This is a genomic window from Marinobacterium sp. BA1 (assembly GCF_041155135.1).
Classification (GTDB): domain Bacteria; phylum Pseudomonadota; class Gammaproteobacteria; order Pseudomonadales; family Balneatricaceae; genus Marinobacterium; species Marinobacterium iners.
In genome coordinates this window covers 3,896,978-3,954,648 of the sequence record NZ_BAAFHC010000001.1, presented here as the reverse complement: position 1 = coordinate 3,954,648, position 57,671 = coordinate 3,896,978, and the positions used below count along the sequence as shown (strand labels likewise).

The window sequence follows — 57,671 nt, the reverse complement described above, 5'->3', positions numbered from 1 at the left end:
GACAGCATTGAGTCCGGTTTCGTGAATCTGATTCACCAGTGCAGTCATGCGCCAGCGCCAGGGCCGCAATACAATGCCGAACAGCGTCTGCAATACCAGTCCGATAAAGCCGCTCAACTCCCAGAAATGACGGAACACGATCTCGCTTTGTTGGCCAAGATGCGCCAATGCGGCAATCAGCGGCGAAGGCTTGGGTGAAGGCTCTGCCGGTTCTCGCGACAACGCCTTTATCACCACCTGCAGCAACCCTTTGCGCTCGGGTTGCAGCGTCGGGCTCTGTTCGATCAGGGTGCGCAGTCGATCCGCACCGAACCAGTTCGCCAGCAGCGTTGCGCCAGCCGTATCCAGTGCCTGAATGTCCTCCAGCTGCAGCACACAATCCCCCTCGGGGGACGACTGCTGCGCAAGCATCTGCTTCAGATGCCGATAGTGAGACAGCGTCCAGCTGCCACCCAGACACACCCGCTGGCCGTGCCACTCAATCCACCCGGGGGCGGTATCGGTTGTCATCGCCGGTTTTTGCATCCCTTGCGCACCTGAATAGCCTGTTGAAAGGCTCATTTTCCTCCCCCTGCCCCTTTGCTGCAATAGCGAAGGCTCCGAGCCCTGTCACCCGGGAAAGCCGCACTGTATAATGGCGGGTTTCGACAGCGCCAACGAATCAGAGATACGGACCCCAATGGACAAGACCTACCAGCCCCACGATATTGAGAAATCCTGGTACCAGACCTGGGAAGAGAAGGGTTACTTCGCACCCTCCGGTGAAGGCGACGCCTACTGCATCATGATTCCGCCGCCCAACGTCACCGGCAGCCTGCACATGGGCCATGCCTTCCAGCACACCATCATGGACGCACTGACCCGCTACCGCCGCATGCAGGGCCGCAACACCCTGTGGCAGGTGGGTACCGACCACGCCGGCATCGCCACCCAGATGGTCGTTGAGCGCAAGCTGGCCGCCGAAGAAGAGTTGACCCGCCACGATCTGGGCCGTGACGCCTTTATCGAGAAGATCTGGGAATGGAAGGAAGAGTCCGGCGGTACCATCACCCGCCAGATGCGCCGTCTGGGCAACTCCGTTGACTGGCCCACCGAGCGCTTCACCATGGATTCCGGCTTCTACCGTGCAGTGCAGGAAGTGTTCATCCGCCTGTACGACGACAAGCTGATCTACCGCGGCAAGCGTCTGGTCAACTGGGACCCGAAACTGCACACCGCGATCTCCGATCTGGAAGTGGAGAACCGCGAGGTCAAGGGTAAGATGTGGTACCTGCGCTACCCGCTGGCCGATGGCGTGAAAACCGCGGCCGGTGAAGACCACATCGTGGTCGGTACCACCCGTCCGGAAACCCTGCTCGGCGACACCGGTGTGGCGGTGAACCCGGAAGACGAACGCTACCAGAGCCTGATCGGCAAGTTCGTTGAACTGCCGCTGGTCGGTCGCCGCATCCCCATCGTGACCGACGAACACGCCGATATGGAAAAGGGCACCGGCTGCGTGAAGATCACCCCGGCGCACGACTTCAACGATAACGAAGTCGGCAAGCGCTGCGGTCTGCCGATGATCAACGTGCTGACGCTGGATGGCCATATCCGCAAGGAAGCCCAGGTGTTCAACACCGACGGCAGCGACAACCGTGAACTCGATCCCAGCCTGCCACAGGCTTATCAGGGCCTGGAGCGTTTTGCCGCCCGTAAGCAGATCGTGGCTGATATGGAAGCCGCCGGCCTGCTGGTGAAGATCGAAGAAAACAACATGACCATCCCCTACGGCGACCGTGGCGGCGTGGTGATCGAGCCGATGCTCACCGACCAGTGGTTCTGCGATGCCAAGACTCTGGCCAAGCCGGCCATCGAGGCGGTCGAGAACGGCGACATCAAGTTTGTGCCCAAACAGTACGAAAACATGTACTTCGCCTGGATGCGTGATATTCAGGACTGGTGTATCTCGCGTCAGCTGTGGTGGGGCCACCGCATCCCGGCCTTCTACGACAACGAAGGCAACGTTTACGTCGCGGCCGACAAGGATGCTGCTCGCCAGAAGTACAACCTGGACCCGGAACTGGAACTGCGTCAGGACGACGACGTGCTCGACACTTGGTTCAGCTCCGCGCTCTGGACCTTCGGCACCCTGGGCTGGCCGGAAGACACCGAGCGTCTGAAAACCTTCCACCCGACCGATACCCTGGTCACCGGCTTCGACATCATCTTCTTCTGGGTGGCGCGCATGATCATGATGACCATGCACTTCATGAAGGACGAAGACGGCAAGCCGCAGGTACCGTTCAAGAACGTGTACGTCACCGGCCTGATCCGCGACGAGAACGGCGACAAGATGTCCAAGTCCAAGGGCAACGTGCTCGACCCGCTGGACATGATTGACGGCATCAGCCTGGAAGCGCTGCTGGAAAAACGCACTGGCAACATGATGCAGCCACAGCTGGCCGAGAAGATCGGCAAGCGCACCGAGAAGCAGTTCCCGGAAGGCATCGCCGCCCACGGTACCGACGCCCTGCGCTTCACCCTGACCGCGCTGGCCTCTACCGGCCGTGACATCAACTGGGACATGAAGCGCCTGGAAGGCTACCGCAACTTCTGCAACAAGATCTGGAACGCCGCTCGTTATGTCCTGACCAACACCGAAGGTCAGGACTGCGCCCAGGATAACACTGAAGTACTGCTGACCCTGGCTGACCGCTGGATCATCAGCAGTCTGCAGCGCACCGAGCAGACCGTGATCAAGCACTTGGACGAGTACCGCTTCGATCTGGCCGCCCAGACCCTGTACGACTTCATCTGGAACCAGTACTGCGACTGGTATCTGGAGCTGTCCAAACCGGTGCTTTGGGATGAGTCCGAAGGTGAAACCGACGAAGAGAAAGAGCGCCTCGCCGCCCTGCGTCGCGGTACCCGCGGCACACTGGTACGTGTGCTGGAAGCGATCCTGCGCCTGTCACACCCGCTGATGCCGTTCATCACTGAAGAGATCTGGCAACAGATCAAGGGGCTGGCCGGCAAGGAAGGCGACACCATCATGCTGCAGAGCTACCCGAAACCGGTGGCCGAGCTGATCGACGAAGCCGCCGAGGCCGACATCGAGTGGCTGAAAGAGGTGATCGTCAGCGTGCGCAATATCCGTGGCGAGATGAATATCGGCCCGGGCAAGGAGCTGGAGCTGCTACTGCACAACGGCAGCGATGAAGACTTCCGCCGCGTACAGGGAAACTACGTTGCCCTGACCAAGCTGGCCAAACTGAGCGAAATCAAGTGGCTGGAAGCAGACGATGAAGCCCCCATGTCCGTCACCAAGCTGGTCGGCAAAATGGAGCTGCTTGTACCGATGGCCGGCTTGATCGACAAGGAAGCCGAGCTGGGACGTCTGCAGAAGGAGCTGGATCGCCTGACCGGTGAGATCAAGCGTGTTGAAGGCAAGCTCTCCAACGAGAAGTTTGTCGCCAACGCTCCTGCTGACGTGGTTGCCAAGGAGAAACAGAAAATTGCCGACGCACAGGACGCGTTCGACAAACTCAAGCAACAGTACGCCAAGATCGAGGCGCTCTGAGCATCAGCGGGGCTGGAACATCACCGGCCCCGCTTAAATCTTTACAATCCTATCCGCTACTCAGTCTCGATTGCGGATCATATCGGCAATCGCAAACATCGGCTCTTTCAACATCTGTTTGAGCTCATCATCCGCGCCAATCTGCTCCAGTGCCTTGTCCATGCACAGCAGCCATTGGTCGCGCTCGTCTGTACCGATCGCATAGGGTTTGTGCGGACTGGTCATGCAGACCGAGCCGTATTTCTCGGCATAACGCTGCGGCCCACCCATCCAGCCGGTCAGATAGTCGGCGAGTCGCTCTTTCATCGGTGTCAGGTCCTTGCCATGCATGGCACGAATGCCGGCCACTTCAGGCGCGCTGTCCATATAGTCATAGAAAGCGTTCGTAAGCTGACGGATGCCCTCCTCTCCCAGTGCTTCAAATGGGGTGTTGTAACCACTCATGGGGTATTCCTCTGTTAGTATCCTTATGCTGAGCCAACATAAATCAGCCAGACTTCAGATAAAAGCCTGTAGGTGCACTTAATATCCATTTTTCAACACAAGGGGATATCACAAGCACATGGCAAGCCCTAACCGACGCCGATGGTTGATACTGGCACTGGCTATCACCCTGCTACTGCCTCCCGCGTGGCTCTGGCACAACCTGTTGAGTCCATGGGGGTACACGGCGCCAGCCGGTCTGCCGGCCATTGACCCTGACCGCCAGCACAGACTGTTTGTGTACGGCACACTGACTCATGGCTGGGTGCGCTGGCTGGTAACAGGGGAACAGATCGTATCGACACCCGCTCGCCTGCCCGGCTTTCGTCGAGAAGGGCTGGACCTGGTTACGGAGCCAACAGCCGTGACACAGGGCGAGCTACTGGAGGTGTCTCCGACCAGCCTGCGCCGGCTTGACCGATACGAGCGACTGGGAATTCGCTACGAGCGAGTCCGGCTGACACTGGAGGATGGGAAAGAGGCCTGGGTGTACACGCGCATTAAGCAACCACCAGCAGGGACAGAGCCCACCCTTACTCGATGATGACATCGTCCAGCGGACGGCGCGGCGAGGCAGGCAGACGGTCATCGGGGTACCCCAGTCGCAACAGAATCTGGGCATGCCCTTGTGCGCCAATATGCTGCTCCAGCTGAGGCCTTAACTGTGCGTGCTGTATCGGCTGATTCAGGTAGGAGGCTTGAACGCCCTGCTGTTGCGCGACCAGCAGCAGATGCTGCAGAGCCTGACCTGTTTGCAGCCAGTCACGGGGCGTATCGCCATCACTGCTCAGCAGCGCCAGTAACGGAGACTCCTCCGCCAGCAGCCGGTCCTGAGATGCCATGCTTTTACCCATGTCAAAGTGGCGCACAACACCCCGGACCAGTGGTGCCACCAGCCGAGGTACTGTCAATCCATCACCGGCTCGTCCCGGATGCATCCACCGCGCCAGCTCCTCACGCCAGGTCTCATCCTGCCACAGCAGGCTGTCGCCCTGTTTAACCAGCTCCACCACCTGCTGCCGCAGCTCCGGGTCCAGCAACAACTGCACATGGCCGTGTTCAGCACGGGCGGCTTCGCATAATGCGTTCTGCAACTCCGCCGACAAGGCTTCCGGCTTGAAGCGGTTTCGCCAGGTCCGGCGGTGAATCAGAGCATCTCCCAGACTCGCCAGCGTCGTTTCTTTTTCACCACGCCCAATATGCACCCGAGCCAGCAGATTCGGTGTTTCCGGTTTCGGCAATAGTGTCCAATCCAGCGACAGCCCGGCATCGGCAGCTGCCACACGCAGATTAAACAGCGCACAGCCACAGCTGATATGCAATTCACGATTGTCGGGATCATTCACCGGCAGCGCGCGTTGCCTGTCGGCCAACAGCTCGACCACCTGCTCCGTCTCATTCAAACGGAACAGCCAGGGCTGGGTGTTGTGGCTGGAAGGTGCCAGAACGGCCTGCTGCAGCAAAGCATGAAGAGAGGTGCGCTCGGAAGACTCGTCCATCAGTCTGGCTCCTTCAGAGTGGGTGTGGCACCAGAGTGTACGACAGCCACTTCAGGCCGTCAGCATGTGACCTGCAATTCCGAGGGCAAACCCCAGTACAGCCCCCATGGGAGGGCCCCAATGCCGCTCCAGTTTCACTTGGGGGGCAATGTCCTGAAATACCGAGTAGAGGATACCGCCGGCGGCGAACAGCATGATGGACGACACAACGGCTGGATAGTCTGCCAACCAGCTGTACCCCAGCCATGCTGCGGCTGGCCCCATCAGTGCCATCAGCGCAAAAATCAGAATGATGCGACGTGCCGAGTAGCCGGTGTGATGACGCAACTCGCGGAATGCGTTAAAGCCCTCGGGCAGATTCTGTAAGCCGATCAGCAGAGCCAGCAGCAGGCCGTTGCTGCCGCCAAGTGCAAAGGTTGCACCCAGCGCAATGGACTCCGGCACAAAATCGGCCAGCATCGCCACCAGCTGACTGGCCGAGGTCTTGAAATGGTTCAGCAGGACATCGATGCACAGAAAAATCATTCCACCCAGTACAAACCAGAACAGGGCAGCGGTTGTATCAAGGTGTTCAAGGCCGTCAGGAACCAGCACCAATGCCACCGCGGACAGCAGAGCACCGCCACCCAAGGCGATGACACTGTGACGAAACTCCTTTTCCAGCCAGTGCGGGCGTATCCGTTCGGCGCAGGCCAGCCATGCACCCAGCGGCATACTCAGTCCGGCCAATAGCGTTAACGTCAGTATGTGCAACAGCATGGTAACCCCCGAATAGCGAAGACCTCTAGGCTGCAATCGGTGCGAAAACACCCGATGTCAGCCGAGCCAGATCTTGCGGTGACAGCTCAATCTCAAGCCCACGCCGTCCGGCGCTGACGTGTATCGTATCCAAAGCAGCGGCACTGTCATCAATAAAGGTCTTGAGCCGCTTTTTCTGGCCCAGGGGGCTTACCCCACCCAGCACATACCCGGTTACACGCTCGACCTCGACAGGATCAGCCATCGCGGCCTTTTTGGCACCCGCCGCCTTGGCGATCTGTTTCAGATTGAGCTTGCCGACCACCGGAACGATGCCGACCGCCAGTGCCTTGCCATCGAGACTGACCACCAGCGTCTTGAATACCTGTGCGGGGTCCAGCCCCAGCTTTTCGGCCGCTTCAAGCCCATAGGATTCATTTGCAGGGTCATGGCTGTATTCATGAATACGGTGTGCAATACCCGCTTTGCGGGCCTGATCAACTGCGGGTGTCATCCTTTCGACTCCTACAGGTTACTGTGATTAACGCCCAAACAGCGAGGGGCGCTTGCCCGGTCGGTTGGGTGCGACCGGTTCCGGCTGAGCCTGTGGCATCTGCCGGGCCGCTTTTTTCCCCTGTGCACCTTTTTTGCCCGATGATGCTACGCGCGTCCGACCGGTCCGGTTGGCCTTTTTCTCGGCCAGTGCGCCACCTTCAATCAGCTTGCCGTTTTCCAGTACCGGAACAGGCTGCAGCTGCAGCGGCTTGCCGATCAGGGCTGATATATCCTTGAGAAAACGTCGTTCCTCCGGCGATACCAGTGACACGGCCCAGCCCTTCAAACCTGCCCGGCCGGTACGGCCGATGCGGTGTACATAGGCCTCAGGCTGATTCGGCAGATCGTAATTGACCACCTGCGGCAGCGCCTCGATATCCAGCCCTCGAGCGGCCACATCAGTGGCCACCAGCACTTTTACCTCACCAGCGGTAAACGTGGCCAGCGCGGCCATGCGCTCACGCTGGGTGCGATCACCGTGAATCGCAACCGCGCTGATGCCGTCCTCCAGCAGTTGTGCACAGAGCTGATCCGCACGCTTTTTGGTACGCGTAAACACCAGCGTCTGCTGCCAGTTGCCGCCACGAATCAGGAAGCTGAGTACATCCGCCTTATCGGCATTATCCACCGCGTAGGCACTCTGCTTGACCTGTTTGCTGGCCGAGTTGCGTACTGCAATCGCAATCCGTTTCGGGTTCTGCAGCAGTTTGTCGGCCAACACCTCCACAGAGTCATTGAGTGTGGCGGAAAACAGCAGTGTCTGCCGCTGCGCCGGCATATGGGTCAGCAACTCTCGGATCTCGCCAATGAAGCCCAAGTCCAGCATGCGGTCCGCTTCATCGAACACCAGCATTTCCAACTGTTCCAGCGACAGCTTTTTCTGCTTCAACATATCCAGCAGCCGCCCCGGCGTTGCCACCAGGATATCGGCTCCGCGTTTCATCTTGCGGATCTGGTTGTCGAAGCGCACACCGCCGAAGATGGAGATGACCCGCATCCCCAGCAGCTGGCCATATGCCAACGTATGCTCACCCACCTGCTGTGCCAACTCACGGGTTGGCGTCAGGATCAGCCCCCGAATCGGGTGGTAATCACCGCTTGCGGGGGTGCGGCTGAGGCGCTCGATCATCGGCAGCGCAAAGCCGGCGGTTTTGCCTGTACCGGTCTGCGCCTCGGCAATCAGGTCATGTCCCGCCAGCACCAGCGGAATCGCCTGTATCTGGATCGGTGTGGGCGCACGGTACTCCAGCGCGTCCAGTGTGGCGACCAGTTCAGGGCACAGGCCCAGTTCGGCAAAGGCGGACATGGTACTCTCTCCTGCTCACTGTTCCTGCGAGCGCAGGTAATCTTCATAACTGCCGTGGAAGTCATTGATGCCGGTGGGCGTCAGCTCAATGATACGGGTCGCCAGTGAGGAAACAAACTCACGGTCGTGACTGACGAAAATCAGTGTACCGGGATAGTTTTCCAGTGCCAGGTTCAACGCTTCAATCGACTCCATATCCAGGTGGTTGGTCGGTTCGTCCATCACCAGAATATTGGGGCGCTGCAGCATCAGCTTGCCGAAAATCATGCGGCCCTGCTCACCCCCGGAGATCACCTTGACTGACTTGTCGATCTCTTTCTGGGAGAACAGCAGTCGGCCCAGCGTACCGCGAATCACCTGCTCGTCATCACCTTCTTTACCGCAGTAGGCCATCCAGTCGTAGAGGCTTTTCGGTTCGGTGAATTCGTGTGCATGGTCCTGCGCGTAGTAACCGATGTTGCTGTTTTCAGACCACTTGACCTGACCGGCGCTGGGCTCCAGATCCCCCACCAGACACTTGAGCAGCGTCGTTTTACCGATGCCGTTGGGGCCGATGATGGCGATACGCTCAGCCACCGGCACGGTCAGATTCAGACCACTGAACAGCTCCTCATCAAATGACTTGGACAACCCCTCAACCTCAAGTGCGATACGGTGCAGTTTTTTGTCCTGTTCAAAGCGAATGAACGGGCTCTGGCGGCTGGACGGCTTGATATCCTCAAGCTGGATCTTGTCGATCTGTTTGGCGCGCGAAGTCGCCTGCTTGGATTTGGAGGCGTTGGCGGAGAAGCGACTCACAAACGCCTTCAGATCAGCAATCTGTGCCTTTTTCTTGGCATTATCCGCCTGCATGCGTTCGCGTGCCTGAGTCGACGCGGTCATGTACTCATCGTAGTTGCCGTGATACAGACGCACCTCGCCGTAGTCCACATCAGCCATATGGGTGCAGACACTGTTCAGGAAGTGACGGTCATGCGAGATGATAATCATGGTGCAGGTGCGCTGATTGAGCACACCTTCCAGCCAGCGGATGGTGTTGATGTCCAGGTTGTTGGTGGGCTCGTCCAGCAGCAGAATGTCCGGGTCCGAGAACAGCGCCTGCGCCAGCAGCACGCGCAGCTTCCAACCCGGCGCCACTTCGCTCATCGGGCCGAAGTGCTGCTCTACCGGAATACCCACGCCCAGCAACAGCTCACCGGCACGGGACTCGGCGGTATAGCCATCCAGCTCGGCAAACTCGCCTTCCAGCTCACCGGCACGAATACCATCCTCTTCGGTCATCTCCGACTTGGCGTAGATCGCATCACGTTCGGATTTGATCTTCCACAACTCTTCATGCCCCATGATCACGGTATCGACCACGCTGAACGCCTCATAGGCGAACTGATCCTGTCGCAGCTTGCCGATGCGCTCGTTCGGGTCTTTGGAGACGTTGCCGCTGGTGGGCTCCAGATCGCCCCCCAGAATTTTCATGAAGGTGGATTTGCCGCAGCCGTTGGCGCCGATCAGGCCGTAACGGTTGCCGTCACCGAATTTAACGGAAACATTTTCAAACAGTGGCTTGGCGCCAAACTGCATGGTGATATTCGCAGTGGTCAGCAATGGAATCTACTCGATTGATCTTGAATGGGTATGGCGGGCCGACCGTCGATACAGTCGGCAGGGGATACTACCAAAGAGGTGAATTATCGCATAAAAGCGCAGGCGAGTAGAGAGGGGAAGAAAGCTTACGATATTCGGTAAAAATGCAGCTCAACCGAATCGGGATTACGTACCCCTGTACCAATAAACAGACTTTCAGTAATCCATTTAAAACTCTCAGACTCAGTTTCAAATCTGGGTGTACAGCGGAAATAGATGAGATCAGGATCAACCGGCTCTCCTCGCATGAGTTTGCGAGTCATTTCAGGCTCAGCCACCCGGATAGCCCGGTTAACAACATAGATTCTGTCGCCACTTTCGGTTTCCAACACATATCGAGCATCAAGCTCGGCCATACGTGGACTGACAATAAGCTGATAATCCGCACCACCCGACAATACCTGCCCTCTCCAGCCATTACCGACGACTTCTCCCCCGGTAATTGGAATGACACGCCGCACGCCTGCCTGAGTCACTCCAACCTCCAAAGGATCGTCTACTGTTACTTTGAGGGATGCAAAATGTTCAAAGCTTGGAAGTATCATATTTTGAGTCTCTAGAAGAGCATTCAACACAACCTGTGTAATGGCTGTGTTGAATAAAAACAACGATTTACTTTTGTTCTTCGGCTACAATTGCGCGAAAGCGTTGCAACGCAGCTGCTGCATCCACCTTACGTTCAGTAACAGACTCCATCCACTTTTGATCAAGTCCACGGCTAAGCTTGTTCAGCTCCTGTGCCAGCGGGTCATTCTCACCTACCCTCACTATATTCACATTGTTTTTGGTGGCTTCAGCAATTCCATCTTCATCAGCGGCTCCCCAAGCGGCACCTGCCAGCCTGGACAGTTTTTCACCGGATACTTCCATGATTGCGTCTCTGTCTTCCGCGCTCAGTTGAGCAAAGACGTCCGGATTCATGAAAATGGTAAACGCCGTTGTATAAAGACCTTTGGGGAAAAGCGTAAGCTGCGAACTAACCTCATGAATTCTCAGAAATTTTTGATCTAATGGAGGTAAGAAAGTGCCATCCACTACCCCTTGCTGCATCATTTCATAGGATTTAGGGGCCGGCGCACTCACTGGCGAGACTTCCATACGTTCGGCAAGAGCATTGACAAGCCCACCGCCAACACGCATTTTTTTACTTTTGAGATCACTCATGGACGTCACAGGAAACCGCGTATGCAGTTGACCCGGTCCATGCACGAACATGCCAAGGACATGCAGCCCCTCATACTCATTAGCAGGCTCAAAATACTCCTCGTAAACACGCCACAGAGCAACAGAACCTGACTCAGCATCTGCAACCTCACCGGGAATCTCAGCGATGCCTGGCAGCATAAAACGTCCTGACAAATAGGCATTGACGCTAAAAGCGGCATCTACGACACCATCTTCCACAGCCGTAAACAAGGTTCTCGGGTGACCGTTATAGTCTTCAATAATTACGTTTACACGCCCTTCAGTGGCCTCTTCAACCCACTTGGCCCAGGTAGGCCAAACAGTCTCATTCTGAGGGTTGGTAGGTGGTAGCCATGTAGCAACGCGTAGCGTGGTTTCAGCGGCAAGTGCAGATACAGAGAAAAACACTCCCACTGTACCGTACAACAGGGTTCTGCCAAGGTGTTTCATTATTATTATCCTTTTTAAGGTGATGAATCATACGTTGGCATGCATGTGAGTACATGCCAGCTAACACCTCGATAATAATTTAGGCAGAAATAGTTTCAAATTTAAACAATAGATATTGTTATCAATTTTTTAGAAAGGAGGAGTGGGGTAGTGGTCAAGATCAGCTAACGATTGCAGCACACCGACCCCGTCGGTGAAATGCTATCAGCGAGGAAAGCGATCAAGCATGTCGAGTAATTGCTTTTTTTCACCTGACTCGAGGTATTGGCAAAGCTCATCTTCATGCGCACGTACTCGTTCAAGCAGTCCATTGAAGAAGGTGTTACCGTGTGGTGTCATATACAGGGCGTAGGAACGGCGGTCCTTTTTTGAAGGCCGACGCTCAATGAGTTCCATGGACTCAAGCCTATCTACTACCGCCACCATGGCGGAGCGATCGTTGCCCAGAGCCTTGGCTACCGCTGTTTGAGTCAACCCGGGGTTTTCCTTTACGACCACTAACACTCCGAACAGGCCTGGACTTATGCCAAGGTCGCTACAGGCTGCTGAAAAGCTGTCGAAGAACACCATCTGCGCCCTTCTCAACTTGTAACCCAACAAACAGTCCAAGACGCCAAAGTTGATCTGCTCGTTTTCTGCTGCACTCACCTTGTCATCAGTCATATCATCACGTCTCCATCAGCCCTTAACTGCTATCAAAAATCATATCGGTTACCGAAGAGCTGCAGTATACCAAACCGGATATCAACTGGTTATTGATACCCCGCACGAGGGAGTGCCTGAACCTGCCGTGGCATACACATGTTACTCGATCACCAAACCGATTAACCGAAGCTGGAGGTCGTCTTCACTCTGTGACGCAAAAAGGTCAGCATAACGCAGGGTAGCATTGGCATGCTCTCGCATGATCGCCTCTGCCCTGGCACCCTGTCCCCGATCGATCGCATCGAAGACAGCATGATGCTGCATATGAGCAAAACTGAAGCGTCTATATTCACCCTTGAGGTTATTACGATCGATAGCCAGTGAGCTGACCGAAGCGAACGGCAAATGCTCGTTGCGCTGAAGCGCCACCGTTATAGCTGGATTGTGGCTGGCATCAATAATGATGCGATGAAAACGGTGATTGAGGTCATGATAGAGCTCAAGATCTTCCTCCGTCACATAGCCCTTATCGAATAGCTCGTCACCCTGCACCAGACATTCAAGCAGGGCCTCGCGCTGCGCGAGGCTGAGCCCCCGCTCAGCGAGCAGACGTGCTGCCAGCCCTTCCAACACTCCTCGCACCTCTATCGCACCACTCACCTCGTCCGGCGACACTTTACGTACTCGATAGCCTCGTCGTTCCAGCTTGATCAGCAGACCTTCTTGTTCCAGTGCCCGGAAAGCGATGCGTACCGGAGTCCGCGATACCCCCAACCGCTCTGCGGTGGGAATCTCGGCAACTCGTTCTCCGGCCTTGAGCTCACCCGAAATGATCATTTGTCGCAATGAACTCAGAACTTTCTGTCCCGCTTTGCTCATCTTCGCCCTCACAACTGAAACGCCTCAATACTTAGGCTTAGTCTACCAAACTGGATCCAATTCAATTGCTAAATAAGGGAGGGAGCACGCAAACAGGAGGGCTTATAAAAGAACACAAAAAATAAAACTCATAATAATCAAATGGTTAAGAAAAAAATAAAATCAATTATAGTAATAATATATTAAAAATCCAATATTTATTAATAATACAAATGGATCCAATATTGATCTATAAGCCGGTGTTGGGGCAATATTTCCCACATATTGGATCCATAACTAAAACAATCCACGCCAGGAGCCCAACCATGTTCCCGAAAAACTGCTGGTATGTTGCCTGCACACCCGAAGAGTTTGCCGAAAACCCCCTGGGCCGCATGATCTGCGGCGAGCGCATGGCCTTTTATCGTGATGCCGAAGGCAAGGTTGCCGCCGTCGAAGACTACTGCCCTCACCGTGGCGCCCCCCTGTCTCTGGGTTATGTCGAGGATGGTCACTTGGTCTGCGGCTATCACGGCCTGAAAATGGGCCGCGACGGCAAGACCCGCTCCATGCCCAAACAGCGTGTCGGAGGCTTCCCCTGCGTAAAAAGCTATCCCGTTGAAGAGCGTTATGGCTTCATTTGGGTATGGCCCGGCGATCCAACCAAGGCGAACAGCGATGACATCCCGCATCTGGAATGGGCCGTCAGCGATGAATGGGCCTATGGCGGTGGCCTTTACCACATCAACTGTGACTACCGCCTGATGATAGACAATCTCATGGATCTGACCCATGAGACCTATGTGCATACTAGCAGCATCGGCCAGAAAGAGATCGACGAAGCGACAGTCAAGACCCGAGTTGTCGACGGCGAAGTACAGACCAGCCGTTTCATGGACAATGTCATCGCCCCACCTTTTTGGCAGGCCAACCTGCGCACCAAGGGCCTGCCGAACGATCAGCCGGTGGACCGCTGGCAGATCTGCCGCTTCAACCCGCCAAGCCACGTTATGATCGATGTTGGCGTTGCGCTTGCCGGCAATGGCGGTATTGACGCGCCCGAGGACAAACGAGCCAACAGCATCGTCGTTGACTTCATCACACCCGAGACCGAAACCAGCCACTGGTATTTCTGGGGCATGGCACGGAATTTCAAGCCCGAGGACGCTGCGCTGACCGATGCCATCCGTGAAGGCCAAGGTGCAATCTTTGCCGAAGACCTGGAAATGCTGGAGCGCCAGCAGCGAAATCTGATCGAGTTTCCTCACTACAAACTGTTGAAGCTTGATATCGATGCCGGTGGAGTTCAGGCACGGCGCATCATCGATCGAGTGTTGGCTGAAGAGCAGGAGGAGAACAGCAACCGCATTGCCAGTGTCAGCGCCTGATCAACAATAACAATGAAGCCAGGCTTTCGTCTCACCCAACAACACAGGAGAGCATGCCGTGATCGATGTGCAAATCCTAAGCAAAACCAATGAAACAGCCGACATCTGTCTGCTGGAACTGGGCCGCAGTGACAAGCGTCCGCTGCCGGCCTTCAGTGCAGGGGCCCATATTGATCTGCATCTGCCTGGCGGTTTGGTACGCCAGTACTCCCTGTGCAACCATCCGGGAGAAAGCGACCGCTATGAGATAGCCGTGCTGCGTGACCCCGAATCCAGGGGCGGATCCATTGCCGTTCACAACCAGCTCCAGACGGGTGACAGCATTCGCATCAGTGAGCCACGTAACCTGTTTCCACTGGAGCATGAAGCAGGTCGCCATCTGCTGATTGCCGGCGGCATTGGCATAACGCCTATCCTTTGCATGGCGGAGCGCCTGGCGCATATGGACAGCCCTTTTGAACTGCACTACAGCTCCCGCACGGCTGAGGAAACCGCGTTTCGGGAACGCATCCTGCAGTCCCGATTTGCCGACCGCGTTCACTTCCATTTCAGCCGGGAAGACGATGGCGGACGGCTGGATGCCGACACTCTGTTAAGCAATCCAGACAGCGAAACCCATCTGTACGTGTGCGGCCCAAACCCGTTTATGGAACATATTCTGCAGCGCGCACGCGCCAATGGCTGGCCGGACGCCAGGCTCCATCGTGAATATTTCGCTGCCGATCCAATCAGCCACGAAGCTGACACCGCATTCGAAATTCAGCTTGCCAGCAGTGGAGAAGTGCTGACGGTACCGGCTGACCGCACTGCCCTGCAGGTACTGCTGGAATGCGATATCGATGTACCTTTTGCCTGTGAAGAAGGTGTGTGCGGCTCCTGCTCCACTCGTCTGCTGGAGGGTGAACCCGAACACCGGGACCTCTACATGACCGTGGAAGAGCATGCATCCAATGACGAATTTGCGCTCTGTTGTTCGCGCGCAAAGAGCAACCGACTGGTACTGGATATCTGAACATTTCATATCTGAGCACCGGTCGCTCTTTTAACCCGACGATAACAATAACAGGACTAGCCACCTATGAAACTGAAACACTGGGCAGGCATCGCCTCCGCCACCGCCATGATCGCTTCATTCAGCGTCCAGGCTGCCGACGTGACATTGAGATTCGCCCACCCCTGGCCAGCCGGATCGGCCATCCATAACGGACTGGAGGAATGGAGCCAGTCGCTGAATCAGGCCTCCGATGGCCGCATCGAGGTTCAGCTTTTCCCCTCACAGACACTGGCCAAAGCCGCTAAATCCTATGACGCCGTCATTGGGCGTATCGCGGATGTGACGGCCACGGTACAAGGCTATACCGCCAATCGTTTTCCGCTGACCCAAGTGATTGAGCTTCCGGGCATAGTCGAAACCAGTGCCCAGGGATCCTGTATACTGCAAAAACTGTATGATCAGGGCGCACTGGCTGACGAGTACTCCGATACCCATGTACTCTTTGTTTACACCAACGGTCCCGGCCACCTGCATACACGCAAGCAAGAGGTCAAAAAGCCCGAAGACCTTGCGGGCATGCGCATTCGCCGCCCCACCACGCTGATCGGTGAACTGTTCGAAGAGCTGGGGGCCCAGTCCGCAGGCATGCCTGCACCGGAAATTTATCAGTCTCTACAGCGTAACGTTATCGATGGTGTAGCCATTTCCTGGGATGGTGCCAAAGTGTTCCGCCTCAATGAGCTGACCCGCCACCATACCGAGCTGAATCTGTATTCCCTGTCGTTTGTGGTCACCATGAACAAAGATGTCTACTCGCAACTGCCCGTAGATCTCAAGACTGTGGTCGATACCCACTCCGGTGAAAAGTGGTCACAGCATATGGCAGCCGTGTTCGATGATCTCGACAAGCAGTCACGCAGCGAGGCTCAAGCCAAAGGGAGTAAAATCGTGGAGTTAACAGATGAGCTACGAAGCGCTTGGCAGCCAGCCCTGCAAAGGGTAACCGAGAAGTACCTGGACGCATTGGAATCACAGGGCCTACCTGCTCGAAAGGTCTACCAACATGTACAGATTCTGAATGAGCAGTGCACACCCATTGAAGGTTAGGATGATTAAGGATCGTATGAGCAAACCCAGCCAGCGCTGCCATTAAAACTGCATTTTCTCTGTACCAGGGCAGAATAACCGGAGTGCAGCGCCACCGGTACTCTGCCCATGAAAAAGCATGTATGGTTGCGAGTGTGAATAGCCAGCCCCCTGTCCAGATATAGGCATATCACCACAATTTCCCAGCCCACTACGACTCAACTTGAAAGCGCGATTCACGTGCATTTTCGGCTCCAGCCTCCGTCGGTTGATTCTGCATTTACCGCGGCGATAGTCGTAGTAACTTGCAGAACGCCTGACAGATCATCTTGATGGGCTTGAATCCACAGAATCCTTTTTAATCTGTCCTTCTTATTCCGGTCGTTTGACCTGAGCTTCTAATTCTGGATGCGTTTCTGCTCTGGCATCATGGCTTTGCTGGGGTGCTTCGCCCACATCAAGCGCACGACAAGCTTTTCGGATATAGAATACCCCTGATCGAGGACGAGGCTGACAGCTTCAAGCTTGAACTCAGGGGTAAAGGAACAACGTTGTCTTTTCATTGAACAACTATTGGATGCCAAGGGGATCACCTATCAGGGTGGTCAGGAATCATTAAACCACTACACTTTGTCACTTCGTAATATTAGGAGTGCGCAGGCACTCCTAAATTTGCAGTTCAGGCTAATAGATGAACCAACGCCAAAGTGATTGGCGGAAAAGCAACCAGCAACCCGACACGCACCACGTCAGAGATTAAAAAGGGAATAACACCCTTGAAACAGGTACTAAGAGGGAGAGTGCGATCAAAAGACTTGATAATAAAGACATTCATGCCGACCGGCGGTGTAATCAGACCCACTTCGACAACCACCAGCGCCAGGATACCGAACCAAATGCCTGCGTCCTGTGGCGACAGACCGAAGTCCATCGCCATTACGATCGGATAATAGATTGGAATCGTCAGCAGAATCATGGCCAAGCTATCCAGGAAACAGCCGAGTACCAGATAGGTCAGCAGCATCAGAATCAGAATGACATAGGGTGAAAGACTGGAATTTTGGATCAGCTCGACTCCCGCTGCAGGCAGGTGGGACAGCGCTATGAATACACTGAACAGATCGGCACCCAGCACGATAAAGAAGATCATCGCCGAAGATACTGCGGTCTTGATCAGGCTGTCTCGAAACTGGGCCAGCCCCATTTTGCCGTGCGTATATGCCAGCACAGCCGTCAGGAAAACCCCTACAGCCGCTGCCTCCGTCGGGGTAAAGAAGCCCAGATAGATGCCACCCAACACAATCAAAAAAATCAGCGAGATGTGCCAGACATCACGCATGGATCGAATCTTTTCGCGCCAGCTGGTTTTCTCGCCTCGCGGTCCGGAGTCGGGGAACAGGCGCACATAGATCGCAATCGCCAGCAAGTAGCCAAAAGCGGCCATAAAGCCGGGAATAAAAGCCGCAATGAACATCTTGGCAATGTTCTGTTCGGTCAGGACGGCAAAGATGATCAGAACCATCGACGGCGGAATCAGTATGCCAAGGGTCCCACCGGCCGCCAGCGAGCCTGCTGACAGGCCTCCCGCGTAGTTCAGACGTTTCATTTCGGGCAGCGCGACCTTGCCCATGGTTGAAGCGGTTGCCAGGGAAGAGCCACAGATGGCACCAAAGGCAGCACAACCGGCAACCGCCGCCATTGCCAAGCCACCTTTCATATGACCAACCCACTTATTGCAGGTACGGAATAGCTCGGCCGTAATACCCGCACGGGTTGCCAATTCCCCCATCAGCAGAAACAGGGGAACGACCGACAAATCATAGGTGGAAAATTTGGATACTGGCGTTGTACCCAGATATTGCAGCAGCGCCGGCCAACCCGCCAGCAGGGTATAACCGAAGGCGCCACAGCCCAACATCGACAGTGCAATCGGAATACGGAACCCCATCAGAACCAGCAACAGGGCCATCATTGCAAAGGCCAGTTGAATATCACTCATTGCGTCTTTCTCCCGGAGAAGAAGCTATACAGATTGTTCATCGCGCAAACCCCGGTCAATGCCATGGTGATGACGCCCACGACGAATACCCACCAGAGCGGCATTCCGAGGATCATCGTTTGTTCGAAATATTCACGGGATTCAAGACCGGCGATCCACAGCCGCCACACCAGCACAAAGGACACAAGCGCGAACAGTAGGTCGCTGATCATTTCCAGAACACGAAGAGTTGATGACCGACAGGCGGCGGTGAACAGGTCCACCACCACGTGCCCTTGCCTGAGGTAACACTCGGGCAGAAACAGGAAGACGGCGGCGGCCAGTCCCAGCTCAACCAGCTCATAATCACCTTCAACCGCCACACCAATGGTGGAGCGGCCAATAATGCTGACAACCGTCATGGTTGCCAGCGCCAGCATGATAAGCCCACCCGTCAACGCGAACTGGCGTGACAGCCAGGACAGCCCTCTGCTGACGGGTGTGCGATAGTCCGATTGATCTATGACCGTATTACTCATGATTCACCATTGACCTGCTCGGCGTATTGCTGAATCAGCGCCTTGGCGCGCTTGTAGAGATGTTCACCTAGGTAGCCCCGCTCTGTCATGTCCTTGATCCAGACATCATGCACCGGTGCCATGGTGTTTACCCAGTGATCACGCTCCTGCTCGGACAAAACATGGAAGCTGTTGCCCTGCTCGACCGCCTGCTGCTTGGCAAGAAGCTCATGTTTGTCAAACAGACTGCCGATATGCCCCGCGAGCTCCAGCCCCGAGTTGTTGTCGATCACCTGCTGCAGGTCCGGCGGCAGGGATGCATAGGCATCCTTGTTCATCGCAAACACAAAGAACTGGGTATACAGCCCGCGCTCCCCGGGAATCTCGGTATGGTGTTTAACCAGCTGATGGATTTTCATGGATGCCACCACCTCATAGGGCAACACGGCAATGTCCAGCACCCCCTTGGAAACGGCACTGGGCATCTGGGTTACCGGCATGAAGATACTGTTGGTACCGTAGGGCGAAAAGGCATCAGCCATCACCTTGTTGGGCGAACGGAAATTGGTTCGATCAAGATCTGCCGATGTTTGGATTGGCTTTTCTCTTGAATGCAGTGAACCGGGTGCGTGGGTATGCATGGCAAGCAGATGTACATCGGCCAGCTCATCGCTCATCTCGCTCTCGGCATATGCCTGCAATGCCATGCTGGTTGCCTTCGCGGATGCCGGCATGAAGGGCAGTTCAAACACTTTCGCCTTGGGGAAACGACCCGGTGTGTAACCACCCACTGTCCAAGTAATGTCGACGATCCCCTTGCGAGCCTGATCGAACAGCTGGGGCGGCTTGCCGCCAAGCTGCATGGCCGGATAGATTTCAATATCGATGCGCCCCTCGGACTCCTGTTCGATTTTTTCAGCCCAGGGCTCGAGGAAATCGGTATGCGGCATGGCCATCGGCGGCAGCATGTGATGCAGCTTGAATGTGTATTCAGCATCAGCTGAATAGCTGTGAGAGGAAAGGGTCAATCCGGCCAAAGAAAGTGTTACCGCTGTCGCAAGAGTTTTTATACGCATATCAGCACCTTGTTATTGTTTTGATGTGTTTGCACAACACGTGTGGCGGAGCGAGATCAGGTCATCCTCGATCCACGCTATATATTTATCTCATAAACTGTTTAATCACACAACATATGTTATTCCCAATTTGTTTTGGGATATGTGCGCGGCGCTACCATGCCGCGAACAGCCTCGAACAAGACGCAGCACAGCCGACACAACGCCCGCAGTCGCCAGACAACGGAGAAAGGCAAAAGAGAAGGAAGGATTGAGAGAGAAACCGGCTTTGCACCGGCTTCGAATGGGTGATCAGCCCGATTGGATACCGATCACGGCGATGCGCTTGAGCAGATCAAACAGGGTTCTGTGTTCTTCAGGTGTCAAAACGGAAAAGAAACTGTCGTTGTGTTCAAGTGCCTGCTCACGGACTCGCGCCTGGAACGCCTTGCCCTCGGGGGTCAGATAGAGCGCATTGGAACGACGATCCCGCGCCGAGGGACGACGTTGAATCAGGTTGCGCTTTTCCAGCTTGTCCACAATCGCCACCATTGCAGAACGGTCGTTGCCCATCGCCATAGCGACAGCCGTCTGGGTTAGACCGGGGTTGCGATCGACAATTTCCAGAGTGCCGAACAAACCCGGTGTAATCTCGAATTCGGCAAAGAAATCATTGACACTTTTGAATGCGTTCAGCTGCGCACGGCGCAGCCAGTAGCCGGTCAATTGGTGAAGAGAACCAAAATCGATGTTGTCACTGTCTGCCACTGTGCTTGTCCCGTCTGAATCTGTCGGCGCTTTTTAGCACGACTATTGCATACCCTCAACAGTTATACGAAACAACATAGTTCTCTATCAACTTTTCCTCCTTTTCCTGCCAGAAGAACCCTGAGCTACGCCGCGCACTATCGAGGAACAATAAGGCCTGAAAATATTGTTGTATATTTAAACAATTAAATATATAAACTGTGAAGGTATAAAACCAAGATTCCCATTCTCGTCACCAGAACAACAAGACAGAACATCAAGAGGAACACCCGGATGAGCAAAGTGATTAGCGCCGATCAGGCTGCAGAGCTGATCAAGGACGGCGATACGGTCGCCTGGACAACCATCGGCATGTCCTATTTTGCCGAACAGATCGCTCAGGCACTGGAAAAGCGTTTTCTGGAAACCGGTGCGCCGCGCAACATCACCCCGGTGCATGATTGCGGTTGCGGCGATGGCAAAGACGCAGGCATGGCACACCTTGCCCACGAAGGACTGGTCAAGCGTTTGATCTCCGGCCATACCGGCCAGGCTCCGAAAATGGCACAAATGGTGGCCGACAATAAAATCGAGGCTTATCTGCTGCCGCAGGGGGTAATGGCCACGCTCTGGCGCCAAATTGCCGGCCACAAACCGGGCGTTATCACCAAGGTGGGCATGGGCACCTACGTCGACCCTCGCATTTCCGGTGGCAAAGTCACACCGCAGACTACCGAAGACCTGGTCAAACTGCTGGAGATCGAAGGTGAGGAGTGGCTGCTCTACAAGAGCTTTCCGGTCAACGTCGCCGTCATACGCGCCACCACTGCCGATGAAAACGGCAACCTGACCATCGAAGAGGAAGCACAGATCAGCGAAGCCCTGCCCATGGCGCAGGCAGCCCACAACACCGGTGGCATCGTCATCGCTCAGGTCAAATACTTGGCCGAAGCGCACTCGCTGCACCCCAAAGACGTGAAGATTCCCGGCGCTCTGGTGGATTATGTGGTGGTTGCCGAACCGGAAAATCACAAACAGACCATTACCACCGTTTACAACCCGGGATTGGCCGGCAACACCCGGGTCCCTCTTGGTGCTATCCCGCCCATGCCGTTCAGTGAGCGCAAGCTGATCGCCCGCCGTGCCGCCATGGAGCTGCGTCCCAATACGCTGGTTAACCTGGGTATAGGTGTACCGGACGGGGTTGCATCAATTGCCGCTGAAGAGGGTGTCGTAAAACAGTTCACACTGACAACAGAGCTGGGCACCTACGGCGGCATCCCTGCGTCAGGTGGCGATTTCGGTGCTGCATGGAACGCCGACGCAATTATCGAGCACCACGCCCAGTTCGACTTCTACGATGGCGGCGGTCTGGATATCGCATTCCTGGGCCTGGCTCAGGCCGATACCAAAGGCAATTTGAACGTCAGCAAGTTCGGTCCCAAAGTCGTCGGCCCAGGTGGCTTTATCAACATTACTCAGAGCGCAAAAAAGGTCGTTTTCTGCGGCACCCTTACCGCCGGCGCCCAGTATGAGTTCAGCGAGAACGGCATCCGCATTGTGCAGGAAGGCAAGGCGAAAAAATTCGTCGAGGCCGTGGACCAGATTACTTTCAGTGGTGACATCGCTCGCCAGAACAAACAACCGGTCATCTACATCACCGAGCGTGCCGTGTTTGAACTACGTGCCGAAGGCGTCACCTTGACCGAAATCGCGCCGGGGCTGGATCTTGAGCGCGATGTTCTGGCCGCCATGGATTTCCGCCCGCTGATTGCCGATGACTTGAAAGAGATGCCGATCGCGCTGTTTGGCGAGCGCTGGGGCGGTCTTGCATCCATCATGAATGACGCCCACTAACCGAATAAAGACAACAGGAGCGAAATGCCATGTCCATTGAAAATGTGGAAATTCCCTACGGCGCCTACTGGTCAACTCCGTTCGCCAAGTGGCAAGGGTCCCTGCAGCATCTGCACGCGATGAAGTTCGCCGCCTGGGTGGCAAAAAAAGAGCTGGCACAACGCGATATCGATCCGACCCTGTTCGATTCGGGAGTGTTGGGCATGACCAATGCACAGTACCAGTCATTCTACGGCGCCCCCTGGCCACTGTACGAACTGGGTGCGACACACACGCCCGGCCATCTGTTGAGTCAGGTATGCGCCACCGGCGTGCGCGGCCTGTTCGCTACCGCCTCGGAAATAGCCCTGGGCATGGCGGACACGTCCCTGCTGATGACGGCGGATCGTTGCTCCAACGGTGCCCACATCTATTACCCGGCATCCACTGGCCCCGGCGGCTACGGCCAATCGGAAGACCAGGTCACATACAACATGCAGCACGATGCCATTGCTGGCCACTCAATGATCCAGACCGGTGAAAACGTGGCCAAACAGTTTGGCATCAGCCGTGAAGAACTCGACGCTGTGGCTTTGCGCCGCTATGAACAGTATCAGGACGCATTGAAAGACGATCAGGCGTTTCAGAAGCGTTACATGACCTTGCCGTTCACTATCCCCAATTCGTCCTTCCGCAAGGAAGTGGGCAACCTGAACGGCGATGAAGGCGTCTTTCCAACCACTACAGAGGGATTGGCCAAGCTGAGTCCGGTTAATGAGGGAGGTGTGGTCACCTTCGGCAACATGACCCACCCTGCCGACGGCAACGCCGCCATGATTCTCACTACAGCCGACAAGGCACAGGCATTGAGCAATGACCCCGGCATTCGCATCAACATTTGCGGTTTTGGCCAAGCCCGAACCGATTTGGCCCACATGCCGGCGGCACCGATCGATGCGGCTGCCCGCGCACTGACCGCTGCAAGGGTGGATTACAGCCAGATCAAGGCAATCAAGACCCATAACCCCTTTGCCGTTAACGACGTCGCCTTCGCTAGAGCCACCGGTGTGGATGTCATGCAGATGAACAACTTTGGATGTTCGATGATCTGGGGCCATCCCCAGGGACCGACCGGCATGCGAGCCATTATCGAACTGATCGAAGAACTGGTACTGCTCGGCGGCGGCTATGGCCTGTTTACCGGCTGTGCCGGTGGCGACCAGGGTATGGCCGTAGTTCTGCGCGTCAGCGAGCGTTGACCGCTCTTAACGACTGATGATGGGTAAATCTCCGAGCGGTTGAGGCCGCTCTTTTTATGCCCGCCGATAACGGAAAATAAAAATCAAAAATTATTTGTGTTGATATTTGTTTGATAATACAACTATTATTATTCTAATCAAATACTGCGCCGGCTCCCGTCGCCGCCGGCGGTTGAGGAACAACAAGAGGCAAACACATGAATGCATATCGCTACCTGACCTTCTCCGTCGAAGAAGGCATTGGTCACCTGACCCTGAACCGCCCCGAGAAAAAGAATGCTATCAACGATCAGCTCTGCCTTGAGATCGAAGATGTATTCCGCAATCTGCCCACCGGGCTGGATGTCATTCTGTTGTCAGGTAACGGTCCCGAGTTCTGTTCCGGTCTGGACCTGTCCGAACACACCGCCCGCGAGCCGTTTGAAGTGGTCGAACATTCCCGTATGTGGCACCGCGTCTTCGGTTATATCCGCAACTCTGGTATCCCTGTAGTCGCAGCCCTGCACGGCGCTGTCATCGGTGGCGGCCTTGAGCTGGCGATCTGCGCCCACGTCCGTGTTTCCGACGAGAGCACCTTCTACCGCCTGCCGGAAGGTCGGCACGGCATCTTTGTCGGCGGTGGTGCCTCGGTTAATGTAGCCCGAGTCATCGGCGCCAGCCGCATGACCGAAATGATGCTGACCGGCCGCACCCTGGATGCGCAACAGGGCGAACGTCTGGGCCTGGCACACTACGTGGTAGCCAAGGGAGAAGCCCTGGCCAAGGCCAAGGAACTGGCCGCCACCATCGCCACCAACTCCCGCTTCTCCAACTGGGCCATGGCCACCGGTATTTCCCGCATCGAAAACATGGCTTCAGATGACGGGCTCTACACCGAGTCCCTGATTACCGGCATCACTCAGAGCAGCGGTGAAGTGAAGGAACGCATCGACGCCTTCCTCAACCGCAAGAAAAAAGCCTGAACGTCCACCAACGACAAGAACAGAGGAGTCGCCCCATGAATATCAACGATCGCCACTTCATCGTTACCGGCGCCAGCTCAGGCATTGGTGAAGCCGTTGCCCGCCGCCTGCATAAGCTCGGCGCCCGTATTACCCTGGCCGACATCAATACCGAAGGCGGCAACCGAGTCGCAAACGACCTGGCCGAGCGTGCCAATTTTGTTCAGACCGACATTGCCGATGAAGCCTCGGTACAAAATTGCATCGATCAGGCTTTGGAGCGTTTTGGCTCGATTGATGGACTGATCAACTGTGCCGGCATTCCGGGTGCAGAACGCGTCATCGGCCGCGATGCCCCCCACCGTCTGGATACCTTCGAACGCGCCCTGCGCGTCAATTTGCTCGGCACCTTCAACATGATTCGCCTCAGTGCCGACCGGATGCAGCACAACACACCCGGGGAAGACAACGAACGTGGCGTCATCATCAATACTGCCTCCGTGGCTGCCTTTGATGGCCAGATTGGTCAGGCCGCCTATTCCGCCTCCAAGGGTGGCGTATGCGCCATGACCCTGCCGGTCGCCCGAGAGCTTGCGCGTTTCGGAATCCGTGTCATGACCATCGCCCCCGGTATCTTCCAGACCCCGATGATGGATGTGCTGCCGCCGGAGGTGCAGGACTCACTGGGGGCATCCGTGCCCTTCCCCCAGCGACTGGGCAAGCCGGAAGAGTTTGCTTCACTGGTACAGCAGATCATCGAGAACAGCATGCTCAACGGTGAAGTGATTCGACTGGACGGCGCCATCCGCATGGCTGCCAAGTAAACAACACAAGAGGTGGATGATGAGTCTCTATCAGGCCCCGCTCAAGGATATTCAGTTGCTGGTCGAAAACGCCCTGACCACAACCGGACTGGACGAACTGCCAACCATGGCCGATTTCGATACCGAGCTGGTCAATGCCGTACTTGAAGAAGCGGGCAAGTTTGCCGCCGGTGAGCTGGCACCACTCAACCGCATGGGAGATATCCAGGGCTGTCGTTTCGAGGATGGCAAGGTGATGACCCCGGATGGATGGAAGAACGCCTACCGCCAGTTCTGTGATGCCGGCTGGATGGGACTTGCGCTGCCAGCAGAATTTGGCGGCCAGTCGCTGCCGCGCTTCATTGCCCAGCCGGTGAATGAAATGTGGCTGTCGGCCAACCTGGCCTTCATCATGTTCCACGCGCTGACTCAGGGCGGCAGCGAGATCCTGATGCACTTCGGCAGCGATGAACAGAAGGCGCGCTACCTGGAACCGCTCATTTCCGGTCGCTGGACACTGGCCATGTCTCTAACCGAACCCAATGCAGGTTCAGACCTGGGCGCACTCACCACCCGAGCAGTGAAACAGGACGATGGGCGTTACCTGATCAAGGGGCAGAAAATCTACATCACCTACGGCGACCACGATCTGGCGGACAACATTGTTCACCTGGTTCTGGCCCGAACACCCGATGCGCCGGCCGGCAGCCGCGGTATTTCGCTGTTCTTGGTGCCCAAGTATCGCATCCGTGAAGATGGCACCCTCGGCGAAGCCAATGATGTCCGCTGCACCGGCATCGAACACAAGACAGGTCTGCACGGCAGTCCGACCTGTTCGATCAGCTACGGCGACAAGGATACCTGCTACGGCGAGCTGATCGGTGACGAGAACCGCGGACTTGCAGCCATGTTCATATTGATGAATGAGGCCCGCCTAAGCTGTGGTATTCAAGGCGTGGCTCTGGGTGAGGCCGCCTATCAGCAGGCGCTGGAATATGCACTTGAGCGCACCCAGGGCACTGATTACCGTGGTGGCCGTGAACGGGTAGCCATTGCTCAGCACCCGGATGTGGCACGCATGCTGCTGTCGATTCGTTCGGAAGTGATGGGGCTGAGATCACTCAGCTACCTGATTGCGGCCCAGATCGACAAGGCCGAACATACGCCCGACGCCGATGAGCGCAAGCGACTGCAAGATCGGGTCGCCCTGCTGACTCCCGTGTTCAAGGCCTACGCCACGGAGAGAGCCAACCTGATGGCGGGCACCGGTATCCAGGTCTTCGGCGGCATGGGCTTTGTGGAGGAAACCGGCGTTGCCCAGCTGATGCGCGATGCACGCGTAACCACCATCTACGAAGGCACCACCGGAATCCAGGCTCGCGATCTGGTGTTCCGCAAGATTCAGCTCGATGAAGGGGTTGCACTCAAAGCCCTGCTGGACGAAATAGATGCCGATGCCAACCGTCTTGAGGACCTGCCGCAGGCGACCGACACCCTGCGTCAGGCAACAGGCGCACTTCGTGACCAGATTATCCCCATGGTCAGCAGCGGCAATCTGCTGCGGCTCAATGCCGGAGCCGTACTTCTGCTGGAAGCACTGGGAACGCTCTGCTGTGCCTGGCAGCTGGGCAATCTGGCTGCACTGGCCTTGAGCCGTCGCGATCAGGACCCTGTTTACTACGGGAACCTGATCGCTCTGGCGGAGTATTACTTTGCTCACAGCCTGCCCGCTATCCAGGCACGCTTACTGAGCTTCGAGCAGGCGGAAGCCGGTATTGCGAATTACCGCTTCGACGACTGACGCTCAGCATCACATAACAAGAATCAAGACAACGCAACCGCGGGCCGCGACAAAGACAACAAACCGGCCCGCGATGGAGATGCCAAACATGCTTGCCGACTTTCACCCTGTTAACGTAAACAACTATGGTGTGGATGTAGAGATCCGCGAAGACGGCGTTCAGATCGTTCGCTGCCCGCAACCGCTAGCTGAATACGCCGAACACATGATCGAGCGCCTTGAGTTCTGGGCAGCGGAAGCTCCGGAGCGCGTGCTCATTGCCCAGCGCGATGCTCAGGATGACTGGGACTCCATTACCTATGCCGATACCCTCAAACATGTCCGTGCTCTGGCCGCCTGGCTGGTGACTCAAGACCTAGGACCGGAACGCCCCCTCGTCTGCCTTTCGGGCAACAGCAATGAACACCTGCTGATCAGCCTTGCAGCCATGTATATCGGCATCCCCTTTGCGCCGATTTCGACCGCTTATTCACTGGTATCTACCGATTTTGGCAAGCTGCGTCATATTTTTGACCTGCTGACACCGGGCATGGTGTTTGTGGACAACCTGGGCCCCTTCCGCGATGCCATTGATGCTGTCGTACCCGCCACCACCCCATTGATTGCGGTTTCCAGTGCCCATGCGATGGATGAGCTGAACAACCCCGTGTTCGATTTCAATGAGCTGCTCAAAACCCCGACTTCACCCTTAGCCGAAGCGGCAAAGGAGCGGATCGACGGCGACACCATCGCCAAGTTCATGTTTACCTCCGGCTCCACAGGCATGCCCAAGGCGGTTATCAATACCCAGCGCATGCTCTGCGCCAATCAGGAAATGATCCGAAGCATCATGGCATTTCTCAAGGACGAACCGCCGATCATGGTGGACTGGCTACCCTGGAACCACACGTTTGGCGGCAACCACAACATCGGCATTGCCCTGTATAACGGCGGCAGCCTGTATATCGACCACGGCAAACCAACGGAAAAGGCATTCGACATCAGCCTGAACAATCTGCGGGATGTGGCGCCCACGGTCTATTTCAACGTCCCCAAAGGCTATGAACTGCTGGTGAAAAAGCTGCGTCAGTCTCCAGACATCGCCAAAACATTCTTCTCTCGCCTGCAGCTGACCCATTTTGCCGCAGCCGGACTTTCCCAGCACATCTGGGATGCCCTGGATGCACTTGCCATTGAACATACGGGCAAAAAAATTCCCATGATCACGGGACTGGGTGCTACCGAGACCGCACCTTCAGCACTGTTCGCATCGATCGAGGAATGTGCGTCCGGTGTGATCGGCACACCGCTGCCGGGCATCGAGATGAAACTGGTACCCAACGGTGACAAGCTTGAAGCGCGCATTCGCGCCATTTCAGTCACTCCCGGATACTGGCGTGCTCCCGAACTGACGGCACAGGCGTTCGATGAAGAAGGTTTTTACTGTCTCGGCGATGCCATGAAGTACATTGACCCGGAGCGACCCAACCGCGGCTTCCGCTTCGACGGCCGCGTGTCCGAAGATTTCAAACTGGATACAGGTACCTGGGTCAGTGTCGGTAACCTGCGCGCACACCTTATCCACTTCTTTGCTCCCTATGTGCAGGATGTGGTGATTGCCGGTCATGATCGTGCTTATGTGTCGGCGATGATTTTCCCGGATCTGGGTCATTGCCGCGCTCTGGTACCGAACAGCGATGAGCTGTCCGACTGTGAACTGCTGCGCGCGCCCCATCTGCGTGAAACCTTCCAGCGCTTGTTGGAGCAGATGGCCGAAGCCAGCACCGGTAGCTCTACCCTGATCCGCCGCATGCGACTACTCGATCAGCCCCCCGCCATCGACCTGAATGAAGTCACCGACAAGGGTTCTATCAACCAGCGTGCAGTGCTGAAAAGCCGTGATGAGCTGGTCAGGGACATGTACAGCGAACAGCCCTCCGAGGAGGTGTTCCGGCTCGAGCGCTGAACCGGCACCACCCGCCGTCCCAGTTGCCCCGGAACCGATGTGAACAACCGATTTACGGAAACACGAACCATGAAAATACTTGTCAGCGTCAAGCGCGTCATCGATTACAACGTCAAGGTGCGCATCAAAGCCGATAACTCCAATGTCGACCTGGCCAACACCAAAATGGCCATGAACCCCTTCTGTGAAATCGCCGTGGAAGAAGCGATCCGACTCAAGGAGGCGGGAATCGCGACTGAAGTGGTGGCGGTATCCATCGGCCCCAAAGCGGTGCAGGAACAACTGCGCACAGCTCTGGCTCTGGGTGTCGACCGAGCCGTACAGGTTGAAACCGATGATATGCCCGAACCGCTTAACATCGCCAAGCTGCTGGCCAAAGTGGTCGAAGCCGAGCAACCCGGCCTGGTGCTGCTGGGTAAGCAGTCCATCGACGGCGACAACAATCAGACCGGGCAGATGTTGGCGGCACTCACCAGTCGTCCCCAGGCCACTTTTGCCTCTGCCATCAAGCTCGAGGCCGACAGGGCAATTGTCACCCGTGAGATCGATGGCGGCCTGCGCACGCTTGAGCTAACTCTCCCGGCCATAGTGACCACTGACCTGCGCCTGAACGAACCACGCTATGCCAAGCTGCCTGACATCATGAAAGCCAAACGCAAGCCACTGGATGTCAAAACCCCGGCCGATCTAGGTATCACCCTGAAAACCCACGTCCGTCAACTCAAAATTGAGGCTCCGGCGGCCCGTCAGGGCGGTATCAAGGTGGGCAGCGTGGATGCGCTGATCGACAAACTCAAACACGAAGCCAAGGTACTTTAAGGGGATTGGGATGAGTATTTTATTGATTGCCGAACACGATAATCGGACGCTCAACCCGGCGACACTCTGCGCCCTGAATGCCGCTCTTCAGATCGGTGGCGACATCTCTGTGCTGGTGGCCGGCAAGGGCTGTCGGGCCGTTGCCGAAGAGGCCGCCCGAGTGGCCGGTATTGGTCGGGTGTTGCTGGCCGATCATGACGCCTATGCGAAAGGACTGGCGGAAAACCTTGGCAGCCTGATTGCCGGCCTGGCCGGCGACTTCAGCCACCTCATCACACCGGCAGGTACCACCGGCAAGGATGTCATGCCTCGCGTGGCCGCATTGCTGGATGTTGGCCAGCTGTCGGACATCATGGCCGTCGAATCTACTGATACCTTCAAACGGCCGATCTATGCCGGCAACGCCATCGCGACCGTACAGTCCGTTGACCCGATCAAGGTGATCACCGTACGTACTTCGGCGTTCGATCCTGTTGCCGCCGAAGGTGGCAACGCCGCCATTGAGGTAGTGAACAACGTCTGTGATGCCGGCCTTGCTCGCTTCATCAGCGAAGAACTGGCGCAGTCGGACCGGCCCGAACTGGCCTCTGCCCGCATCGTCGTTTCCGGTGGCCGTGGTCTTGGCAGTGGCGAAAATTTCGCCCTGCTGGAACAGGTGGCCGACAAGCTGGGAGCGGCCGTAGGGGCTTCACGTGCTGCCGTGGATGCAGGCTTTGTCAGCAACGACCTTCAGGTAGGTCAAACCGGCAAGGTTGTGGCACCCGACCTTTACATCGCCGTGGGCATTTCCGGTGCCATCCAGCATCTGGCCGGCATGAAGGATTCCAAAGTGATTGTGGCGATCAACAAGGATGAAGAAGCCCCTATCTTTCAGGTAGCGGATTACGGCCTGGTCGCCGACCTCTTCCAGGCGCTGCCGGAGCTGGAATCCCGGCTCTGATAGCCAAGGCGATATCACTCCTGCCCGGCGGCAGCCGGGCTGCATGAATCAGAGGTAGACCATGCGTGAATCGATGGAATTTGATGTAGTAATCGTAGGCGCCGGGCCTGCCGGGCTCTCGGCAGCGTGCCGTCTGATGCAACAGGCCAAGTCAGCCGAGCAGGAACTGACCGTTTGTGTAGTTGAAAAAGGCTCTGAGGTCGGCGCCCATATTCTTTCCGGTGCCGTGATGGAAACCCGCGCACTGGATGAGCTCTTCCCCGACTGGAAAGAGAATGGTGCCCCGCTGAAAACGCCTGTGACAGAAGATCAGGTGTTTCTGCTCAAGAACGAAACCGGTGCCATCAAACTGCCCAACGCCTTTGTGCCCAAGACCATGCACAACGACGGCAACTATGTTGTCAGCCTCGCCAATGTCACCCGCTGGCTGGGTGAACAGGCAGAACAGCTGGGTGTAGAAGTGTTCCCGGGCTTTGCCGCCGCCGAAGTACTGTACAACGAGGACGGCAGTGTTAAAGGGATCGCAACCGGTGATATGGGTGTGACCGCCAGCGGTGAACAGGGCCCCAACTACATGCCCGGCATGGAACTGCATGCCAAATACACGATTTTCTCCGAGGGCTGTCGTGGCCACTTGGGCAAACAATTGATCGAGAAGTACGCGCTCGACAAGGATGCTGACCCTCAACACTACGGCATCGGTATCAAGGAGCTGTGGGATATTGACCCTGCCAAACACAAGCCCGGCCTGGTCGTACACGGCTCCGGCTGGCCGCTGAGCGACGGCGCCAGTGGCGGTTTTTTCCTCTACCATGCCGAAGACAACCAGGTCGTTGTGGGTCTGATTATCGACCTGAACTATTCCAACCCATATCTAAGCCCGTTCGACGAGTTCCAGCGCATGAAACATCACCCCGAGATCAAGCAGTATCTCGAAGGTGGCAAGCGCGTGGCCTACGGCGCCCGAGCCATCACCAAGGGAGGCTTCAACACCCTGCCGAAGATGACCATGCCAGGTGCCCTGCTGATCGGCTGTGATGCCGGCACGCTGAACTTTTCCAAGATTAAAGGCATTCATACCGCCATGAAATCCGGCATGCTGGCGGCAGAGTCGATTGCAGCGGCACTGGTTAATGGCGATGCAGGCGGCAAGGACCTGACCGGCTTTACCGATGCTTACCAGGCCTCATGGCTGTATGACGAGCTGTATCGTGGACGCAACTTCGGCCCGGCGATGCACAAATTCGGGCCTTATCTGGGCGGTGCGTTCAACTATATCGACCAGAACTGGTTCGGCGGCAAAATCCCGGTGACCCTGCATGACCTGCATAAGGATCATGAGCAGCTTAAGCTGACCAGTGAGAGTACGGAAATTCAGTACCCGAAACCGGATGGCGTCCTGTCGTTCGACAAACTCTCATCCGTGTTTCTTTCCAACACCAACCACGAAGAGGATCAGCCCTGCCATCTGCAGCTGAAAGACCCGAGCATCCCCATCAACCAGAACCTGCCCAAATATGCCGAACCGGCTCAGCGATACTGCCCTGCCGGTGTGTATGAAGTGGTGGAAGGCGATAGTGGTCCGCAGTTCCAGATCAATGCGCAGAACTGCGTCCACTGCAAGACCTGTGATATCAAGGACCCGGCCCAAAACATCAACTGGGTGGTACCTGAAGGTGCCGGCGGGCCGAACTATCCCAACATGTAACAAAAATTGAATGGAGTTGGTAAAAAACCGAATGGTCATGGATAAATAAATCCATATGTTATTTGGAAGCCGGATAAGATTTTTACTGATCTGGTTAAAGCAGAATCAATTATAAAAATAACTAGAGGTACTCGATGCCCTTTATACTATCTGCCTGTAATTATTCAATCGCAGGCGTTTCGGCTTGCGATCTCTCAAACTTCATGAAACCCCGCCTGGGCGAACACCGTCTTATTCAAACCGGACCGAGTGGTAAAACCTCTTATATAAAATACAAAGAGCTCGGACCGCTCGATATATCGGAACATGGTTATGGCAGTACTGCTAAATTGCGCATCCCTCCAATACAGGAAAGCTATCATCTTCAGTTTATTCTCAGTGGTAGCAGCGAATGGAACATTGCCGGTCAACACTTCCGCCTGCAGCAGGGTGACTCGATTGTGATCCCTCCCGGTGACGAGTACGGTATGCTCTACTCACCCGACTGTCGCAAACTGATTATCAGAGTACCGCGTAGCTTCCTGCATCAAAGCGCCCGTGAATTCGGCTATCTGGTGCCCTCTAGCCAGATTGAGTTCGGGCGCAGGCCTTTGCCCTTTGATGATTCTGCGACGCTGCACAATCTACTCAACGACATTCTGGCCTTCCAGGAGTGTACCGGTACCGAGCGGGCATCATTTTACTACTGCAAACTGTTGACTCATGCGATCCTGAAAACCTATGACAGCAACCTGTGTTTACCGCACAGTCAAACCCGACTGCACGATCGACAACTGGAACAGATCCATCATTACCTGTTGGACAACATAACCGGGGAGCTGGCCATCGAAGACCTTGCCCGGCATTGTCGTATCAGCCGCAAATCAGTTTATAACCTGTTTGAGCGCGAACTGAAGATGACCCCTACGGCCTATATCCGACGCCTCAGGCTTGAGTCCGTGTACCACGAACTCGCCCACAAACCGGGAATCCGCAACATCACCGAGGTCGCACTCAAGTACGGTTTTACCAATTTAGGCCGTTTTGCTGCCCAGTACCGCAAACATATCGGCGAGCTGCCGTCCGAAACCCTGCGTCGCCAAAGTCGCTGTGCCTGAGCCTTTGCCATCATCGTTGTCTGCCAGAGTGAGTTCATGCCGATAAAAGACAACCCGGGGAAGGGGACCCGGGTTGTCTTTGAGCGTTGCTGTCTCAGAACTTGTACATCGCCATCAGCTCAAGCTGCTGACCGGCTGGACGCAGAGAGCTGCCCGCTGATGACGGCGGGCGGTTGGCCGCATTCTGGTCGCGCCACTCAATACCGAACTCCAGTCCGGGAAGGTAGGTATAGATCAGGTTGACGTTGGTCATCTTGAAGGTATCATCAGCAACGTTAGCTGCTACTTCATCAGCTGTTACCTGACCGTAACGGATGTTACCGCGCAGCTTGTCGCTGAAGCGATGACTCACACCGGCAGAGAAACCGGTTGTTTTGACAAGATCCCCATTCGCATTGATCTCGCCCTCGCTAAACGGCTGATTTGCCGGACTAGACGCACCAGCATAACCCCAGCCGGAGTAGATGTTGTTGCCCTCACCGGTATATGCGCTCAAGGCCAAAGCCGAGTTGCCGAATTTGAATTTACCGGCCACGGAGATCGCTGCACCAAACTCGGAATCGTTGTTCAGAGTTTCCACTTCACGACCGGTAAGCGCCACATTGAAGGCATGGCCATTGTCGGTACGGTAGGTATAGGCCGCGACCATATCCGGAATATTTGCATCGCTGTAAATGGGGTCCTGCAACGTTAAACGGAGTCCACCATGTGTATAATGCACTACGAGGTCTGGACGAATGACTGCCCCACTCCCGGCAATTGTCCCAGCCCCCAGGCCAAAGAAGTTGATCGTTTCAACATCAAATGGAGCATTTGCGAAGAATTGCCCATTCCAGGTCTGACCAACAGTCAACCCATCCACCTGAAGATAGGCATGTCTCAAACGCCAGGCATAAGTACTGTCCGCAGATGTATTATTATCCCAGAAATCACCTTCGACAAAAGCTCGTAGCTTATGACCATCAACCTGTCGGTCAGCCGCAAAATTTATACGTGTCTGACGTGCACTTCCCTCAAAAGAGGTATCGCCATCATCAGGGTCTGTAAAAACACCCTCTGCTTTAATATAACCACCAACGCTAAATTTGGTTCCGTTTATCTCACCTAGCTCCAGTGCTGAAGCCTGAGAGCTCATACCCGCCACCATAATTGCCAGCGCCAGTTTTTTTCTTATCATCATAATTTGGCCTCATTTTATCTAGTAACAGCAAGATAAATATGCCAAACATCCATATAAACCTATATACATATAGTGTAAAAGTCATACAAATATCACTCTTAATATAAAAAGCTCCAAAAAAACCCGAATGAATTCGGGTTTTTTTGTCAGAGTTAAATATTATTCATTCAACAACAACTGCAGACCTGCCCCTGTATTGGAAATCGGCGCCACATAATTGCGGTGCACTTCCTTCACGTTACCCAGCAAACAGCCGCGCATGGCCAGCCACATGTTCAGCTCGACGCCCTGAGCACCGGCAATCTCGACCAGATCATCGTTGCTGTACTTGGTCAGAGCTTCTGGATCGCTGACCAGCTTGTCCATGCATTCCAGATCGAAATCGGAGTTGATAATACCGGCACGCTCGCCATCCAGCTGGTGTGACAGACCACCGGTACCGAATACCACCACCTTCTGATCACCGGCGAAGGACTCAACCGCACGGCCGATAGCCTGACCCAGTGCAAAGCAGCGGGAGGGTTTCGGCATCGGGTAACGTTCGCAGTTGATGCACACCGGAATCACTTTCAGATGCTTGTAGTTGTGGCCCGGATACATGATCGACAGCGGCACGGTCAGTCCGTGGTCGACTTTAATATCCTGACAGATGGTTGGATCAAAGTCGTTCTCGATCAGTTCGTTAGCGATGTGCCAAGACAGCTCGGTTTCACCTGTCACTGGCGGGATGGTAGCGATGCCCCAACCTTCATCGGCGTTTTCGTACATGGGCGCACAACCCAGTGCGAAGGTGGGCTTTTTGTCGAGGAACATTTCCAGACCGTGGTCGTTGTAGAACACGATAGCAATGTCCGGCTGCTGTTCGTTCAGCCACTCGCGCACTGGCGGGTAACCGGCAAAAAAATCCTTCCAGTAAGGCGTGTCTTCCAACCCCTTGTCCATGGCGATGCCGATCGCCGGAATATGGGATGTGGTGATGCCGCCAATAACCTTAGCCATTGTTTTTCCCCCTGCCCTGACTGTCCAGGTATGCCTGAAACTCTTCTTTGGTACGCCCGGTCTGCATGCCACCAATATCCTGCATATTCAGACCCAGAAGACCGGCGAACTTGGCCAGATAATAAACACTGCCACCCAGACGCAGCAGTTCGTTAAGGTCACGCTTGAGAATCGCTTTTTTCTGGGCTTCGGTCAGGCCGAACTTGTCACAGTACCCCGCTTCATCAGCCTTGAAAGCCTCACGGGCGTCAGCGTTGTTGAAGGAGTAGCACATTTTGTTCAGCGGATAGCCTTTGGTGGACATGGGGCCGTCGAAAAAGATCGTACCCGGTATCTCGCGGTGCGTTGAGCTCATGATCAGTTCTCCTGTCAGGACCAGTAAAGTCGCATCGGGTTGTCGACCAGCAGCTTTTGCTGCAGTTCGGCGGTGGTTGCGATCTGCGGGATAACGTCCACCAGTTTGCCGTCATCAGGGGTATGAGACTTCATATTGGGGTGCGGCCAGTCGGTACCCCACAGGCAACGATCCGGGAATTTTTCGACCAGCGCCTTCATGAACGGCACCACATCGCTGTAATCCGGTGGAGTCTGGGTCAGGCGTTCGGGGCAGGTGGTCTTCACCCAAACCTTTTCATTGCCGCCCATGAAATCGATGAAACGTTGGAAATCAGGGTGATCGACGCCCTTGGTCACATCCGGACGCCCCATATGGTCGACTACGATGGTGGTGTCGAGCTGATTCAGGAAGGGAATCAGATCTTCCAGATCCGGTGCTTCGAAGTAGACCACAATATGCCAGCCCAGTGGCTTGATCTTCTCGGCAATCGACAGGAATACTTCTTTCGGCGTGGTGTCGACCAGACGCTTGACGAAGTTGAAACGCACGGCACGCACACCGGCCTTATCCATAGCTTTAAGCTCTTCCACGGTGATCGCAGGATCTACGACGGCCACACCGCGCGCCAGCTCACCGGCGCTTTCCAGTGCATCGACCAGCGCAGCGTTGTCGGTACCGTGGCAGGATGCCTGCACGATGACGTTGCGCTCAAAGCCCAGGTAATCACGCAGCTCGAACAGCTTTTCCTTGGGCGCATCACAAGGGGTGTACTTGCGCTTGGGGTGGTAAGGGAACGTGTCCGCCGGCCCAAATACGTGGCAGTGCGCATCAACGGCTCCGGCAGGCGCCTTGAACTCAGGCTTGCTCGGGTTGGCGTGGAAAGGAAGGTAGTCAGGATCCATCATCTCATTACACCTGCTTGGAATCAGTTATTGTGGGTGAAGACTTCACCGTCAAAAAGCTTGCGGGCCGTTCTCAGAATCGCGGCGGAGGCCACTTGACCTCTGGCATCCATATCCAGGATCACGCTCATCTCGCCGATCGGATGTTCGACCGACAGCATCTTGCATGCACCTTCCGGCACTTCGGCAATCGCTGCGGCGGGTGAACCGGGCAATACCGCCGCAGTCGCTACGCTGACCGCACCCAGTACACCGATGGAAGCGTGACAGCGGTGCGGAATGAACGTACGCGTTGACAGGGCCCCACCGTTGGTGGCACAGCTGACCATGCTCATCTTCGGTACCGATTTTGCGCTGACATCACCGAGATTCATCAGCGGACCGGCTTTGAGACGGATGGCTTCCAGCTTTTCACGCAGCACAATGTTGGCTTCCAGCTCTTCACGGGATTCCGTGCCGCTGATGCCCATGTCTTCGGCGCGCATCACCACCACGGGCATGCCGTTATCGATCAGAGTGACTTCGACACCATCTATCACATCGACCGTATTACCGGTGGGCAACAAGGCACCGCAACTGGAACCGGCGGTATCTTCAAATGTGATCGGCACAGCCGCAGAACTGCCGGGCACGCCATCAATGCAGGCATCGCCCACATAGCTGACCTGGCCTTCAGGGGTGCTGACACGGGCGCGGGCGATCTGGCCGGTGTTTTCCATAAAGATACGCACTTCGGTCTCGCCGTTCTGCGCCTCCACAAGGCCACGCTCGATGGCAAAGGGGCCAACACCGGCAAGGATGTTGCCGCAGTTCTGTGCATCGGTGACGATCGCCTGATCAACGAATACCTGTAGGAACAGATAATCCACATCGGCATCGTCCCGGTCGGACGTTTTGACCACGGCTACCTTGGAGGTCAGCGGATCGCCACCGCCCATGCAGTCGATCTGACGCGGGTCAGGAGAACCCATGACCCGCAGCAGAAAGGCGTCGCGTTCGGCAGTGTCGACCGGCAGATCAGACGCGAGGAAGTAACCGCCCTTGGAAGTCCCGCCTCGCATCCACATGCAGCGGACGCCATCAGACATACTTCAGTCCCTTCTCTTTCAAACGCGGGCGCATGTCATAGATGTCCAGGCCCAGTTCTCCGTTGGCCATGCGTACGCGCTTGGACTCCTCCAGCGCCATGCGCTTGCGCGACAGTTCCAGCACTTCGGCGGCCTTTTCGCGTCGAACGACAACCACACCATCGTCGTCGGCGACAATCACATCACCCGGGTAGATCAGCTGATCGGCACAGGCAAGCGGAATGTTTACTGAGCCCAGAGTTTCCTTGATCGTACCCTCGGCGAAGACGGCTTTCGACCACACCGGGAAGTTCATCTGGCGCAGGTCGCGCGTATCGCGTACACCGCCATCAATGATCAGGCCCACCACACCGCGTGACTGAGCCGATGTCGCCAGCAGGTCACCGAAGAAACCATGAACAGAGGGAGAGGTCGGCGCGAACACCATCATGTCGCCCTTCTGACACTGTTCGATCGCCACATGCATCATCCAGTTGTCACCGGCAGCGCCGGAAATGGTCACGGCAGAACCGGCCACAGCCACGTCCTGCTGGATCGGACGCATATAATGCGCCAGCAGACCGACACGGCCCTGGGCCTCGTGAATGGTGGCCACACCACATTCAGCCAGACCATCGATAACCGCCTGATCGGCGCGTTCAATATGTTGAACGACTACATTTTCTCTCATAACAAAAAACTCCTGTCAGGCCGGAATTTTCAGACGGCTGAATACACGACGACTGTTGTGCTCGAAGATGTCCTGCTTCTGCTCGACGGTCAGCGCCTTGTTACCATCGATGTAACGCTTGGTGTCATCGAAGAAATGACCGGTTTCCGGGTCGATACCCCGCACGGCGCCGATCATTTCAGAGGCGAACAGGATGTTCTTGGTCGGCACGATGTCCAGCAGCAGGTCGATACCGCGCTGATGGTAGACACAGGTGTCGAAATAGATGTTGTTCAGTACGCGCTCTTCCAGTTCAAAGCCCTGATCCAGCGCCAGACCGCGGAAACGCCCCCAATGGTAGGGAACGGCACCGCCGCCGTGCGGAATGATGATTTTAAGATCCGGGAAGTCCTTGAACACATCGGACATCATCAACTGCTGGAAGCCAGTGGTGTCGGCGCCCAGATAGTGGGAACCGGTGGTGTGGAAACAGTCGTTGCAGGCGGCACTGACGTGCACCATCGCCGGGATATCGTATTCGACCATTTTTTCGTAGATCGGGTAGAAGGAACGGTCCGCCAAGGAAGAGCCATTCCAGTGCCCCCCGCTGGGGTCCGGATTCAGGTTGATGCCGATGAAGCCCATCTGCTCAACGGTACGGATAATTTCCGGAACGGACTTGGCCGGATCAACGCCCGGAGACTGCGGCAGCTGTGCAACAGGGGCAAAGTTTTTCGGGAACAGATCGCAGACGCGACGGATCAGGTCGTTCTGGTGCTCGGTCCAGAACTGGCTGGTGTGTTCATTGCCGATGTGATGACCCATCCAGCTGGCACGCGGAGAGAAGATGGTCAGGTCGGTACCACGCTCCTGCTGCAGACGCAGCTGGTTCTTCTCAATGGTTTCACGGATCTCGTCATCACTGATGATGATCTGGCCTTTTTCACCGATGAAGTTGGGGTCCTTGGCAACGGCTTCTTTCTGCTTTTCGCGGTACTCACCCACCTGCGGAGGCGTGGTGGTGTAGTGACCATGGCAATCGATAATCATCTCGGGCACCTTATAAATCGCTTCTAACGCTCAATTTAAGTGCATCTAGTATTCGCCTGTGTAACAGGACTGGCTATTTCAATTTGGCCACAATACTATTGATTTTTGAGAACGCCCTATCAGGACACACCCTTCCCAGGAGGGACCATGCAGTTCACCATGCCCAACTTGAGACACCTGCGGGTATTCATGGAAGTAGCCAGATGCCGAAGTATCAGCAAAGCGGCACCACTGGTTTTCCTGTCTCAGCCCGCAATCACCCAAGCGATAGGAAAACTGGAAACACAGCTTGAAACCGACCTGTTTGAGCGCCATTCCAACGGCATGTTTCCCACTCCGTCCGGCGAAGCCTTGTATAACCGTGTCAGCCGCTGCATGGGGTATCTCGAGCGTGGTATCCGAGCCGCTCAAAAAAGCACCCAATCCCAGAATGGTGGCCCATCAAGCCTGCTTCCACTGCTGACAACGACACAGCTGAGGGCCTTGATCGCCATCACCGAAAGCCACAGTTTCAGCGTTGCCAGCCGCAACCTGGACCTGTCGCAATCATCTTTGCATCGCGCCGGGCGCGAGCTGGAACATCTGCTGGGTATCACATTATTCGAAAAGGCCAGGACTGGCATTACTCCCACACGTGCCGCCGAACTGCTGGCTCGAGCCGCCAAGCTCGGATTTGCCGAAATCAAGCAGGGCCATTATGAAATCAGCGCCCTGCAGTTCCGTGAAGTCGGCAGGATCACCATGGGCAGCATGCCCTTGGCCCGTACCTCTATCCTGCCGGATGTCATCAACCGCTTCAGCATGGCTCACCCGGATATCGGCATTAACGTGGTGGATGCACCTTATGACGACCTACTGTTTCACCTGCGCAATGGTGATCTGGACCTGCTGATCGGTGCACTGCGCTTTCCGCCCCCTGCCGATGATATTATTCAGGAAGAGTTATTGGCCCCACCGCTTGCCATCATCGGCCGCAAAGATCATCCACTTCGGCAACACCGTACGCTTACACTGGAGGATATTGGTCAATACGGTTGGGTTGTGCCTCGAATCGGAACACCCACACGTGCATTTTTCGACACCCTGTTCAGTGATCGCGGCGCCAAACAACCTACACGACTCGTTGAAACCAGTTCACAAATACTTATTCGAGAGCTACTTAGTGGCAGCGACCGACTGACCCTGATTTCGACCCACCAGGTAGAGCATGAATTGCGCCAGGGCATACTCGGGGTTATACCCTACTCTCTAAGCCATACAAGACGGCCCATAGGGCTTACACTGCGCCGTGACTGGCAACCCACACCGACACAAAGCCGTTTTATCAAAATGCTGAAAGAAGCGGCCTCACGTTATTCCGACATCTAAGAAACTCATCGCTTTGCAAAAATTGAATAGCACAAGAGGTTATTCAATTACTCAACTGCGTGGGCCGGTGGTAGATTTTGGTACAAATGCAACGCACTGGCGCAGCATTCCCTTATTTGATTTTTGGCTTCAGTATCAGGAGATACATGCATGAGACTGTGTGTAGCGGGCGCAAGCGGCGCCTTTGGCATGAAACATATGGACGCAATTGCTGCTATCGATGGCGCAACTGTTACCTCGGTTGTAGGCACCAAGATCGATGTGATCCGCCAGTTCGCTGAAGAACGCAACGTTCCCCACTACACCACTGACCTGGCCGAAGCTCTGGCGCGTGATGACGTTGACGGCGTCATTCTGGCCACACCGACTCAGTTGCATGCGTCTCAGGCGATCCAGTGCCTTGAGGCCGGCAAGCACGTCATGGTGGAAATCCCCATGGCTGACAATATTGAAGATGCGCGCAAGTTGGTTGAAGTGCAGAAAAAGACCGGCCTGGTTGCCATGGCAGGCCACACCCGTCGCTTCAACCCGAGCCACCAGTGGATCCACAACAAGATCCAGGCCGGTGAACTGAAAATTCAGCAAATGGATGTGCAAACCTACTTCTTCCGTCGCACCAACACTAATGCCAAGGGTCAGGCCCGTTCCTGGACCGACCACTTGCTGTGGCACCACGCCTGCCACACAGTTGACCTGTTCCAATACCAGACCGGTGAAAAAACCACCAAGGTGCAGGCGATGGAAGGTCCGCACCACCCGGACCTGGGCATCGCCATGGACATGAGCATCGGCATGAAGGCCGAAAACGGCGCGCTCTGCACTCTGTCTTTGTCATTCAACAACGACGGTCCTTTCGGCACCTTCTTCCGCTATATCTGTGACAACGGCACCTACATTGCCCGTTACGACGACCTGTACGACGGCAACGAAAACAAGATCGACCTGACCGGCGTGGCTGTCTCCAACAACGGTATCGAGTTGCAGGATCGGGAGTTCATCGCCGCCATTCGGGAAGGACGTGAGCCGAATTCCAGCGTGGCTCAATGTCTGCCTGCGATGGAAACCCTGCATCAACTGGAACAGTGCCTGCAGGCCGAGAGCTAATCATCCTGATATCGATGGAGGTCACCACATGAGCACAACGCTTAACAGCCACTTCAACCAGCCCGGCATCGGCCTTGGCTGTATGAATCTGTCACACGCTTACGGCACGCCATTGCCTGAAGCGGATGCGATTCAGGCATTACGTCAGGCGTTTGACATGGGGTATCGCCATTTCGATACCGCCACCCTTTATGGTGGCGGGCGCAACGAAACAGTGGTCGGCAAGGCTCTGAAGGATCAGCGTCAATCATTGTTCCTTGCCAGCAAGTGCGGCATGGCGATAGGTCAGGAAAGCGGCAAGAAAGAGATTGACGGCCGACCCGATACCCTGCGTGCCCAGTGCGAAGCCAGTCTGCGTCGCCTGCAAACCGACCACATCGATCTCTATTATCTGCACCGTCTCGACCCCAATACTCCGATCGAAGACAGTATCGGCGCCCTGTCAGACCTGGTACGCGAAGGAAAGATCGGCGCCATCGGTCTGTCTGAGGTCTCCGCAGCTACCCTTAAACGTGCCCAGCGCGTGCACCCGATTGCCGCCCTGCAAACCGAGTACTCACTCTGGTCTCGCAACGCCGAGATTGCGGTTTTGGATGCCTGCCGCGAATCAGGCACTGCCTTTGTCGCTTTCAGTCCTTTGGCGCGCGGGTTCCTGACCAACACCCTGCTGGACGTGGATACGCTGGTCGAAAAGGATATCCGCAACAACATGCCCCGCTTCTACAAGGAGAACTATCCGCAGAACCTGAACCTGCTGGAGGGATATGTTGCAATCGCCAACGAAGTGGACTGCTCACCAGCACAGTTGGCACTGGCCTGGGTTCGCTCCAAGGGCGACTTTATTGTGCCGATTCCGGGCACCCGTTTTGTTTCACACATGAAAGAAAACCTGGCTGCCGATAGCGTCAGTCTGACTGCAGATGTGGTCGCGCGTCTGGATCAATTGATCAACCAGAATACCGTTCACGGCCCTCGCTACAGTGCTGTACAGCAGGTCGAGATCGATACCGAGGAGTTTGTCTGACAAGCCTCCCCTCCGACACCCTCTACACAATCAATAACAACATCGCAGAGAGCATAATAATGAAAACAACACTCAAGAAAACCGTTACTGCTTTAACCGCATCCATTGCCATGACATCAGCTGCACAGGCTGCCGATGTTACACTGCGTTTTGCGCATTTCTGGCCAGCTGTTTCGCCAATTCACAAGGAAGTATTCCAGGGTTGGGCGGATGCCGTAGAGGCTGACTCCAATGGCCGCATTGAAGTTGAAATCTATCCCGGCGCCACTCTGTCGAAGCCACCTGCCCAGTATGATGCTGTCATAAACCGTATTGCCGATATGACGGCTACGGTGCAGGGCTATACCGCCAACCGTTTTCCACTGACTCAGGTTGTCGAGCTGCCGGGGGTCGTCAAGACCGCTGAGCAGGGGTCCTGTGTCATTCAGTCACTCTATGAGGAAGGGCTGATTGCCGATGAGTACAAGGATACCCGTCCACTGTTTCTGTTCACCCATGGTCAGGGGCATCTGCATCTGAAAGGCAAGGAGGTACGTGAACCCGCTGATCTCGCGGGCTTGCGTATCCGTCGCCCCACTTTGGTAGTCGGGTCAATGCTGGAAGGCCTTGAAGCTCAGCCCGTAGGCATGCCTGCACCGAATTCCTATGAGTCCATGCAACGCGGTGTAATCAACGGTGTGTCTCTGCCCTGGGAAGGCGTGAACTCTTTCCGCATCAACGAACTGGCAGACTCTCACACCGAAATCGGACTGTATAGCCTGTCGTTTATGGTGACCATGAACAAGTCCGTTTACAACAGCATGCCTGATGACCTCAAACAGGTTATCGATAAGCACTCCGGCCTGGAGCTGGCCAAGCAGTCCGGCAAGATCTTTGATCAGGTTGACGAGTTGGGCCGTGCCGAAGCTGTTGAGTTGGGCCACACTATGATCACTATTGAAGGCGGTGCAGAAAACCCGGCATGGAAGCCGGTTTTGGATGCTACCACTGAAAACTACCTGCAAGAGCTCGAAGACAAGGGAATGCCGGCACGCAATGTTTACAAGCGTGCCCTCGAGCTTTCCGAGCAGTGCCTCTAAGCCCTGCGTTCAGGTAGGAGTTTGTAATGTCTGGATTTGCCCGCCTGGTTGATGCCATCTGTCGAGGCATGCTGTGGATCAGTGCCATGATGCTAACCGCAATGATGCTGGTTGTACTGGCTGATGTTATCACCCGCGCACTGTTCAGGCTCACTGACGGCAGTTTCGATCTCACCTTCAATGGTGGGATCGAACTGGTCCGCTTTGCGCTGTTGTTTGCCATTCTATACGCCTTGCCCTGGTGCGTTGATCGTTCACAGGTAGTGGTTGACCTGTTCACAGAAAACCTCTCCGATCGTTCTAAGGCAGTGCTCGACACTCTGTGCTTTGCCGGCTACACACTATTGGCACTGGGCATGAGCATCCGCTTCTGGCATGCGGTCGAATCATCGCACCTCAGCGGCGAAACCACTCAGGATTTGATGTTTCCGATGTCCTACATTTTTGTTGCTACCCTGATCGGCACTGCCATGCTGGCATTGCGCTCACTTATGCTGACCAGCTCACAAATCGGTAAGGTAATGGGGTGTAAAGCATGAGCAGCTCCACTATAGGTTTTATCTGTATCGGCCTGATGCTGTTCATGCTGGCTATCCGCATACCTATTGCCTTGACCATGGCTATTGCAGGATTTGTAGGCTTCGCATGGATCATCGCCTTTGACCCAGCCATGGCCATCCTCGAAAGCGCTCCTTTCGAAACATTAACCAATTACAACTTCAGCCCCATCCCAATGTTCATTCTAATGGGTGTGCTGGCCTCCCGCTCGAACATGTCGAATCAGCTGTTCTCGGGGGCCCGGTCACTGTTTGGCGCATGGCGCGGCGGTATTTCGCTGGCAGCACTGATGTCCTGCGGTATCTTTTCGGCCATATCCGGCTCCTCTGTCGCTACGGCGGCCAGTATGTCTCGTGTGGCACTGCCCGAAATGCGTAAGCACGGTTACGCCGACTCGCTGGCAACCGGCACGCTGGCCGCCGGCGGCACACTGGGCATCATGATTCCTCCTTCTATCGCCCTGCTGCTGTATGCGTTGATTACCGAGCAGTCTGTGGGTGACATGTTTATGGCAGGCCTGATTCCAGGCCTTCTGGGACTTGTGCTGTACTGCGTCACCGTTACCGTTTTGGTGCGTCTAAAACCTGAACTGGCTCAGCCGGGCGAAGCAACCTCCCTGATGCAAAAGCTGGCAGGGCTCAAGGGTCTACTGCCATTTACCAGTGTGTTCGTTATCATCATCGGCGGGATCTATCTTGGCCTTTTCACCCCCACTGAGGCAGCTGCAATAGGTGCGTTCTGTACTCTGATGATTGCCATTCAGCGCGGCATGCGCTGGACTGGTTTTGTCGATGCATTGAAAGAAACACTTGTCACCTCCGCCATGATCTTCTTCATGATTCTGGGCGCAGAGATTTTCGGCTTTTTCCTGAGTGTATCGCGCATCTCGTTTGAGTTGGTGGAGTATGTGGATGCTCTGAACCTTTCTCCCTTTATGGTGTTGTTCGCCGTTCTTGTGCTGTTCATGCTGCTCGGTTGTGTTATGGACAGTATCGCCATGCTGCTGCTGACCGTTCCTGTTGTATTCCCGCTGATACAGGCGGCTGGCTTTGATCCGGTATGGTTCGGTGTGGTTGCTGTCATCACCGTTGAGCTGGGGTTAATCACTCCCCCAGTTGGGATGAATGTGTTCGTAATCAAGGCCTTTGCCAAGGATGTGTCGATCGGATCCATATACAAAGGGGTAATGCCGTTTGTGCTGTCAGATCTCGTTCGCCTTGCCTTGATCATAGCCTTCCCTGTGCTGGCTCTGGGGCTGGTGTAACAAAGCACCCTGGGCTTGAGGCTACCAATAACGGCCTCAAGCCCCTCTACTTTCAACCGGAGGCCTCACATCATGCATACGGCGGCTTCGTCTCGCCTATCGGGCATATCGACCTATTCACTCTACAGCGAGGCGCCCTCTCTCAAAGATCCCGAGTTTTTCCATATCGAGGATATCAAGTCCCGTGCGCGCCTTTTCAACTGGAACATCGGAATTCACAGCCACCCGCGCATGTTCCAACTGGTTTACGTGCACAGCGGTGCTGTTCGCGCTCACCTTGACGGCCAGGAGCATGCCTTTGAAGGCCCCTGTCTCTTTACCATTCCTCCATCGGTCGCACATGGCTTTGAGTTCGAGCATGATGTTACAACCGGCTTTGTAATTACATTATCGCGGCTGTTAATAAGCGAAGACCGTATGGGGCGAAGCTTAAACCTTCAGGAAGAGCTGATGCGCTCTGCACACGCAATACTGTTATGCGATCACCAGGCAGATCAACGGTTCATTGACCAAACACTTGAACAACTCGTGTATGAATACAGTCATAACCAGCCGGGCAAACAGCAGTTGTTCGAGTGTCTGCTATTCTCGATCTTGATCAAGATGGGGCGTCATTTACATGCCGACCGTCGTCAACGCAGTGTTAGCCAATATGAAACCCGTTATCAGCAACTGTGTGAACTGATCGAAAAGCACTACCGGGAACACCAGCCCTGTCAGTTTTATGCAGAGGCTTTATGTACAACCACTATTGGTCTTAACCGGGCATGCAAGGCGGTTGCCGGCAAGAGTGCCGGGGACTTGATTCAGGATCGTTTAGCGCTTGAAGCCCAGCGCATGCTGATCTATTCATCGGCACCTGTGTCATTGATTGCCTATGAGCTGGGCTTTTCTGACCCAGCCTACTTTTCGCGCTTTTTCAAACGTCGTATCGGCACCACTCCATCCGTGTTCCGTGAACACCGCGAACAAAGCTGAAGCGAACCCACCCACACATTGCGATGCTAACTCAGTGTTTGAAATGTACCTGCAAGCGTCGACTTTCTCCATTCATCGAGAGTGCTCTGTATTGAATCATAGTGACTGGGTGAACACCCCTTTCAACATGATCCAATATTATAAGAGAACGCCATGAAAACACTTCAGACTCAGGTAGCTATAATTGGTGCGGGCCCTTCCGGCCTGCTGCTCGGACAACTTCTGGCGCGCAAGGGAATCAGCAATATCATCGTAGAACGTGTAACTGGCGATTACGTCCTTGGCCGTATTCGTGCTGGCATTCTGGAACAGGGATTTGTCGACCTGGTACGTGAAGCAGGTGTAGCCGAACGGATGGATAGTGAAGGCCATGTGCATGAAGGTGTTGAACTGGTTGTCAACGGCGAACGCACCCGTATAAATCTGAAAGAACTGACCGGCGGTGATGTGGTCGTCTGCTACGGTCAGGTCGAGATTACGCAGGACCTGATGGAGGCACGGCAGGCTGCAAAACTGGACACCTACTACGAAGCCAGCGACGTTCAGCCCCATGATGTAAAGGGAGACAAGCCTTTCATTACCTTTACCCACGACGGTGAAGAGTATCGTCTGGACTGTGACTTCATCGCTGGCTGTGATGGCTTTCATGGCGTGTCACGTCAGACCATTCCCGAAGATGTGCGCACCGAACATGAACGTGTATACCCGTTCGGTTGGCTGGGATTGCTGTCCGATACCCCACCTTGCCATGATGAATTGATCTACGCCAAGAGCGAACGAGGTTTTGCACTGGCCAGCCAGCGCTCCGAGACCCGTTCACGCTACTACCTGCAGGTACCGTTGACCGACAAAATCGAGGACTGGTCTGACGAAGCTTTCTGGGATGAGTTGAAGAAGCGCTTGCCAGACGAAATTGCCGCCAACGTAGTCACCGGCCCCAGCATCGAAAAGAGCATCGCTCCTCTGCGCTCTTTCGTCTGCGAACCCATGCAGTATGGCAACCTGTTTCTGGTAGGTGATGCTGCTCACATCGTCCCGCCCACTGGTGCCAAAGGTCTGAACCTGGCGGCATCCGATGTAGCCACACTCTATAAAATTCTGACACGCGTGTACGAGACCGGTGACCGCCGTTTCATCGAGCAGTACTCTGAAATAGCACTGCGCCGTGTGTGGCATGGAGAGCGTTTCAGCTGGTGGATGACCAACATGATGCACGACTTCGGTGACGAAGTGAGCAACAACGGTGTTGATGGCCTGATGTTCACACGCTTTATGGAATCCGAGTTTGATTACTACCTGAACTCCGAGAACGGTCGCAGGGTTATTGCCGAACAGTACGTAGGCCTGCCCTACGAAGAGCTGAAAGAGTATTAATAACAACGAGCGCATATCTGAAAGCATGCCTTTCAGAACTTATTTTTCATGAAAAAGGGGGGCAGGATAGTAATGCTATCCTGCCCCCCTTTTTTCAATTACCGGCAAGGGTCCTATTGCTGAAATCAGGCCTCCAGCAACACATTGCTGAAGAAATCACAGAACCCCTTGTAGTCATCCAGTGGCAGTACCTCCGCCACATATTGATCCGGGCGTACAATCACTACACACCCCTGCTTTTTGTCGATACCGCGCATATCGTAGATGTTCTTGCCACCGCCGGACGATTCCGGACGGCTGTCGACACAGAATACCTTTTCGAAGTCGCGCAGACCGTACTTGCCCTTGCGCGGTGCCAGCACTGGGTGCAAGGTGTCGGTTTCAACTGCCTGATGGTGTTGCTGGAATACGGCACGTACGTCAATGACGGAATCCGCGTCGGCACCGGCCGGTGTGTACTTTTTCAGCGGCGAATTGACATCGTTGGTCAGGAACTCGCACAGCGCCCTGACGCCGCACTGATCGGACATCGGTTCAGCATTGCCGGCAAAGGCGTACACGCGGTAGGCACCATCGGCCAGATGGCAGTGCCCCAGTTGCATCGGCTTGGCGTCACCCTGACGCACCACCGGTGCAGAGTGGAAACGCTTGCCCACAGTCAGACCAGTTGCCAATGATTGATGCGCACCTTCGCTGACTATGATCGACGGACGGTACTGAATGGAAACACCTGCGGTGTACTCACCAAACAGCTGGAAGTAGCTCTGGAACTCGGCCGGATCAACACCGTCCGGGTTCTCGGCTGACTTCGGCTTGGCGCTGAACATGCGTGAAAACTCGCGGTCGAAATCGATCAATGCCTGACCGTACTCGCGACGCTCGTCGGAATAGGTTTTGAGGATATCTTCATTGGCCAGACCGGTCAGCACGTGCGCCAGTTTCCAGCCCAGATTCCAGGTATCCATTACCGAGGTGTTCAGACCCTGACCCGCTTTCGGGCTGTGGGTGTGGCAGGCATCGCCGGCCAGGAACACACGCGGCATGAGGCCTTCGTCGGAGTCGTCAAACGCGGTGGTGATGCGCTGACCGATTTCGTACACGCTCCACCAAGCGACTTCTTTCACGTCCAGGGTGTAGGGCTTCATCACACGGTTGGCAGCGGCAATAAGCACATCAGCTGTCATCTGATCACGGGCTACACGCTGGTTTTCGTTCAGCTTGTCCAGCTCGATATACAGACGCACCATGTAACCACCCTCACGCGGGATGATCAGCATGTTGCCTTCGTTGTTGGAGTGAATCAGTGACTTGAGACGGATATCCGGGAAATCGGTGTTGAGCAGTACATCCATCACGCCCCAGGCCTGGTTAAGCGCATCGCCGACCAGTTCCTTGCCAATGGCGGTACGCACGCTGGAGCGAGCACCATCACAGCCGACCACGTACTTGGCCTTGACGGTTTCCACCACTTGGCTGTACTGGGAGAAGTTCACCAGACGCTCGACTGTCGCGGTTACCGGATACTCACCGCCGTTGTGATCAATCTCCAGATCCAAAAGGCGACGCTGATAATGCGGCTCAACCTTGCTCGGGCTCTGGCGCATCACATCCAGGAACATGTCGTGCACACGTGCCTGGTTGATGATCAGATGCGGCATTTCAGACAGATCATCGGCCACATCCTGTACCTTGCTGCTGCGAGCGATCTGATCCGGATTGTCGGCATCCGGTTTCCAGAACGCGGCCTCATTGACCTGATAGGCTTCCTGGATGATCTGATCGGCAAACCCGTAAGCCTGGAACATCTCTACGGTACGGCAGGCGATACCATCAGCCTGACCGACCAGCAGACGATCATCTTTCTGGTCAATAATGGCAATATCGAGGCCGAACCTGGACAGTTGAGCCGCCAGATTCAGACCGGCAGGGCCACAGCCCACGATCAGGACATCAACCTGATCCGGCAGCGGGCGCTTGATCGGTGGTGCCACGACTGCATCCTGCGGATCATTGAAACGAGGGTCGCCTGGATGAAAACCATTAAGATGAAACTGCATTGGATGTTCTCCTCTATTTATTGTGCGAATCACTTTAAACAGATTCATCTATCAGTAAAAATAGGTTTTTAACACCAGACTAAAAGAAAACGTATATGAACCCCAATTTGCTGCAGCAACTGGCGATAGTCGTCAAACAGGGCTCTATCAGCCGCGCCTGCGAACAGCTGTACATTACCCAACCTACCCTGACACGCAGCATCAAACAGCTGGAAATGAAAGTGGGCGCCCCTTTACTCATCCGCACCCGCTACGGCGTCGAACCCACTGAGATAGGCGCACGACTGGCTCAGATTGGCGAGCGCATACTGGCGGAGTCGGAACATGGTAAAGAGATAATCAGGCAGTGGCACAGTGGTTACCACCACGAGTTCGTCATCGGCATCGATCCTTTGCTTGAGTTCGCGGCGGTCAGTCGACTGACATCCGAGCTACTGCGTGAGAATCGGTTTGTGTTTCATCTGCGCACCGCTTCCGCAGCAGCTCAGATCGAGATGTTACAGGAAGGCAAGCTTGACTTTCTGATTTCACACGCCCACCTGTCGGTGGCACAAAGCGCACTACAGCGCGAAATTCTGTTTCGCGACCGTACTGGCATCTTTGCCGGAAAGCTGTCAAAGCTGATAGGACGTCAACTGCCGGTCTCTCGTGAAGAAATGGCACAACACCGCTGGATGATCGCCGGTGCAAGTGCTGGCTTTCTCGATACCCAACGTGCACTGACAGAACCACAGGCCGCAAGAATGGCACTGACCGGAAGTATCCGCTCGCTGCTGCACCTGCTCAACACCACCGATCTGCTGGTGCGTCTGCCGGCACGACTGACGTTGATGACCGGTGAGGTAGCACCGGAACAGATGATCAAGGTAGAAGGCCAACCCGGCCCCCGGCGCGACCTGGCACTCTGGTCACGAGCCGAGCAGGAGGGACGCCCGGAAATGCTCAGGGTTCAGGAGCTACTGAGCCGGCTGATCACTGAGCTGGACCACGATACCCCTTGCTACGGGCTGGATCTTTGACATCATTAATTATCACAACGTGTTCGATTGGGTTCTGCAGCTCACGAGTATTGCCCACACCAATATCCTGGCGCAGATCCAGGTACCTTTATCATTTTGCTGCCGCTTTGCCACTCGAACGATTCCTGTTACCCTCAGCACGATATTTCTGCGCGAGCCTACCATGTCTGCCCCCTTTACCCTTGAACCCCGCAACCCCGAGCAGTTCCGTCAGGAAACCCGCAAGAGCAACCTGATAGTGATGGGCACTTTTGCCGTCACCGCCATGATCCTCGCCACGCTCAGCGTGAAAGTTTTTGGCAGCCCTGAAGGGGGTAACTTCCGCTGGAATCTGGCCGGCGTGATTGCCGGTGTCGTTGTGACCAGTGCGATTTTCAGGCTGGTTTATCTACAACAGCCCTGGATGGAATCAGCCCGCTACAACTGGCAACTCAAGCGTTGCCTGATGAGCCTGACCAACATTATGCACCAGCTTAAGGCGGGCGTTGAGGCACAAGACCCGGTGGCAACGAAAGCGATGCGTTTCTATCACCAGGGTCTGGAGCAGATGTATCGGCTCGAAAACCACGAAAGCGCCTTGGCCGATCTGCTGCCAGAGAGCCGAGCACACGCAACCCGACTTGAAGCGCTGGGTATCGACACCGATCAAAGCACCTTTGATCCCGAGTGGGTCGAACAGCTGAAAGCGGCCTATAAGAAAAAGCCCTGATGCTGGGCTAATGTCATTCAGTTGCCTTTTCACCCACGCGCAAACACCCGTGAGTTGCGTTCGTTGCGGAAGGTGATCGGCGTATCCTCACCGCTCTGCTCGGCAGCGGCACGGGCATCGAGGATCGTCTGGTGATGCGGTGATTTGCTGCACACCGGGTCCGCTGCGTTCATATCACCGGCCAGCATATAGGCCTGGCAGCGACAGCCGCCCAGATCGTTTTCCTTTTCGTCACAGGAGCGGCAAGGCTCTTGCATCCAGTCATCGCCGCGGAAGTGGTTAAACCCGAACGACTCGTGCCAGATATGCTGCAGGGTATTGTTCTTCACATTGGGGAACTCGATCGGCAGCATGCGGGCACTGTGGCATGGCAAGGCGGTGCCATCCGGCGTCACGGTGAGGAAGATTTCGCCCCAGCCGTTCATGCACTTCTTCGGCCGCTCTTCGTAGTAATCAGGCGTGACGAAGATCAGTTTGATCGGGTTACCTTCGGCCGCGAGTTTTTCACGGTATTCGTTGGTGATGCGCTCGGCCCGCTCCAGCTGCGCTTTTGTAGGCAGCAGCGCCCCCTTGTTTTCGTAGGCCCAGCCGTAGTACTGGCAGGTGGCCAGTTCGACAAAGTCCGCTTCCAGCTCCACACACAACTCAATGATGCGGTCGATCCGGTCGATGTTGTGCTTGTGGGTGACGAAGTTGAGCACCATGGGGTAGCCCTGGGCCTTCACTTCACGGGCCATTTTCAGCTTCTGCTGGAACGCCTTGTCGGAGCCGGCCAGCATGTTGTTGACCGTTTCGTCAGAGGCCTGGAAGCTGATCTGGATATAGTCCAGCCCCGCCTCACGGAAGGCGGCGATGCGGTCCGCATTGAGCCCGATGCCGGAGGTGATCAGGTTGGTGTAGTAGCCCAGCGAACGTGCCTCGGCGATCAGCTGTTCCAGATCCCGACGTACCAGCGGCTCGCCACCGGAGAAGCCGAGCTGCGCCGCGCCCATCTTGCGGGCCTGACGGAACACCTCGATCCACTGATCGGTGGTGAGTTCTTCGCCATGGGCGGCAAAGTCCAGCGGGTTGCTGCAGTAGGGGCACTGCAGCGGGCATTTGTAAGTCAGTTCCGCCAGCAGCCAGAGCGGTTGGCTCGGGTGCTGGGGTGTCTGCTGTTGTGTGGACGCGTGTTCAGACTTGAGCTCAGACATAGCCGATCCAGTTCTGCTCATGGGCAATCGCCAGGAACTCCAGTACATCCGGCCCCAGTTCACCGGCGTCAGGGAAGCGGGTTTCCAGTGCCTGAATGATGGCGGCGCAGTCCTGCTCGCCATTCACTTCACTGAGGATGGCGCCGGCGCTGTCATTCAGTTTGATCATCCCTTCCGGATACAGCAGCACATGGCAGTTCTGCGCCTCTTCCCACTGGAAGCGGAACATGGCGTTCAGCTTTGGGATTTGGTCCAGCGCCGGTTTAGTCATTGAACAGTCCTCGGTGGTATACCTTTTCCGGCGTCACGGTATGGAACGGCGGACGCTCCAGTTCGTACGCCATGGTCATGGCATCGAGCATACTCCAAAGCACATCCAGCTTGAACTGCAGGACCTCCAGCATCCGCTCCTGCTGCGCGCGGGTGGTGTAGTGATCCAGGGTGATCTGCAGGCCGTGTTCCACATCGCGGCGTGCTTCGGTGAGGCGGTTGCGGAAGTACTGGTAGCCCTCGGCCTTGATCCACGGATAGTGCGTGGGCCAGGTATCCAGACGGGACTGGTGAATATGCGGGGCAAACAGCTCGGTCAGCGAGGAGCTGGCCGCTTCCTGCCAGGTGGCGCGGCGGGCGAAGTTGACGTAGGCATCCACGGCGAAGCGTACGCCGGGCAGGACATACTCATGGGACAGGATCTCCTCGCGGGACAGCCCCACGGCCTCGCCCAGTTGCAGCCAGGCTTCGATGCCGCCGACGGCACCGTCGTACCCGTCATGGTCCATGATCCGCTGCAGCCACTGACGACGCACGTCGCGGTGCGGACAGTTGGCCAGAATGGCGGCATCCTTGAGCGGGATGTTGACCTGATAGTAGAAGCGGTTGGCGACCCAGCCCCGGATCTGCTCCGGGGTCGACTCACCGGCATACATGGCCACATGGTAGGGGTGGTGAATGTGGTACAGATCGCCCTTGGCGCGCAGGGCCTGTTCGAATTCGCTGCGGCTCATCGGTTCACGGTTGCTCATGTAGGCTCTCCTCAGAGTTCAATGCTCATGCCGTCAAAGGCGACCTCGATCCCGTGTTCGTTCAGCACGCCGCGCTCGGGCGAGTCCTCGATCAGGATCGGATTGGTGTTGTTGATGTGGATCAGGATCTTGCGGGGCTTCTCCAGGGTATCCAGATAGGCGATCATACCCGCCTCCCCGGACTGTGGCAGGTGCCCCATGTGCACGCCCAGCTTGTCACCGACGCCGGCGTGGATCATCTCGTCCTCGCGCCAGAGGGTGCCGTCCACCAGCAGGCAGTCGGCCTGCTCCATGATCGGGCGCAGGTGGTCCTCGATCCGACCCAGCCCCGGAGCGTAGAACAGGGAACGGCCGGTGGCGTCGTCCTTGAGCAGAATGCCGATGTTGTCACCGGGATGCGGGTCGTTGCGGTGCGGCGAGTACGGCGGCGCGCTGGAGCGCAGCGGCACGGCGGTCAGGGTAATGCCCGGCACCTCGGCAATGGTGAATTCGTTATAGGGCTGGTCACTGGGGATCTGGTGCCACTTAAGGCCACCGTTCCAGTGCTCCAGCATGTTGAACACCGGGAAGCCGGTGCTCAGGTCCTGCTTGACCATGTCGGTGCAGTAGACCTGATGCGGACAGCCTTCGCGCAGCAGCAGCAGGCCGGTGGTGTGGTCGATCTGGCTGTCCATCAGGACAATGGCGGCAATGCCGGTATCACGCGTGCCCTGTTTCGGCTGCAGCGGCGCGAAGCTTTCCAGCTGAGCGCGGATATCCGGTGAGGCGTTGAACAGAATCCAGTCGGTGCCGTTGAGGCTGGCCGCGATGGAAGATTGAGTACGGGCCCTGGCGTTGAGGGTGCCGTCGCGCAGGCCTTTGCAGTTGTCGCAGTTGCAGTTCCATTGCGGAAAGCCGCCCCCGGCGGCGGAGCCCAGTATCTGTATTTTCATTATTGTGTGTATCCGCTGGGGTAAAAAAGGATCGGTAAGCAAAAGCGGCCCCGAAGGGCCGCAGGGTGCTCAGCGGTTGGCGAAGTACATGGTGACTTCGAAGCCGATGCGCAGATCAGTGTAGGCAGGTTTGGTCCACTTCATTTGGTTTCTCCCTTGTTGCGTTGTTCAAGCTCTTGCAGAGTTTGGTGTGCACGATGAATCACATAGGATTTGATCGCCTGTGCATCCGTCGCATCGATCACATCATCAAACGGCACCATGCCCCTGTTTTTGTAAAGACCATCCAGCACGATGGCTTCCCAGTTCTGGAAGGTCCAGTCCGATGCATAACGCAGGTCCGGTATCACACCACCACTGACGGCAGAGTCACCGTGACAGGTAGTGCAGTACGTCTGGTACTGCTTCTGGCCGAATTGCACGGTTTCAGCATCAGCCGTTGCCGGTGGGGGTGTCAGTGGCTTGTTAACCTGTTTGAACTCAGGCAGCTGTGCCTTGCCACCCAGACCAAACACCAGCAGACGGTTGGTTTTGGTCGCCAGAGATTCGGACAGAAGCTCACCACCGACCACCAGCGGTACGGCACCACCCCAGCCTGCCATGATGGCAACATACTGCTTGCCGTTGACGCTGTAGCTCACAGGGGCAGCCACAATGCCGGTCTGGGCGAACCAGGACCATTTTTCCTCACCGGTCTGAGCGTCGAACGCCTTGAAATTGCCCTTGCCGTCGCCCTGGAACACCAGACCGCCGGAGGTGCTCAGCGTACCGCCGTTCCAAGGAACGGGCTGATCCACACCCCAGGCTTCTTTCTGCGCAATCGGGTCCCAGGCAACCAAACGGCCCTTGGTAGCGGCCTTGATGGCAGACTTGATAGCCGGATCCTGCGGCATGGCAGCCGCATTCAGGTCGGCACCCAAGTTGACCTTCTTCTCGCCCGGATCAAAGTTGGTGTCCGGCACGTACGGGAAGCCCATTTCACGTGTCGGGAAGTACACCAGTCCGGTTTCGGGGTTGAAGCTCATCGGCTGCCAGTTGTGGCCACCGAAAGGTGAAGGTGCTGCGATCCAGGGCTTACCGGTGGTGCCGTAGCGTGCTTCAGGTACGATCTGGGGGCGACCGTTTTCGTCGAAGCCGGTCATCCAGTTCACATTGACGTAGTTTTTGGCAGAGATGAACTTGCCCGTCACACGGTCCAGAACGTAGAAATTACCGTTTTTCGGCGCCTGCATCAGTACCTTGCGCAGCTGCCCATCAATCTCCAGATCCGCCAGGATCATGTGCTGGGTGGCGGTGTAATCCCACTCTTCGCCGGGTGTTGTCTGATAATGCCAAACGTATTCACCCGTATCCGGGCGCACCGCGACGATGGAAGACAGGAACAGGTTATCACCCTCGCCATTGCTGCGAATTTCACGGTTCCAGGGCGAGCCGTTGCCAACCCCCACATACAGAAGATCCAGTTCCGGGTCATAGGCCATGGAGTCCCAGGCGGTACCACCCCCGCCCAGTTTCCACCACTCTCCGCTCCAGGTAGAGGCTACTTCCTTCAGGATCGGACTGGTCTCTTTGGCAGGATCGTCCGGCACCGTGTAAAAACGCCAGACCTGATCACCGGTCTCGGCATCGTAGGCGGAGAAGTAGCCGCGCACACCGAACTCTCCACCGCCGTTACCGATCAGCACCTTTCCTTTCACCACGCGAGGCGCGCCGGTGATGGAGTAATACTTGTCCGGATCGGTGGTCTGGACGGTCCAGACCGGTTTGCCGGTATCGCGATCCATTGCAATCAGGCGACCATCCAGCGTCCCCATATAGAGGTTGTTGCCCCAAGCCGCCAGGCCTCGGTTGACGGCATCACAGCACAGTTTGATCCCGACCGCTCGATCCACTTCCGGATCAAAGTCCCACAACAACTCACCACTGACTGCATCGAACGCATACACAT

Annotated in this window: 54 protein-coding genes (2 of these 54 running past the window's edge); 25 read left to right on the top strand and 29 right to left on the bottom strand. The window is 55.8% G+C overall.

The window, feature by feature from the left end; all coding sequences use genetic code 11:
- Nucleotides 1-510, bottom strand: the 5' portion of a protein-coding gene (locus tag ACAM29_RS18990; protein WP_369625159.1) for an MlaE family ABC transporter permease. It extends 615 nt beyond the left edge of the window; 510 of the gene's 1,125 nt are visible here — the first part of the coding sequence; its start codon is at nt 508-510; the stop codon falls past the left edge of the window.
- A gap of 169 nt (nt 511-679) precedes the next feature.
- Between ACAM29_RS18990 and ACAM29_RS18985 the strand changes: the two genes are divergently transcribed.
- Nucleotides 680-3,562, top strand: a complete 2,883-nt coding sequence (locus ACAM29_RS18985; RefSeq protein ID WP_369625089.1) for a valine--tRNA ligase — start codon at nt 680-682, stop codon at nt 3,560-3,562.
- A 60-nt stretch (nt 3,563-3,622) separates the two neighbouring features.
- On the opposite strand, the gene ACAM29_RS18980 is transcribed toward ACAM29_RS18985, so the two are convergent.
- Nucleotides 3,623-4,006, bottom strand: a complete 384-nt coding sequence (locus ACAM29_RS18980; RefSeq protein ID WP_206835782.1) for a group II truncated hemoglobin — start codon at nt 4,004-4,006, stop codon at nt 3,623-3,625.
- A gap of 118 nt (nt 4,007-4,124) precedes the next feature.
- Between ACAM29_RS18980 and ACAM29_RS18975 the strand changes: the two genes are divergently transcribed.
- Nucleotides 4,125-4,589: a gamma-glutamylcyclotransferase family protein gene (locus ACAM29_RS18975; protein WP_369625088.1), complete on the top strand. Its 465-nt coding sequence runs from the start codon at nt 4,125-4,127 to the stop codon at nt 4,587-4,589.
- On the opposite strand, the gene ACAM29_RS18970 is transcribed toward ACAM29_RS18975, so the two are convergent.
- From ACAM29_RS18970 to ACAM29_RS18930, 9 genes are all read right to left on the bottom strand, one after another.
- Complete coding sequence (locus tag ACAM29_RS18970) at nt 4,579-5,544, bottom strand: nitroreductase family protein (protein WP_369625087.1); 966 nt, start codon at nt 5,542-5,544, stop codon at nt 4,579-4,581. The two genes, ACAM29_RS18975 and ACAM29_RS18970, sit on opposite strands and share 11 nt — an antisense overlap.
- Before the next feature lie 51 nt (nt 5,545-5,595).
- Complete coding sequence (locus ACAM29_RS18965) at nt 5,596-6,303, bottom strand: ZIP family metal transporter (RefSeq protein ID WP_369625086.1); 708 nt, start codon at nt 6,301-6,303, stop codon at nt 5,596-5,598.
- A gap of 25 nt (nt 6,304-6,328) precedes the next feature.
- Nucleotides 6,329-6,796 carry a Cys-tRNA(Pro) deacylase gene (gene ybaK, locus ACAM29_RS18960; RefSeq protein ID WP_369625085.1) on the bottom strand — a complete coding sequence of 156 codons (468 nt, stop codon included), beginning with the start codon at nt 6,794-6,796 and terminating at the stop codon, nt 6,329-6,331.
- Between the two features lie 27 nt (nt 6,797-6,823).
- Entirely contained in the window at nt 6,824-8,143 is a 1,320-nt protein-coding gene (locus ACAM29_RS18955; protein ID WP_369625084.1) for a DEAD/DEAH box helicase, read from the bottom strand.
- Nucleotides 8,144-8,158: 15 nt separating this feature from the next.
- The gene (locus tag ACAM29_RS18950; protein WP_369625083.1) at nt 8,159-9,745 is read right to left on the bottom strand and encodes an ABC-F family ATPase; all 1,587 of its coding nucleotides are present in this window, start codon (nt 9,743-9,745) and stop codon (nt 8,159-8,161) included.
- A 125-nt stretch (nt 9,746-9,870) separates the two neighbouring features.
- On the bottom strand, nt 9,871-10,329 hold the full coding sequence (locus ACAM29_RS18945; RefSeq protein WP_369625082.1) for a DUF3237 domain-containing protein: 459 nt from the start codon (nt 10,327-10,329) through the stop codon (nt 9,871-9,873).
- Nucleotides 10,330-10,396: 67 nt separating this feature from the next.
- Complete coding sequence (locus tag ACAM29_RS18940) at nt 10,397-11,419, bottom strand: TRAP transporter substrate-binding protein (protein WP_369625081.1); 1,023 nt, start codon at nt 11,417-11,419, stop codon at nt 10,397-10,399.
- Nucleotides 11,420-11,623: 204 nt separating this feature from the next.
- On the bottom strand, nt 11,624-12,082 hold the full coding sequence (locus tag ACAM29_RS18935) for a MarR family winged helix-turn-helix transcriptional regulator (RefSeq protein ID WP_369625080.1): 459 nt from the start codon (nt 12,080-12,082) through the stop codon (nt 11,624-11,626).
- 141 nt (nt 12,083-12,223) lie between these two features.
- Nucleotides 12,224-12,943 carry a GntR family transcriptional regulator gene (locus ACAM29_RS18930; protein ID WP_369625079.1) on the bottom strand — a complete coding sequence of 240 codons (720 nt, stop codon included), beginning with the start codon at nt 12,941-12,943 and terminating at the stop codon, nt 12,224-12,226.
- 305 nt (nt 12,944-13,248) lie between these two features.
- Between ACAM29_RS18930 and ACAM29_RS18925 the strand changes: the two genes are divergently transcribed.
- The 3 genes from ACAM29_RS18925 (at nt 13,249) to ACAM29_RS18915 (ending at nt 16,411) form a co-directional block, all read left to right on the top strand.
- Complete coding sequence (locus tag ACAM29_RS18925; protein WP_369625078.1) at nt 13,249-14,310, top strand: Rieske 2Fe-2S domain-containing protein; 1,062 nt, start codon at nt 13,249-13,251, stop codon at nt 14,308-14,310.
- A gap of 58 nt (nt 14,311-14,368) precedes the next feature.
- Nucleotides 14,369-15,322: a 2Fe-2S iron-sulfur cluster-binding protein gene (locus ACAM29_RS18920; protein ID WP_369625077.1), complete on the top strand. Its 954-nt coding sequence runs from the start codon at nt 14,369-14,371 to the stop codon at nt 15,320-15,322.
- A gap of 66 nt (nt 15,323-15,388) precedes the next feature.
- Complete coding sequence (locus tag ACAM29_RS18915; protein WP_369625076.1) at nt 15,389-16,411, top strand: TRAP transporter substrate-binding protein; 1,023 nt, start codon at nt 15,389-15,391, stop codon at nt 16,409-16,411.
- A gap of 658 nt (nt 16,412-17,069) precedes the next feature.
- Here the strand turns inward: ACAM29_RS18915 and ACAM29_RS18910 are convergent.
- The 4 genes from ACAM29_RS18910 to ACAM29_RS18895 form a co-directional block, all read right to left on the bottom strand.
- Nucleotides 17,070-18,389, bottom strand: a complete 1,320-nt coding sequence (locus ACAM29_RS18910; RefSeq protein WP_369625075.1) for a TRAP transporter large permease — start codon at nt 18,387-18,389, stop codon at nt 17,070-17,072.
- Nucleotides 18,386-18,907 (bottom strand): TRAP transporter small permease, encoded by a 522-nt coding sequence (locus ACAM29_RS18905; RefSeq protein ID WP_369625074.1) that lies wholly within the window; start codon nt 18,905-18,907, stop codon nt 18,386-18,388. The genes ACAM29_RS18910 and ACAM29_RS18905 overlap by 4 nt, the downstream gene beginning before the upstream one ends.
- Nucleotides 18,904-19,962: a TRAP transporter substrate-binding protein gene (locus tag ACAM29_RS18900; RefSeq protein WP_369625073.1), complete on the bottom strand. Its 1,059-nt coding sequence runs from the start codon at nt 19,960-19,962 to the stop codon at nt 18,904-18,906. Before ACAM29_RS18900 ends, ACAM29_RS18905 begins: the two co-directional genes overlap by 4 nt.
- Before the next feature lie 291 nt (nt 19,963-20,253).
- Nucleotides 20,254-20,709 (bottom strand): MarR family winged helix-turn-helix transcriptional regulator, encoded by a 456-nt coding sequence (locus ACAM29_RS18895; protein ID WP_369625072.1) that lies wholly within the window; start codon nt 20,707-20,709, stop codon nt 20,254-20,256.
- Nucleotides 20,710-20,982: 273 nt separating this feature from the next.
- On the opposite strand from ACAM29_RS18895, the gene ACAM29_RS18890 reads away from it, so the two are divergent.
- The 10 genes from ACAM29_RS18890 (at nt 20,983) to ACAM29_RS18845 (ending at nt 33,837) form a co-directional block, all read left to right on the top strand.
- On the top strand, nt 20,983-22,545 hold the full coding sequence (locus tag ACAM29_RS18890; protein ID WP_369625071.1) for an acyl CoA:acetate/3-ketoacid CoA transferase: 1,563 nt from the start codon (nt 20,983-20,985) through the stop codon (nt 22,543-22,545).
- A gap of 29 nt (nt 22,546-22,574) precedes the next feature.
- Nucleotides 22,575-23,783 (top strand): thiolase family protein, encoded by a 1,209-nt coding sequence (locus ACAM29_RS18885; protein ID WP_369625070.1) that lies wholly within the window; start codon nt 22,575-22,577, stop codon nt 23,781-23,783.
- 197 nt (nt 23,784-23,980) lie between these two features.
- A complete protein-coding gene (locus ACAM29_RS18880) occupies nt 23,981-24,745 on the top strand; it encodes a crotonase/enoyl-CoA hydratase family protein (protein ID WP_369625069.1) in 765 nt (254 codons plus the stop codon).
- Between the two features lie 35 nt (nt 24,746-24,780).
- Nucleotides 24,781-25,548 (top strand): 3-hydroxyacyl-CoA dehydrogenase, encoded by a 768-nt coding sequence (locus tag ACAM29_RS18875; RefSeq protein WP_369625068.1) that lies wholly within the window; start codon nt 24,781-24,783, stop codon nt 25,546-25,548.
- 19 nt (nt 25,549-25,567) lie between these two features.
- Nucleotides 25,568-27,328 carry an acyl-CoA dehydrogenase gene (locus tag ACAM29_RS18870; protein WP_369625067.1) on the top strand — a complete coding sequence of 587 codons (1,761 nt, stop codon included), beginning with the start codon at nt 25,568-25,570 and terminating at the stop codon, nt 27,326-27,328.
- An 88-nt stretch (nt 27,329-27,416) separates the two neighbouring features.
- Nucleotides 27,417-29,273: a feruloyl-CoA synthase gene (locus ACAM29_RS18865; protein WP_369625066.1), complete on the top strand. Its 1,857-nt coding sequence runs from the start codon at nt 27,417-27,419 to the stop codon at nt 29,271-29,273.
- A 69-nt stretch (nt 29,274-29,342) separates the two neighbouring features.
- A complete protein-coding gene (locus ACAM29_RS18860) occupies nt 29,343-30,092 on the top strand; it encodes an electron transfer flavoprotein subunit beta/FixA family protein (protein ID WP_369625065.1) in 750 nt (249 codons plus the stop codon).
- 10 nt (nt 30,093-30,102) lie between these two features.
- Nucleotides 30,103-31,032, top strand: a complete 930-nt coding sequence (locus ACAM29_RS18855) for an electron transfer flavoprotein subunit alpha/FixB family protein (RefSeq protein WP_369625064.1) — start codon at nt 30,103-30,105, stop codon at nt 31,030-31,032.
- A gap of 61 nt (nt 31,033-31,093) precedes the next feature.
- Nucleotides 31,094-32,740, top strand: coding sequence for an electron transfer flavoprotein-ubiquinone oxidoreductase (locus ACAM29_RS18850; RefSeq protein ID WP_369625063.1), 1,647 nt, complete (start codon nt 31,094-31,096; stop codon nt 32,738-32,740).
- A 134-nt stretch (nt 32,741-32,874) separates the two neighbouring features.
- Nucleotides 32,875-33,837 (top strand): AraC family transcriptional regulator, encoded by a 963-nt coding sequence (locus ACAM29_RS18845; protein ID WP_369625062.1) that lies wholly within the window; start codon nt 32,875-32,877, stop codon nt 33,835-33,837.
- Nucleotides 33,838-33,931: 94 nt separating this feature from the next.
- On the opposite strand, the gene ACAM29_RS18840 is transcribed toward ACAM29_RS18845, so the two are convergent.
- The 7 genes from ACAM29_RS18840 to ACAM29_RS18810 form a co-directional block, all read right to left on the bottom strand.
- Nucleotides 33,932-35,017 (bottom strand): hypothetical protein, encoded by a 1,086-nt coding sequence (locus ACAM29_RS18840; RefSeq protein ID WP_369625061.1) that lies wholly within the window; start codon nt 35,015-35,017, stop codon nt 33,932-33,934.
- 159 nt (nt 35,018-35,176) lie between these two features.
- Nucleotides 35,177-36,016 (bottom strand): class III extradiol dioxygenase family protein, encoded by an 840-nt coding sequence (locus ACAM29_RS18835; RefSeq protein WP_369625060.1) that lies wholly within the window; start codon nt 36,014-36,016, stop codon nt 35,177-35,179.
- Nucleotides 36,009-36,371 (bottom strand): protocatechuate 4,5-dioxygenase subunit alpha, encoded by a 363-nt coding sequence (locus ACAM29_RS18830; protein WP_369625059.1) that lies wholly within the window; start codon nt 36,369-36,371, stop codon nt 36,009-36,011. Before ACAM29_RS18830 ends, ACAM29_RS18835 begins: the two co-directional genes overlap by 8 nt.
- A gap of 14 nt (nt 36,372-36,385) precedes the next feature.
- On the bottom strand, nt 36,386-37,258 hold the full coding sequence (locus tag ACAM29_RS18825) for an amidohydrolase family protein (protein ID WP_206835805.1): 873 nt from the start codon (nt 37,256-37,258) through the stop codon (nt 36,386-36,388).
- A 20-nt stretch (nt 37,259-37,278) separates the two neighbouring features.
- Nucleotides 37,279-38,343: a 4-oxalomesaconate tautomerase gene (locus tag ACAM29_RS18820; RefSeq protein ID WP_369625058.1), complete on the bottom strand. Its 1,065-nt coding sequence runs from the start codon at nt 38,341-38,343 to the stop codon at nt 37,279-37,281.
- Nucleotides 38,336-39,013, bottom strand: a complete 678-nt coding sequence (locus tag ACAM29_RS18815; protein WP_091827346.1) for a 4-carboxy-4-hydroxy-2-oxoadipate aldolase/oxaloacetate decarboxylase — start codon at nt 39,011-39,013, stop codon at nt 38,336-38,338. The genes ACAM29_RS18820 and ACAM29_RS18815 overlap by 8 nt, the downstream gene beginning before the upstream one ends.
- A gap of 15 nt (nt 39,014-39,028) precedes the next feature.
- Complete coding sequence (locus tag ACAM29_RS18810) at nt 39,029-40,042, bottom strand: amidohydrolase family protein (protein WP_369625057.1); 1,014 nt, start codon at nt 40,040-40,042, stop codon at nt 39,029-39,031.
- A 147-nt stretch (nt 40,043-40,189) separates the two neighbouring features.
- Here ACAM29_RS18810 and ACAM29_RS18805 point away from each other — a divergent pair, with 147 nt between their 5' ends.
- From ACAM29_RS18805 to pobA, 8 genes are all read left to right on the top strand, one after another.
- Entirely contained in the window at nt 40,190-41,410 is a 1,221-nt protein-coding gene (locus ACAM29_RS18805) for a LysR family transcriptional regulator (protein WP_369625056.1), read from the top strand.
- 150 nt (nt 41,411-41,560) lie between these two features.
- Nucleotides 41,561-42,514, top strand: a complete 954-nt coding sequence (locus ACAM29_RS18800) for a Gfo/Idh/MocA family oxidoreductase (RefSeq protein ID WP_369625055.1) — start codon at nt 41,561-41,563, stop codon at nt 42,512-42,514.
- Nucleotides 42,515-42,542: 28 nt separating this feature from the next.
- Entirely contained in the window at nt 42,543-43,538 is a 996-nt protein-coding gene (locus ACAM29_RS18795) for an aldo/keto reductase (protein ID WP_369625054.1), read from the top strand.
- A gap of 59 nt (nt 43,539-43,597) precedes the next feature.
- Nucleotides 43,598-44,617, top strand: coding sequence for a TRAP transporter substrate-binding protein (locus ACAM29_RS18790; RefSeq protein ID WP_369625053.1), 1,020 nt, complete (start codon nt 43,598-43,600; stop codon nt 44,615-44,617).
- Between the two features lie 26 nt (nt 44,618-44,643).
- Nucleotides 44,644-45,156: a TRAP transporter small permease gene (locus tag ACAM29_RS18785; protein ID WP_369625052.1), complete on the top strand. Its 513-nt coding sequence runs from the start codon at nt 44,644-44,646 to the stop codon at nt 45,154-45,156.
- Nucleotides 45,153-46,439 carry a TRAP transporter large permease gene (locus tag ACAM29_RS18780; protein WP_354408439.1) on the top strand — a complete coding sequence of 429 codons (1,287 nt, stop codon included), beginning with the start codon at nt 45,153-45,155 and terminating at the stop codon, nt 46,437-46,439. Before ACAM29_RS18785 ends, ACAM29_RS18780 begins: the two co-directional genes overlap by 4 nt.
- A gap of 72 nt (nt 46,440-46,511) precedes the next feature.
- Nucleotides 46,512-47,417 carry a helix-turn-helix domain-containing protein gene (locus tag ACAM29_RS18775; protein ID WP_369625051.1) on the top strand — a complete coding sequence of 302 codons (906 nt, stop codon included), beginning with the start codon at nt 46,512-46,514 and terminating at the stop codon, nt 47,415-47,417.
- 153 nt (nt 47,418-47,570) lie between these two features.
- The gene (pobA, locus tag ACAM29_RS18770; RefSeq protein WP_369625050.1) at nt 47,571-48,791 is read left to right on the top strand and encodes a 4-hydroxybenzoate 3-monooxygenase; all 1,221 of its coding nucleotides are present in this window, start codon (nt 47,571-47,573) and stop codon (nt 48,789-48,791) included.
- A 125-nt stretch (nt 48,792-48,916) separates the two neighbouring features.
- On the opposite strand, the gene ACAM29_RS18765 is transcribed toward pobA, so the two are convergent.
- Nucleotides 48,917-50,848: an FAD-dependent monooxygenase gene (locus ACAM29_RS18765; protein WP_369625049.1), complete on the bottom strand. Its 1,932-nt coding sequence runs from the start codon at nt 50,846-50,848 to the stop codon at nt 48,917-48,919.
- Between the two features lie 95 nt (nt 50,849-50,943).
- Between ACAM29_RS18765 and ACAM29_RS18760 the strand changes: the two genes are divergently transcribed.
- Nucleotides 50,944-51,867, top strand: a complete 924-nt coding sequence (locus ACAM29_RS18760) for a LysR family transcriptional regulator (protein ID WP_354408447.1) — start codon at nt 50,944-50,946, stop codon at nt 51,865-51,867.
- Nucleotides 51,868-52,030: 163 nt separating this feature from the next.
- Nucleotides 52,031-52,576: a DUF3087 family protein gene (locus ACAM29_RS18755; protein WP_369625048.1), complete on the top strand. Its 546-nt coding sequence runs from the start codon at nt 52,031-52,033 to the stop codon at nt 52,574-52,576.
- A 29-nt stretch (nt 52,577-52,605) separates the two neighbouring features.
- Here the strand turns inward: ACAM29_RS18755 and pqqE are convergent, their stop codons facing one another.
- The 6 genes from pqqE to ACAM29_RS18725 all read right to left on the bottom strand — a co-directional run.
- On the bottom strand, nt 52,606-53,769 hold the full coding sequence (gene pqqE, locus ACAM29_RS18750; RefSeq protein WP_369625047.1) for a pyrroloquinoline quinone biosynthesis protein PqqE: 1,164 nt from the start codon (nt 53,767-53,769) through the stop codon (nt 52,606-52,608).
- On the bottom strand, nt 53,762-54,040 hold the full coding sequence (gene pqqD, locus ACAM29_RS18745; RefSeq protein WP_091827333.1) for a pyrroloquinoline quinone biosynthesis peptide chaperone PqqD: 279 nt from the start codon (nt 54,038-54,040) through the stop codon (nt 53,762-53,764). The genes pqqE and pqqD overlap by 8 nt, the downstream gene beginning before the upstream one ends.
- Nucleotides 54,033-54,791 carry a pyrroloquinoline-quinone synthase PqqC gene (pqqC, locus tag ACAM29_RS18740; protein ID WP_369625046.1) on the bottom strand — a complete coding sequence of 253 codons (759 nt, stop codon included), beginning with the start codon at nt 54,789-54,791 and terminating at the stop codon, nt 54,033-54,035. Before pqqC ends, pqqD begins: the two co-directional genes overlap by 8 nt.
- A gap of 11 nt (nt 54,792-54,802) precedes the next feature.
- Entirely contained in the window at nt 54,803-55,723 is a 921-nt protein-coding gene (gene pqqB / locus ACAM29_RS18735) for a pyrroloquinoline quinone biosynthesis protein PqqB (RefSeq protein WP_369625045.1), read from the bottom strand.
- 69 nt (nt 55,724-55,792) lie between these two features.
- Nucleotides 55,793-55,867 (bottom strand): pyrroloquinoline quinone precursor peptide PqqA, encoded by a 75-nt coding sequence (gene pqqA, locus ACAM29_RS18730; RefSeq protein WP_091827356.1) that lies wholly within the window; start codon nt 55,865-55,867, stop codon nt 55,793-55,795.
- A protein-coding gene (locus ACAM29_RS18725; RefSeq protein ID WP_369625044.1) for a PQQ-dependent dehydrogenase, methanol/ethanol family crosses the window boundary here: on the bottom strand, nt 55,864-57,671 show its 3' portion. It continues 310 nt past the right edge of the window; the window shows 1,808 of its 2,118 coding nt (coding positions 311-2,118); its start codon lies off the right edge, out of view — the gene reads right to left on this strand; its stop codon occupies nt 55,864-55,866. Before ACAM29_RS18725 ends, pqqA begins: the two co-directional genes overlap by 4 nt.

Bases quoted from the DNA above. Each gene is read 5' to 3' on its own strand.
- ACAM29_RS18985 (WP_369625089.1), top strand. From the start codon at position 680: ATGGACAAGACCTACCAGCCCCACGATATTGAGAAATCCTGGTACCAG.
- ACAM29_RS18980 (WP_206835782.1), bottom strand. From the start codon at position 4,006: ATGAGTGGTTACAACACCCCATTTGAAGCACTGGGAGAGGAGGGCATC.
- ACAM29_RS18975 (WP_369625088.1), top strand. From the start codon at position 4,125: ATGGCAAGCCCTAACCGACGCCGATGGTTGATACTGGCACTGGCTATC.
- ACAM29_RS18970 (WP_369625087.1), bottom strand. From the start codon at position 5,544: ATGGACGAGTCTTCCGAGCGCACCTCTCTTCATGCTTTGCTGCAGCAG.
- ACAM29_RS18965 (WP_369625086.1), bottom strand. From the start codon at position 6,303: ATGCTGTTGCACATACTGACGTTAACGCTATTGGCCGGACTGAGTATG.
- ybaK (WP_369625085.1), bottom strand. From the start codon at position 6,796: ATGACACCCGCAGTTGATCAGGCCCGCAAAGCGGGTATTGCACACCGT.
- ACAM29_RS18955 (WP_369625084.1), bottom strand. From the start codon at position 8,143: ATGTCCGCCTTTGCCGAACTGGGCCTGTGCCCTGAACTGGTCGCCACA.
- ACAM29_RS18945 (WP_369625082.1), bottom strand. From the start codon at position 10,329: ATGATACTTCCAAGCTTTGAACATTTTGCATCCCTCAAAGTAACAGTA.
- ACAM29_RS18940 (WP_369625081.1), bottom strand. From the start codon at position 11,419: ATGAAACACCTTGGCAGAACCCTGTTGTACGGTACAGTGGGAGTGTTT.
- ACAM29_RS18935 (WP_369625080.1), bottom strand. From the start codon at position 12,082: ATGACTGATGACAAGGTGAGTGCAGCAGAAAACGAGCAGATCAACTTT.
- ACAM29_RS18930 (WP_369625079.1), bottom strand. From the start codon at position 12,943: ATGAGCAAAGCGGGACAGAAAGTTCTGAGTTCATTGCGACAAATGATC.
- ACAM29_RS18925 (WP_369625078.1), top strand. From the start codon at position 13,249: ATGTTCCCGAAAAACTGCTGGTATGTTGCCTGCACACCCGAAGAGTTT.
- ACAM29_RS18915 (WP_369625076.1), top strand. From the start codon at position 15,389: ATGAAACTGAAACACTGGGCAGGCATCGCCTCCGCCACCGCCATGATC.
- ACAM29_RS18910 (WP_369625075.1), bottom strand. From the start codon at position 18,389: ATGAGTGATATTCAACTGGCCTTTGCAATGATGGCCCTGTTGCTGGTT.
- ACAM29_RS18905 (WP_369625074.1), bottom strand. From the start codon at position 18,907: ATGAGTAATACGGTCATAGATCAATCGGACTATCGCACACCCGTCAGC.
- ACAM29_RS18900 (WP_369625073.1), bottom strand. From the start codon at position 19,962: ATGCGTATAAAAACTCTTGCGACAGCGGTAACACTTTCTTTGGCCGGA.
- ACAM29_RS18890 (WP_369625071.1), top strand. From the start codon at position 20,983: ATGAGCAAAGTGATTAGCGCCGATCAGGCTGCAGAGCTGATCAAGGAC.
- ACAM29_RS18885 (WP_369625070.1), top strand. From the start codon at position 22,575: ATGTCCATTGAAAATGTGGAAATTCCCTACGGCGCCTACTGGTCAACT.
- ACAM29_RS18880 (WP_369625069.1), top strand. From the start codon at position 23,981: ATGAATGCATATCGCTACCTGACCTTCTCCGTCGAAGAAGGCATTGGT.
- ACAM29_RS18875 (WP_369625068.1), top strand. From the start codon at position 24,781: ATGAATATCAACGATCGCCACTTCATCGTTACCGGCGCCAGCTCAGGC.
- ACAM29_RS18870 (WP_369625067.1), top strand. From the start codon at position 25,568: ATGAGTCTCTATCAGGCCCCGCTCAAGGATATTCAGTTGCTGGTCGAA.
- ACAM29_RS18865 (WP_369625066.1), top strand. From the start codon at position 27,417: ATGCTTGCCGACTTTCACCCTGTTAACGTAAACAACTATGGTGTGGAT.
- ACAM29_RS18860 (WP_369625065.1), top strand. From the start codon at position 29,343: ATGAAAATACTTGTCAGCGTCAAGCGCGTCATCGATTACAACGTCAAG.
- ACAM29_RS18855 (WP_369625064.1), top strand. From the start codon at position 30,103: ATGAGTATTTTATTGATTGCCGAACACGATAATCGGACGCTCAACCCG.
- ACAM29_RS18850 (WP_369625063.1), top strand. From the start codon at position 31,094: ATGCGTGAATCGATGGAATTTGATGTAGTAATCGTAGGCGCCGGGCCT.
- ACAM29_RS18845 (WP_369625062.1), top strand. From the start codon at position 32,875: ATGCCCTTTATACTATCTGCCTGTAATTATTCAATCGCAGGCGTTTCG.
- ACAM29_RS18840 (WP_369625061.1), bottom strand. From the start codon at position 35,017: ATGATGATAAGAAAAAAACTGGCGCTGGCAATTATGGTGGCGGGTATG.
- ACAM29_RS18835 (WP_369625060.1), bottom strand. From the start codon at position 36,016: ATGGCTAAGGTTATTGGCGGCATCACCACATCCCATATTCCGGCGATC.
- ACAM29_RS18830 (WP_369625059.1), bottom strand. From the start codon at position 36,371: ATGAGCTCAACGCACCGCGAGATACCGGGTACGATCTTTTTCGACGGC.
- ACAM29_RS18825 (WP_206835805.1), bottom strand. From the start codon at position 37,258: ATGATGGATCCTGACTACCTTCCTTTCCACGCCAACCCGAGCAAGCCT.
- ACAM29_RS18820 (WP_369625058.1), bottom strand. From the start codon at position 38,343: ATGTCTGATGGCGTCCGCTGCATGTGGATGCGAGGCGGGACTTCCAAG.
- ACAM29_RS18815 (WP_091827346.1), bottom strand. From the start codon at position 39,013: ATGAGAGAAAATGTAGTCGTTCAACATATTGAACGCGCCGATCAGGCG.
- ACAM29_RS18810 (WP_369625057.1), bottom strand. From the start codon at position 40,042: ATGATTATCGATTGCCATGGTCACTACACCACCACGCCTCCGCAGGTG.
- ACAM29_RS18805 (WP_369625056.1), top strand. From the start codon at position 40,190: ATGCAGTTCACCATGCCCAACTTGAGACACCTGCGGGTATTCATGGAA.
- ACAM29_RS18800 (WP_369625055.1), top strand. From the start codon at position 41,561: ATGAGACTGTGTGTAGCGGGCGCAAGCGGCGCCTTTGGCATGAAACAT.
- ACAM29_RS18795 (WP_369625054.1), top strand. From the start codon at position 42,543: ATGAGCACAACGCTTAACAGCCACTTCAACCAGCCCGGCATCGGCCTT.
- ACAM29_RS18790 (WP_369625053.1), top strand. From the start codon at position 43,598: ATGAAAACAACACTCAAGAAAACCGTTACTGCTTTAACCGCATCCATT.
- ACAM29_RS18785 (WP_369625052.1), top strand. From the start codon at position 44,644: ATGTCTGGATTTGCCCGCCTGGTTGATGCCATCTGTCGAGGCATGCTG.
- ACAM29_RS18780 (WP_354408439.1), top strand. From the start codon at position 45,153: ATGAGCAGCTCCACTATAGGTTTTATCTGTATCGGCCTGATGCTGTTC.
- ACAM29_RS18775 (WP_369625051.1), top strand. From the start codon at position 46,512: ATGCATACGGCGGCTTCGTCTCGCCTATCGGGCATATCGACCTATTCA.
- pobA (WP_369625050.1), top strand. From the start codon at position 47,571: ATGAAAACACTTCAGACTCAGGTAGCTATAATTGGTGCGGGCCCTTCC.
- ACAM29_RS18765 (WP_369625049.1), bottom strand. From the start codon at position 50,848: ATGCAGTTTCATCTTAATGGTTTTCATCCAGGCGACCCTCGTTTCAAT.
- ACAM29_RS18760 (WP_354408447.1), top strand. From the start codon at position 50,944: ATGAACCCCAATTTGCTGCAGCAACTGGCGATAGTCGTCAAACAGGGC.
- ACAM29_RS18755 (WP_369625048.1), top strand. From the start codon at position 52,031: ATGTCTGCCCCCTTTACCCTTGAACCCCGCAACCCCGAGCAGTTCCGT.
- pqqE (WP_369625047.1), bottom strand. From the start codon at position 53,769: ATGTCTGAGCTCAAGTCTGAACACGCGTCCACACAACAGCAGACACCC.
- pqqD (WP_091827333.1), bottom strand. From the start codon at position 54,040: ATGACTAAACCGGCGCTGGACCAAATCCCAAAGCTGAACGCCATGTTC.
- pqqC (WP_369625046.1), bottom strand. From the start codon at position 54,791: ATGAGCAACCGTGAACCGATGAGCCGCAGCGAATTCGAACAGGCCCTG.
- pqqB (WP_369625045.1), bottom strand. From the start codon at position 55,723: ATGAAAATACAGATACTGGGCTCCGCCGCCGGGGGCGGCTTTCCGCAA.